The organism is Marvinbryantia formatexigens DSM 14469 (assembly GCF_025148285.1).
Lineage (GTDB): Bacteria > Bacillota > Clostridia > Lachnospirales > Lachnospiraceae > Marvinbryantia > Marvinbryantia formatexigens.
On sequence record NZ_CP102268.1, the window covers coordinates 2,025,001 to 2,082,489 of the forward strand.

Genomic DNA, 57,489 nt, shown 5'->3' on the forward strand with positions numbered 1-57,489 from the left:
TTTTTGTTGCCGTCCGCACGCATACAGCCCTGTATCGTGGCAAAATCGGCAAAATTCCACACATGTTCTCCAATAAAGAAGGAACGTTTATCAAATTCCGCGTTCTGCCGCGCATAGTATTCCATCTGAAATTCTTCGCTGAACATTTCCGGCACGCACTGATGGATACCGGCAATCGTATCCGCCCCGTATTCCGTCACCATCACCGGCTTTCCGGTTTTTTCCCAGAAATCCAGCTCCAGGTTCCAGGCATAGCACGCCGCGTCCAGATCGCCGGATAAATTATACCAGCCGTAATAACGGTTGATGCAGACCACATCCATTGTCCGCGTCACCAGATCCTTTTCATAATTATTCTGACAGCAGACAAAGGTGACCGGACGGTCCTGCGGGTCCAGCTCGTGCGTCAGCTCGTAGAGCGAGTGCCAGTATTCATATGCCGATTCCGGAAAATGCTCGGTATCCGGCTCGTTGCCCATCGACCACATCACCACACACGGATGATTCTTATCCCGCGCTACCAGATCGCGCAGCACCTCTTCATGATGATTGCGGATGGAAAACGTCTCATAAGGATTGCTGCTTTCTCCCGCCCCGATGCCGACCGCCGGCGTCTCGTCAATAATGACAATGCCTTCCCGGTCGCACAGGTCGTACATTTCCTCCGCATACGGATAATGGCTGGTGCGGAAGGAATTGGCGTGCAGCCAGTGAATCAGATTTACATCCTTCACATCCAGACAGAGGTCCAGCCCGCGCCCGCAAAAAGCGGCGTCTTCATGCTTTCCGAAGCCTTTAAAGTAAAACGGCTTCCCGTTTATCAGAAACTGTGTGCCCTTCACTTCCACCGTGCGGATGCCGAACGTCTCTTCATACACATCATCCCGGAAGCTTACCTTCGCTGTATACAGATACGGCACTCCCGGATAAGGCCACCACAGCTTTGCCTGCGGAATCGTAAGAACGCCCTCCGCGCCGCTGCTTCTGGCAACGCACTGTCCCTGTGCATCGAATACGGCAATATGCGGATTTTCTCCACCATCCCCGCCGCCCTGCGTACGTATCTCATAATGAACGATTCCATCTGTTCCCTGCACATCCGGCACCAGCGTAATATCGCTGATATAAGCCTGCGGCGTTGTATAAAGACGCACCGGGCGGTTAATGCCCGCGTAATTAAAAAAGTCGAAATTGGGCAGATTCTGCGGCCGTCTCCAGAGCTTTGCCGCCTCCACGCTCGGCACGCCCGGATTGTCCGAGCCGAAAAATGCCGTCGCGCTTTCGTTTCCGACAGGAAGGGTGCTGTGATTTACATGGTTATCCGCCGCCACCACAAGCTCCGCCGTCTCTCCCGGCTTTACAAGCTCTGTAATCTCCGCCTCGAACGGCAGAAATCCGCCCTTATGCTCCACAAGCAGCCGTCCGTTCAGATAGACCTTTGCCCGATGCGTCACCGCGTCAAAGCGCAGCACCAGACGCTGCCCCGCAAGGCAGACCGGCACGGAAAACGTTCTTTTGTAAAACACCCAGCCAAAGTGATTCCGGTAAGCGCGCTCCTCCTTCTGGTCGTTGTAGGACGCCGGCACCGCTATCGGCTCCACAGCATGAAGCTTTGCGGCATCCACCATATCCTGCGGCTCCTCTGTCCCGCCAAGACAAAAATTCCATATTCCGGACAAATCAATGACATTTCTGACAGCATTTATTCTGGGATACAGCATATCTCATCCTCCTTACTTTCCTAACCCTTCACGCCGGTCGACGCAATGCCCTCCACAAAATATTTCTGGAGACACAGAAATACAATCAGCACCGGAATCAGAGTGATGATAGAGCCCGCCATAATCAGACCATATTCTGCGGAATACTGTCCGATAAACATACGCAGACCGAGCTGGATTGTCTTTTTGGATTCCGTTTTCAAATAAATCAGCGGACCAAGATAATCGTTCCAGGTATTTACAAAGGTAAAGATCGTCAGCGTCGACAGCGCCGGCTTGGAGAGCGGCAGCATAATCGTGCTGTAAATCCGGTATTCGCTCATACCGTCAATGCGGGCAGCCTCGCACAGCGCATCCGGTATGCCGGAATAAAACTGCTTCATCATAAACACGCCGAACGCCGAGAATGCCTGCAGGCAGATCATCGCCAGAAGCGTATCGTTTAAGCCCATGTTGCGCATCATGATAAACTGCGGCACCATATAGACCTGCCAGGGCATGGCGATGGTGGCGATGTACGCCAGAAACAGCCCATTTTTGTGTTTAAACTCCAGCTTTGCAAACGCGTAAGCCGCAAAGCTGCTGGTAAGAAGCTGCAGAAAGGTAACGACAATCGTCAGAAATACCGTATTGCCGATAAATTTCGCCAGCGGAATCTTCGTCCAGATTTTCAGATAGTTGTCCCACTTCGGCACCTCCGGAATCCACCGGAACGGGGTCATCTGGAATACCTCTGTGTTCGACTTAATGGAGGCAGAGAGCATCCATAAAAACGGCATAATCATCAGAAACGTAATCAGAATCAATATTGCATACAGAAAAATCTTTGCAATTTTCCGGTTTCTTGACGCAGATTTTGTCTTCATTCTTTTTCTCTCCTTCCCCTATTGCTGTTTTTCATATTTTGCTTCGCCGCGGAACTGGATAATCGTAACAGCCAGAACCAGAACAAAAAGTACCATTGCGATTGCGCTGGAATAGCCCAGGTCCCATTCCTGGAACGCCTTCTGGTAAATATAGTAAACCAGAACGGTGGACGAGGTTCCAAGCTTTCCGTCTCCGCCGCCTGCCAGCATGACGGCAATATCGTAAACCTTGAAGCAGTTAATCGTCAGCATGACAACCACAAAGAAAGTCGTCGCGCGCAGCTGCGGCCAGGTGACATAGACAAATTTCTGCCAGGTAGATGCGCCGTCCAGACTTGCCGCCTCATAAAGCTCATTGGAAATTCCCTGAAGTCCGGCAAGATAGATTACCATATAATACCCCATATACTTCCACACGCTGAACAAAATCAGTGTCAGAAGAATTAAATCGCCGCCAAACCAGTTCGGCAGATTCTCCACATGAAATACGTAATACAGAATCGCATTTATCGGTCCTCTGCTCGGATGGAAAATCATCTGCCACACAGCCGTGATTGCTACCAGGGACGCCACGTACGGAAAGAAAGAAATCGTGCGGAACACGCCCCGGAACCTGATTTTCTGATTCAGAACGATTGCCAGTCCCAGCGACGCTATCATCGTCAGAGGAACCGTGCCGATACAGTAGATAATTGTATTTTTCAGTGCCGCCCAGAAGAAAGTATCCTTTCCCAGACGTATAAAGTTGCTTAATCCCGCAAATTCAATCGGATTGTTTCCATCCCACTTTAAAAACCCAAGACCGAATGCGCAGATAATCGGTACCAGGGTAAATACCGCAAATCCGATAAAGTTGGGGGCAATAAAAGAATATGCCACCAGCGCCCGCTTCCGGTCGCGCCATTTTTTGCTTTTTGCTGCCGCTGTCGGATCCATTTTCTCTCTCCTTTCCGGTTTAAAAGGTCAAAAACGGGACCGGCCCAGTGTTTCTCCTGTTACCGGTCCCTCTTATCACTTATTCGCCAAGAACTTTTCCTACTTCTTCATTCATTTTTGCAATTCCGTCGTCAATCGAGGTATCACCGTTCATGATATCCTTATGATAGGTATCCAGAATGGTGTTGATTTCGGAAATCTGGTCGCTGTAGGGCGCTTCCAGATAAAGCTGCACGGTCTTTAATGCTTCCTTGCTCGCGTCATCCTGCGGGAATCCTTCCAGAGAAGCAATCTCATCGATTACATCATCGTTCATGATTGCCGGGAAGTTTCCGGTCGAAGCGATAATCTTCGCGCCTTCCTCGCCGCATACGAATTTGATGAAATCCCATGCCTCATCCTTGTTCTCAGTCGCCGTCGGAATGGACAGTGCTGTGATGGTGCCAAGCGTTGTGCCTGCTTCCACGCCTTCCGGATGCGGATATTTTACGATGCCCCAGTCGCCGCAGAGCGCGCTGTCATAGTTGCCTTCCTTCAGCTCGGAGATCAGGGTTGCGATATACCAGGAACCCATGTTCATGGTCGCTGTGTTTCCTTCTGAGAAAGCGCCGCTGTAATGAAGCTGGGATGCGTTCGTATCGATGTAGCTTCTGCAGATGCCGTCTGCCTCCTGGTTTTTCACCAGCTCGTAGTACGGTTTCAGGAAATCATAATTTCCATCCAGTACGGAATGCTCGCCGTCCAGAATACCGAAGAGCTGAACCGCACTTCTCCAGGTATGATAATGAGAACCGTAAATCTGGTCGTTTCCAAAGCCCTGCTTTGCAACGCTGCGGCAAAGCTCATCGTACTGCTCCATCGTCATATCGTTTGTCGGATAGTCAACGCCCGCTTCGTCAAAAATTCTCTTATTGTAATACAGTACCCAGAAATCACTGCGGAACGGCAGCTCATACAGCGCATCTCCAACCGTTACCTGCTCTGTTGTACCATTGTAAAGGCTTAAATCAATACCGTCCGCCGCGATACGCTCTGTCAGATCCTCCAGAACACCTTTGGAAACCAGCGTCGCATAGCCCGGCACATCCTTAATCGTTACCACATCAAAATCGGAACCCTCGCCGGATAAGTCGGTCGCAAGTACCGTCATATAATCCGCGCTGCCCAGATCTGTCAGCTCAATGGTCACGTTCGGATGCTGCTCCATATATGCATCCGCCAGTGCGCTCCAGTAAGGCGTTGTCTTCTCATCCCACAATGCCCAGTTTAATGTTACCTGCTCCTCCTCTGCGGATGCCAGCATTCCCATTCCAAGGCTTCCTACTGCCATGCACGCTGCCATACACGCTGCAACTGCTTTTTTCTTCATACTCTTATATCCTCCTTTTTTGATTTGATGATACCAGATTCAAAAGGTCTGAGCCCGCATGATCCTGCTCATAATTGTTTGAAAGACCTCTGTACCTGTCCCAACATCATTTGATAAATTCATTATAAGCTCTCGTTTTTGTTTTTAACATGGCATTTTTCCGGAAAAACCTTCCTTTTTCCCGGTTTCCGATGCAAAGTGCACAGAAAAAACCTGCACTTTTCAACAAAAACATATACTTTTGTTATAATCGCTTCCGGAAAAGTTACAAATCATCTTCACTTGTGCTATACTGTAAAAAAATGAGAAGGAAGATTTTCTTATGAAACGACCCTTTTATAAAACCATCCGCGGACGTCTGGTGCTGATTCTGCTGACGATTATCCTGTTTCTCGGCATCGGCATTTCCTCCTTCAGCTATCTGCTGTTTTACCGCGACCTGCGCAAAACAGCCATCCAGTCCACCGAGACGAACCTGGAGCTGCTGACGGAAAACGTAAACGACTCCCTGGATGATATCATCAGTCTGCTTTACTGGTGCCAGACAAACGACCAGCTTACCAAATTTCTGCTGTCCCAGCGCGGCTCGGAAAAATATGCCAGCATTACCTCCCTTGCCACAGATGTGTTAAACACCACCTTTGTGACAAACGCTTCCAAAAATTATATCCAGCGTCTGGTAATCGGCAGCCCGGAACGCAGCGATTTTCTGCAGGTGGTCAACACAAATTATTCCGTAGACAAACCGATTCCGGAGCTTATCACGCAGCTTTCGTTTTTTGAGGAGCACATGGAAACTCCGCGTCTGGAGGATGTCCGGCTGCAGATGATTGACGAGCCCTTCACCAGACGCTCCGGGAAAATTATTCCGATCATAAGACCGATACAGAACCCCTACACCAGCGGCAGCATCGGTTTTGTCTATCTGGCGCTGGATATCTCTCTCCTGACAGACGAGCTGGGCGTCCACACGCTGGATGAATACGGGGAGCTGCTGTTCTGCATGAACGGGCAGTATTACCGGATTGCGGACGATTCTATCGTGCCGTCCGGGCAGACGCTCTCTCTTACAGATTACCCGGAAACCTACCAGGTGCGCAGCGATACTTCTGTTTATTATACGGATACCGCCTCCGGGCGCTCCATCGCCGTTCTCCGTCCCCTGGATCTAAACGGCTGCTCTGTTGTCCAGCTCATTATGCCGGAGCAGTTCCGCCAGCAGTTTGCACATTATTTTCTGCTGATTCTGCTGATTTTCCTGCTGATTCTGGTAATCGGCATTATTATGATCGCGATTCTCACCAGAACCATCACGCATCCGGTCGAGCTGCTGCGCAACCGCATCAGTCTGATTGCCGGCGGGGATTTTTCCCAGGATTCCTCGATTCTCTGGGACAGCGAGCTGGGCGACATGGGGCAGGACATCAACCAGCTCTCCTCCGATATCCAGACGCTGATAAACAAAAGGCTGGAGGTGGAGAATGAAAAGCAGGCATACGAATACCGTCTCCTGCAGAGCCAGGTAAATCCGCATTTTCTGTACAATACCTTAAATTCCATCAAATGGATGGCGACCATCCAGAACGCGCCCGGCATCGCGGAAATGACGACGGCTCTGAGCGGTCTTTTAAAAAATATTTCCAAGGGCTCCAGCACGCTTGTGACCATCCGCCAGGAGTTTGCCCTGCTGGAGGATTATTTTATTATCCAGAAATACCGGTATGGTGGAATGATCCAGATGAAATTTGAGATTGAAGATGAAACGCTCTGCGACAATGAGATTCCCCGCTTCAGCCTGCAGCCGATTGTGGAAAATTCTATTTTTCACGGCATCGAGCCGAAGGGACAGCCCGGTCTTATCCGGATTCATCTGTTTGCTCCGGATGATAAAACCGTGCAAATCGACGTTACCGACAACGGAACCGGCATCGAGCCGGAAAAAATAAAGACGCTGCTCACAGAAAATGCCGGCGGACAGGGTTCCTTTTTCCGCAATATCGGTATCAGCAACGTAAATAAGCGCCTGCAGTATACCTACGGCGACCGCTTCGGTCTGAAAATCACCAGTGAAACGGGCAGCTACACGACCGTGAGCGTCCTGCTTCCGCACAAACTGATAAAGGAGGAGAATTATAATGCTGAAACTTCTGATTGCTGATGACGAGCCTCTGGTACAGATTGGTCTGAAATCCATGCTTGACTGGAACCAGCTCGGTATTTCCGTGTGCGGTACTGCTTCCAACGGTAAGCAGGCATACGATCTGATTTGCCAGGAGCACCCCGACATCGTTATCTCCGATATAAAAATGCCTCTTATGGACGGTCTGGAGCTGGCAGGAAAATGCCGGGAGGAATTCGGGCGCGTGCCGGTTTTTATTATTCTCACCAGCTACGAGGATTTCCAGTTTGCCCGCGAGGCAATCAGTCTGCAGGCGGTGGATTATCTGATTAAGCTGGAGCTAACCCCGGATTCTCTGCGGGAATCCATTGAAAAGGCCAGCCGCGCCGTGCAGGAATACCGGCAGCTTTCCACAAAGGATGCCGCGTCCTCCCTGGACCTTACCATGTTCCAGGAACGGTTTTTTATCCGTCTGCTCAACGGTCTTTTTGAAAGCCCGGCGCAGTTTGAGCGTCAGATGCAGGATTTTCAGATTACGCTGGATGCCGCAGGTTATATGGCGGCGTACATCCGCATTATAGAAAACGACTGCAATCCGCTTACCTGCGACCAGCGTCTGACGTTAAACCGCAGCACCGTGCAGATGTTTCAGGATATGATTACGAAGTATCTTCCCTGCCGGATTATTTCTCTGGATATGCAGTATTTTTCGGTGATTTTCTTTCTGGAGGAAAAATATACCGATAAACAGACGCGGATTTCTTATCTGACGGACGCTCTGGAGCAGACCTTTGCAATGCTTTATAATTATTATTCTGTCACGCTTTTCTGCAGTGTCGGAAAGATGGTCAGCCGTCCTCTGGATATAACCGTTTCCTATCACGACGCGAAGCAGTATATTCCCACGACAGGAGCCGGGTCGCGGATTATTTTTGCCGAGCAGCAGGATGATTTCTGCAAGGACCATAATGTATTTAATCTTTCCCTGTTCCGGGAAGATATCCGCAAGGCTTTCGAAGAAGAAAATGCCGATTCCCTGAAGGATATTCTGGATAATATCGCGGAGCTGCTTTCCCAGAACAGGGTACAGCTCGCCCAGGCGCAGGACGCCGCCAGCTCCATCCTTCATCTTGCCATTCATCTGCTGCCGGACGGGGAGCAGGTGACGGCGCGCATTTTCCAGGATATGCCGGACGGCTATCAGTCTCTGTACCGGTTTACGGATACGCGGCAGATCGTCACATGGCTGCGCACGCTGGAGGACGGGCTTATCCGTTTTCTCTCCGAGCAGCGCAAATCGAACGTCAACTTTATGGTGGAAAATGTGACGAAATACATTGCCTCCAATATTGATAAGCGTCTGACCCTGCACGATACGGCGCTGACCTTTAATATCAGCCCGAATTACCTGAGCCAGTTGTTTAAAAAATACCGGAATGTCGGCTTTAATGAATACGTCACACAGCAGAAAATAAACGCCGCAAAGGAGCTTCTGCAGCAGGGCTCCCTGCGGGTCTATGAGATTGCCGACCGTCTCGGCTTTGAAAACGCTTTTTATTTCAGTAAGGTCTTTAAGAAGTATGAGGGCTGCTCGCCCAGGGAGTACATTAATGGGAGAACTTCCGGTGTGTAGATGATTTTTATAAAATTTTTTTCCGTACAATTTTTTATGCTACACAATTTTTATGCCGTACGATAAAGATAAAGCTGGTTTCCAACGCAAACACGTTGATTTTTTTGTTTTGCTGCGCCGCCTATCTGACAGCTTCCTCCGCTAACTCGCCTGCTATGCAGGCTCAGACACGCTCCGTAAGCTGTCGCTATGCTCGCAAAACTGCAAAAATCTGCCTATCGTTTGCTTTTGGATACCAGCTTTATTTTTATCTGTACTTCATAACCTCTTTAATCTGGTGGCTCCTCCCTGCTTTTTTATCTGATAGCGTTCCCCCTGAAAGGTAAATTCCAGCAGGAAGTTTTTCCAGTCATCCGGCAGGTGCGGCTCGAACAGGTAGCCGCTTTCTGCATCGGGGGTGGGATGGAATCCGGCAAGGTTTTCGATGAGAAACGGTATCGGGGCGCTCGCCCACGGATGGCAGAGGCTGGTATTCCATTTCTGGTCTTTTCCCCAGGCTTCAAAGCAGCAGGTCGCGCCCTCCCGCAGCATATTTATCCAGCCGTGCTCTCCCTTGTTCAGAAGCAGCGCCGCCGCTTTGTCGTAATATTCCTTCTGCGCCAGCGCCCGCAGCACGAAGTAGCTGCAGTGTACGCCGCAGCGGAAGTCTTCTGATGCAAGAAAATTGGCAACGGTTTCAACCGCCTCCGGCGGCACGATATCAAAATACAGGGCATAGACGTTTGCATGCAGGGCGCTATGCTCACTTTTTTCGCTGTCCCTAAAAAGCTTTTTCTCCGGATCATAAAAGGCGCGCACATAAGCGTCTCTTAAAGGTTCCCATTCCCTGCTGTTTTCAAGACCGAGAATATTTTCTATCTCGCTTAATGTTTTTATCGCTCCGATATACAGCGCGTTTATGACGTTGTGACACTCCGGCGCCATGACGGGGTCCTCTATGTCATCCAGAACCATGTCATAGCCGTCTCTTAAATTCTCCGGCCAGTCCACCAGATTCCATTTTTCCCAGACCCTGTCCAGAAGCCCGTCGTATCTCTGGTATTTTTCAAAATAGCGGATAATGTCATACGCCACCGGGTAGTAGCGCCGCATAAATTCCACATCCCCCGTGAAACGGTAATCCAGCAGGAGAAGCTGGCTCCAGAGCAGTGAAAAATCCGCAATTTCCTGCATCTGACTGCCGGGAGCTACCGCCATCAGTCCTGGACAGATTTTCGCCGACTGTGCAAACTGGTCGATGCACTTGCGCAGCATATCGGTTTTTCCCGTCAGCCAGGCCTGGGAATGTGCCGTCACCACGGCGTCCCCCAGATACTGCCCCTTTTCTCTGGTCGGACAGTCAAGATAGCCTTCCTGGGTTCCGTATTTTACGGCATTTTTGCAGATGGTAAAGATTCTCTTCAGCTCTTCATCCGCCTCTTTTAAGACGCAGGTGTTTTCGTTCATCGGATAATGCCGCTCCTGGACGGTCATTTCCAGAAGCTGCGGCGTCTGCATTTTTCCACGGGCTTTGTCAGAATCAGAAATGTTATCCACATTTTCCGGAAAAATCTGCACATAACGGAAGCCCTTATAGTCATAGGGCACATAAGAGCTGACGCCGTCCTTCAGAATCCAGATTTCTTCATAGCGGCAGCCGCAGCGCATATCATAACGGACATTTTCCTGCTCATCCAGCTCTTCCCCGCAGTGGATAAAAAGTCTGCTTCCCGCAGCTCCTGTTGCTTTCAGAAAAAGGCTCCCCGTTATCTCACCGCCCAGATCAGCGAACCAGCTTCCATCCGCTCTTTTTTCCGGCTGTATGCATCTTTCTTTAATGCATAAATTTTCTGTCGGCTGCTTCTGCAGGGCATAATCCGCCCACCCGGCGGGAACCATTTTCTCCCAGCAGGAATCGTCAAAGGATGGTACGTTCCATTCCTCCTCCCACAGGCGGCTGTCGAAGTTTTCCAGAAACTGTGTATCGTACCCTGTCAGCTCTCCGGAATATGCCAGACAACGGCGGCAGCGCCAGGAAAATTCCTGTATCTGCTCTTCTTCGCTGTCTGTTTCCTTCCAGACCATTTCCGCCGCCAGCGCCAGACGTCCGTCCCCGCTGTTCCAGACGCGGTTTACCGCTCCCTGATAATACAGATGAACGGCGATACAGTTTTCTCCCTCTTTCAAAAATAAGGAAACCGGCACCTCGTTATAATAATAATGCTCTGTATATGCCGGAGCCGGTCCCTGTGTAACGAACCTGCCGTTTATGTAAAGCTTATAGTAGTCGTCCGCGGAAATGCGCAGCGTGCAGCTTTTCATGTCCTTCCGGTATGTAAAAGAAGTTCTTGCCAGAACATGAATATTTTTTCCCGGACCAGGATATATCTCTGCCGGGTCCTTTTCTTTTTTATACACGTTTACCGGCTTTATTTTTGAATATTCCTGCAATGTAAACCATTTCATTTTTCCGCTATCTCCTGTCCGGTACCGTTTCCCAATACCATCCTGCGCAATTTTTCCACCTGTGCGGTTACAACTCACTTATCATACAGCCGCACAGGCAGCAATTTTTTTCTCGATTCTTTCTTTTACGATTGCCGCGATTTCCGTTGTTTTCATATCCTTGTATTCCTCGTAATACAAGGGCTCCAGATAATGCACCTGCACCGTTACCGGCTTTGTGGAGTGGGAATCGAAGGGAACAAAGGAATTTATCAGCGCGACCGGCACGATCGGGCATTTCGCCCTTGTCGCCGCCTTAAAGCTGCCGCCCTTGAAGTCGAGAAGCTGATTTCCGTTGCGGGAGCGTGTGCCCTCCGCAAAGATAATATAATTTCTTCCCTCGGATACTTCTTTTGCCACCTCCAGGATCACTTTCAGAGACTGCTTGATGTCGTCCCTGTCCATGCATTTTGCCTTCATAATCTTCCGTATCTGTATCAGGAAGGGGATATTTTTTACCTCCTGCTTCATCACGACCGAAAAAGGTCTGTCGCAGCTTTCAATCATGGAGAGCACATCGTACATCCCCTGATGATTGGGATAAAAAATAAATCCGTTTTTTTCCGGAAGATGTTCCTGCCCGTCCGCCTGGATAAGCACCCTTCCGCCCTTATTTGCATGTATCGTTATCTTTTTTAAGAGCGCAAACCGCTGCTCCTCCGTATGATTGTCCTTTTCCCGTGAATACCACAGAAGCTGAATCCAGTACCAGGGCACATAAATAATATTTCTAAGCACCATCAAAAGAATACGTCTCATTTTTTCTCCCTCTACACAAGCTGCTCCTGGTTCTGCGGCCTGCTCACCTTTCCCTTAAAACGATTATAAATATACGCGTTTGCCTCTTTTTCCTCCACATCCTCCAGCGGCTGCAGCTCTATCTTTTTGTGATATTTCCGCTCCAGCGCCCGCGTAATCAGATAATCCGCTACCTGCGGATTTTTTGGAAGCAGCGGTCCGTGAATGTAGGTGCCGATGACATTTTTGTAAACGACGCCCTCATAACCGCTCTCCCCATTGTTTCCGCTGCCATAAATAACCTTTCCAAGCGGCTTATTCTGTTTGATATCGGTTCTCCCGCCGTGATTTTCAAATCCGACCACCGGCATGGAAAACAGCTCGCTCTCCAGAACGATATTGTCAATCAGACGGTAGCCGGTGCCCTGCTCCGTGTCCATATCCACGATGCCAAGCCCCTCGATTCTGCCGTCCTTTGTGGCATAGTAATTTCCCAGAAGCTGGTAGCCGCCGCAGACAGCGATTACCACCCCGTCGTCCTCCACATAGGCGCGGAAATTTTCTCTGATTTTTTTCAGCTTTTCGCAGACCAGCATCTGCTCCCTGTCGGAGCCGCCGCCGAGCAGAACGATATCCAGCTTTGAAAAGTCAATCTCATCATCGTTTTCAAAAGCCTGTACCTCCGCCTCAATGCCGCGCCACTGGCAGCGCTTTTTCAGACACTGGATATTTCCCCTGTCACCATACAGGTTCAGAAAATCCGGATACAAATGTCCAATCGTCAGCTTCATGATGCTTCCTCCATTCTTTTCAGAATGTTGTGCGTGCTGTAAAGCCCGGTGTAATTTACCAGGACATAAAGGTTCTTACAGCCATGCGCGATTCGCTCCCGGATTGCTTTTTCCACATCCGGCTCGATTTCCGCCGGGATATCCACATATTTCAGACGCAGACGCATATCCTGGCAGCGGATGCCGCTCACCACGATGGAATTGATATTGTCCGACTGGAAACGGTCAAAATCCACGTCCCACAGCCAGGAAACATCCGTCCCGTCCTGGTCGTTGTCGTTAATCAGTATGATAATGTCCTTTAAGGATTTATCCTCCATCACGGCGGAAATATTCTGGTTGAAGCCCGCCGGGTTTTTCGCCAGATTTAAAATGATTTCCGTGCCGTCTATGGAAAAATGCTCGTTGCGCCCGTTTTCCGGATTGTAGGCATCCAGCACCTCCTGGAAATTTTCCAGCGGCAGTCCCGCCTCCCGCGCTGCCGCGTAGGACGCCAGGATGTTGTAAATATTATAAAATCCACGGTAATTTGCCCGGATACGACGGTTTTCCACCGTAAACGCCAGATGGTTCCCCGTCTCGATATCCGACGCGTTATATTTTATCTGCGGACGCTTAAAATCACAGGAGCTGCAGTAATAATCGCCAAGCTGGCTGAAATGATAAAAATGATACTCCATCTTCGCGCCGCATTTTTTGCAGAAGCGTCCCTCTTTAATCTCGTTGATGGATTCGTCAAACACCTTTTCGCCGATTCCATAGGTCACATACGGATTTTTGCTCTCCTGCGTCACAAAAACAGAGAGCGCGTCGTCCGCGTTCACAATAATCTTCATATCCGGCGCCAGCTTCATGGCGTCACGCACAAGGTTCATCGTGATATCGATTTCCCCGTAGCGGTCAAGCTGGTCGCGGAAAAGATTTGTCAGCACCATGAAATCCGGCTTAAAATGCGGGAAAATGCGAAGCGCGGACGCCTCATCCACCTCGATGCAGGCATAATCCGCGTCCAGCTTCCCATTCCATCCGGCAGCCAGCACAAAGGACGCCACGCATCCGTTGAGCATATTGGAGCCGGTATGATTGCAGACGACCTTTTTCTTCTGCGCTTCCAGCGTCGAGCAGAGCAGATTGTTGGTCGTTGTCTTTCCGTTTGTGCCGCAGACGACGTAAATTTTTTCCTTTACATCGCCCGCCAGCTCTGTTAATATCTTCGGGTCTATCATCAGAGCGATTTTTCCGGCCCAGGTAACACCCTGTTTTCCAAGCATTTTACATATCCGCGCCGTAAGCTTTGCAGTCCACACTGCCGCAATTCTGCGTAATCTCATAAAATCCGCTCCTTTAAGATTCTCTTACCTTCGTAATGCTGGCAACCTGCACATCCTTTTCCAGATTCATCAGCTTCACGCCGGAGGTAATCCGGTTCAGCACAGAGATGTCGCTGCACGGCATCTGGATAATGATACCCTCGGTGTTGATAATCATAATATCGCTGTCGTAATTTACCGCCTTTGCCGCGATGACATTGCCCGTTTTTTCCAGAATCTTATAGCACTTCACGCCCTTACCGCCGCGGTTCTGCACCTTAAATTCCTCCATCGCGGTCAGCTTGCCCATGCCCTTTTCCGAAACAATCAGCATGTACTCTCCCTGGCAGTCAAGCTGCATACCAACCACCTCGTCGCCGTCCATCAGATTGATACCGATAACGCCCATCGAAACACGTCCTGTGCTGCGCACATCCGTCTCATGGAAGCGGATGCACTGTCCGTAAGCTGTCACCAGAAGGATATCCTTGTGGTTGTCCGTAAACTTCACCTCAATCAGCTCATCGTCCTCGCGCAGGCTGATGGCGGCAAGTCCCGTCTTGCGCACATTTGCGTAATCCGTAATCGGCGTCTTTTTCACAAGACCCTTCTTTGTCGCCATAAACAGATAGTGGTCCTCATTGTACTCGCGAATCGGGATGACCGCCGTTATCTTCTCCTCCGGAGCGAGCTGCAGGAGGTTGATAATTGCCGTTCCGCGCGCCGTCCGTCCCGCCTCCGGAATCTCGTATGCCTTCAGGCGGTACACCTTGCCGAGGTTCGTAAAGAACATCAGATACTCGTGCGTCGAGGTCATAAACAGCTCCTCAATGTTGTCCTCATCGATGGTCTGCATTCCCTTAATGCCCTTGCCGCCGCGGTTCTGGCTCTTAAAGTTATCCGGCGTCATCCGCTTAATGTAACCAAGTCTTGTCATGGTGATGACCACATTTTCCTCCGGAATCAGATCCTCCACCGTAAAATCAAACTCGTCGAATCCAATCGATGTTTTGCGGTCGTCGCCGTATTTATCGCTGATTTCCGTAATCTCTTTTTTGATAACGCCAAGCAGGAGCTTTTCATCCGCCAGAATCGCTTTCAGCTCTCCGATGCGTTTCATCAGCTCCGCGTACTCCGCCTCCAGACGCTCCCGCTCCAAACCGGTCAGCGTGCGCAGACGCATATCCACGATTGCCTGTGCCTGCGCATCCGTCAGCTCAAAGCGCGCCATCAGGGATTCCTTCGCGATCTGTGTGCTGCGCGAACCGCGGATAATGTGGATTACCTCGTCGATATTATCAAGCGCAATCAGCAGACCCTCTAAAATGTGGGCGCGTTCCTCCGCCTTGTTTAATTCGTATTTTGTTCTTCTGGTAACGACATCCTCCTGATGCTTCAGGTAATAGTCCAGCATTTCCAGAAGATTCAACACCTTCGGCTGCAGGATATCGTTGCCTCTGCTCACAACGGCGAGCATGATCACGCCGAAGGTATCCTGTAGCTGCGTATGCTTATAAAGCTGGTTTAAAATCACATTTGCATTTACATCGCGGCGCAGCTCGATATTGATGCGCATCCCCTCGCGGCTGGATTCATCCGTCAGCGCCGTGATGCCATCGATCTTTTTCTCCTTCACAAGGTCCGCAATCTTCTCGATCAGCCTCGCCTTATTTACCAGGTAGGGAAGCTCCGTCACAATGATGTGGCTCTTGCCGTTCGGCATCGTCTCGATATTTGTGACCGCGCGCACGCGGATTTTTCCGCGCCCCGTGCGGTAAGCCTCCTCGATTCCGCGGGTTCCGAGAATCTGCGCGCCCGTTGGGAAATCCGGTCCCTTGATAATCTTCAGAATTTCCTCGATTTTCGTCTCCCGGTCCTCCTCGATGCGGTTATCGATGATTTTAACGACAGCCGCAATGACCTCCCGCAGATTGTGCGGCGGAATATTCGTCGCCATGCCGACGGCGATACCGGAGGTACCGTTCACCAGAAGATTTGGAAATCTGGACGGCAGCACGACCGGCTCTTTCTCTGTCTCATCAAAGTTTGGCTTAAAATCTACGGTATCCTTGTTGATATCCGCAAGCATTTCCATCGAAATCTTGCTCAGACGCGCCTCCGTGTATCGCATGGCGGCGGCGCCGTCGCCGTCCACGGAGCCGAAGTTTCCGTGACCGTCCACCAGCGGATATCTTGTCGACCAGGGCTGCGCCATATTGACAAGCGCTCCGTAGATGGAGCTGTCTCCGTGGGGATGATATTTACCCATCGTATCACCGACGATACGCGCACATTTTCTGTGCGGCTTGTCGGGACCGTTGTTCAGTTCAATCATCGAGTACAGTACACGTCTCTGCACCGGCTTTAAGCCGTCCCGCACGTCCGGAAGCGCACGGGAAGCAATAACGCTCATCGCGTATTCGATGTAAGATTGTTCCATTGTCTTTTTCAGGTCGACTTCATGTACCTTGTCAAAAACATTATCTTCCACGATGCATCCTCCTAAATGTCAAGATTTTGTGCATAGACTGCATTTTCTTCGATAAACTCGCGGCGCGGCTCCACCTGGTCCCCCATAAGTGTGGTGAAGGTGAGGTCCAGCTCCGACGAAGTCTCTTCATCCATTGTCACGCGCAGAAGCACACGCTTCTGGGGGTCCATAGTCGTCTCCCAGAGCTGCTCCGCATCCATTTCTCCCAGTCCTTTATAGCGCTGGATTTTATTATTCTGGTCGCGTCCCACCTCTTTCAGGATGGCATCCAGCTCGTCATCGCTGTACGCATACCACACCTTTTTGTTTCTCTCCAGCTTATAAAGCGGCGGCTGCGCCAGATATACGTAGCCCTCTTTTATCAGATCCGGCATAAAGCGGTATAAAAACGTAAGCAGCAGAGTGCTGATATGCGCGCCGTCCACATCGGCATCGGTCATGATAATAATCTTGTGATAGCGCAGCTTCGTGATATCAAAATCATCGTGAATGCCGGTACCGAATGCGGTAATCATTGCCTTGATTTCCGCATTCGCGTAAATACGGTCAAGCCTTGCCTTCTCCACATTGAGAATTTTTCCGCGCAGAGGCAGAATCGCCTGCGTTGCACGGCTGCGCGCTTCCTTTGCGGAGCCGCCTGCGGAATCTCCCTCCACGATATAAATTTCACAGTTTGCAGGATTTTTATCCGAACAGTCCGCCAGCTTGCCCGGCAGCGAAAGTCCGTCCAGCGCGGATTTTCTTCTTGTGAGGTCGCGCGCCTTTCTCGCCGCCTCCCGCGCGCGCTGCGCCATGATCGACTTATCCAGAATCAGCTTCGCCGCCTGCGGATGCTGCTCCAGATAAATCATAAGCTGCTCGGAGACAACGCTGTCCACCGCGCCTCTCGCTTCGCTGTTTCCCAGCTTCTGCTTCGTCTGCCCCTCAAACTGCGGGTCCTCTATCTTGATGCTGACGATTGCCGTCATGCCCTCCCGGATATCCTCCCCGGAAAGACTTTCGGTATCTTTAATCAGCTTGTTTGCTTTCGCGTAAGCGTTAAAGGTTTTTGTGAGCGCATTCTTAAAACCGGTCAGGTGGGTTCCTCCCTCCGGCGTCGTGATATTATTTACAAAGCTGTAAGAACCTTCCGTGTAGGAATCATTGTGCTGCATGGCAACCTCCACGTAAATATTATCGCGCGTTCCCTCGCAGTAAATAATGTCCTGGTAAAGTGGCGTCTTGCCCTTGTTCAGATAAGTGACGAACTCCCTGATGCCGCCCTCGTAGTGGAAAACACGCTCCACCGGCTCTTCTTCCCTCTTGTCGCGCAGAATAATCTTTACGTTTTTCGTAAGAAAAGCCATTTCGCGCAGGCGCTGCTTCAGGGTGTTAAAATCAAAAACGGTCTCTTCAAAAATTTCTTTATCCGGCAGGAAGGATATCTTCGTTCCGGTTTTTCCAGGCTCGCACTCTCCTGTCACTTTCAGCTTATCCATCACGTGACCGCGCTCGTAGCGCTGGAAATAAATTTTCCCCTCGTGGTAAATATTAACCTCCAGCCACTCGGAGAGCGCGTTTACTACCGATGCGCCCACCCCGTGGAGACCGCCGGACACCTTATAGCCCCCGCCGCCGAATTTTCCGCCTGCATGAAGGATAGTAAATACGACTTCCACCGCCGGGATCCCGGCTTTGTGATTGATGCCGACAGGAATACCACGGCCGTTGTCAATAACCGTGATGGAATTGTCTTCATTAATCGTCACATCTACCGTATCACAATATCCAGCAAGCGCTTCGTCGATAGAGTTATCCACAATTTCATAAACCAGATGATGAAGACCGCGAAGCGAGGTGCTTCCGATGTACATCCCTGGTCTTTTGCGGACAGCCTCCAGCCCTTCCAGAATCTGGATTTGGTCGGCTCCATATTCCTGATTTACTTCTGTTCCCATATTATCCTCCTTCTGTTCTATTTCTCCACAGAAAATGCAACATCCATAAACTGTATTGTGTCAATGGAATATCTGCATCTGTTAATTTTCATAAACCTTACCTTCCACTACATGAAAAACCTTATTTATGTGAAACCGGTTCTGCACAAAATCGTCCAGTCCGGTGCAGGTGATAAATGTCTGTATATCATGAATACTGTCCAATAAATATTTTTGCCGGCTGCTGTCCAGTTCAGACAATACATCGTCTAAAAGTAAAATCGGCGTATCTCCGATTTCCTGCTTCACAAGCTCTATTTCCGAGAGCTTTAAGGAAAGCGCCGCTGTGCGCTGCTGTCCCTGCGAACCAAATTTCCGGATATCCACACCGTTTGTCTGAAAACAGATATCATCCCGGTGCGGACCCGTCATGGACATTTTCATCCGCAGATCCTTTTCACGGCTGCTCCTTAACGCTTCCGCAAATTCCTCCGCCGTCACATTTTCCTCGTAGATAATCCGCAGATGCTCCTTCTCTCCGGTCAGACGTCCGTGGATGGAATCAATAATTTCATTCAGGCGTCTGATAAAAGCTCTGCGCTCCTCAATTACTTTTTTTCCATATTCCGCCATCTGGATATCCCAGATATCCAGCGTGTCCAGAATGTCCGGCCGGAAGGCGGATTCCTTCAGGAGACGGTTCCGCTGATTTATCACCTTGTTATAATTTGACAGGTGATGGAGATATACTTTATGGAGCTGGCAGAGCTCCATATCGATAAAATGCCGGCGGACAGAGGGACCGTCCTTGATGATATTCAGATCCTCCGGGGAAAAAAACACAAAATTCGCGATGCCAAACAGCTCGCTCGCCTTGCGGATTGGGACGCCGTTGATGGCGATACCTTTCGGTTTATTTTTTTTCAGGTGCATGTCAATCTCAATCGGAACATTGTTTCGTTCCACCTTCATGCGCAGGTGCGATTCCTCCTCCTGAAACTGGATGACCTCCCTGTCCTTGCTTCCCCTGTGGGATTTTGTGGTCCCGCACAGGTAGACAGCTTCCAGAATATTGGTTTTCCCCTGCGCGTTATCGCCATAAAAAATATTTGTCCCGCTGTCAAATTTCAGCTTCAGAGATTTGTAATTGCGAAATTTTTCCAGCTCAATAGACTGAACAATCATGACATCCTCTTATTTTACAATTTTTATCTCATTGTTTTCAAATGTGACAATATCTCCGTCATAGAGCTTTTTGCCGCGCTGGTATTCCGTCTCGCCGTTGACTCTGACAAGCCCGTCCTGTATGGCGAACTTGGCATCGACGCCGGAATCCACAAGACCGGCGGCTTTCAGCGCCTGTCCAAGTTTTATATAATCCTCCCGGAGCTTTATAATTTCCATGATGACCTCTCCTTATTATGTGATAAACGTATATCGTGCCTGCGGATTGCAAAGTGTTGTCAGTCCTTTAAGTCTTTCATACTCCTGCATCATGCGTTAAAGTTGACTGGCAGGATCAGATAAATATAGCTTTCCGCATCGTCCCGGATAAAACAGGGGGCTTTCGGATTTACCAGATAAATCGTGATGGTCTCATCGTCGATTACGCGCAGAGCGTCCATGAGGAAACGCGGATTAAAGCCAATCAGAATATCCTTTCCTTCCTTCTCGATGGAAATCTGTTCGTTCATGGAACCAATCTGCGAGTTGATTTTCAGTTCCATGCTGGTATCGCTGATGCCGATGATGATCGGTTTTTTGTCTCCTTCTTTTATCAGGAGTGTTGCCCTGTCGATACAGTTTAACAGTTCTTTTTTATTTATTTTCAGTTTTGTCTCGTAATCGCTGGAGAGCATCTGCTCGATGCGGAAGTATTCTCCCTCGATTAACCGGGATACGGCGATCGTATTGTCAAATTCAAATAATATGTGATTCTTTGTAAAATAAATATTTACCATATCTTCCGTTTCCCCGGAGAGTATCTTGCTGATTTCTATCAGTGTCTTTCCGGGAACAACGATTTTCTTTTTCTCGTAATTTTCTTTCAGCTCAATCTTGCGGATAGAGATACGGTGACCGTCCAGAGAGACCACTTTTAATATATTATCGCTGATTTCAAAAAGCTCTCCGGTCATCATCCGGTTATTTTCATTCTGGGCAATCGAAAAAATAGTCTGTTTGATGACTTCCTTCAGCGTGAACTGGGAAATACAGATAGAATTATCTTTTTCCACAAAGGGAAGATAAGGGTAATCCTCTCCGTCTTTTCCGGAAATCGAAAACTGTGCTTTTTCACAGAGGATGGTTGCCTGCAGTTTATTGTCGGTCTCGATAGTAACTTCATTTTCGGGGAGCTTTCGTATAATTTCCGAGAAAAGTCTTGCATCAAGCGCTATTTTTCCTTTCTCCAGAATACTTCCGTTGACAACAGTTTCTATACCGAGCTCCATGTCGTTGGTGGTAAATTTTATTTCTCCTCTGGTAGCGTCAATCAGAATGCATTCCAGAATCGGCATGGTGGTTTTGGAAGGTACCGCCTTCATGACAATATTTACGCTTTTTAGTAATTCATTTTTCTGACAAACGATTTTCATCAGTAAGCTCCTTTCTGCCAACTGCCCCGGCCCGACGCAGTACGTTAATATATTTAAAAGATTAGAAGTCGTATTAATAGGGGCTGTGGATTTGTGAATAACCCCCGCGCGCCCCGGAAATAAAGGAAAAACGCCATGTATAACTGTGTGCGTAACCCTCCGGAATCCGTATTTTCCGTGTGAATTTATGTGTATGGATATCCGTTTTCCCCGTCAAGGGTTAATCTTCTTTATCAGAATGTTAATGGTGTTTTTTACGTTTTCGTTATTTTTTACCTCGTAGGCGATTTTGTCATAGCCGTGGATGACCGTGGAGTGGTCCTTTCCGCCCATGATTTTGCCGATTTCTTTAAATTGTGTCTGCGTCATTTCCCGGCAGAGGTACATGGCGATCTGTCTGGGGAAGACGATTTCGGAGTTGCGCTTGCTTCCGGTAAGGTCTTCACGCGAAATGTGGAAATGTTCGCAAATCGTGTTGATAATTAGTTCAGGCGTGATCACACGCTTCTCATCCGGCGAGATAATATTTTTCAGAGCCTCCTTCGCGGATTCCAGGTCAATCTTGCGCTTGTTGAGGTTCCCGAAAGCGACCACGATATTAAGGGCGCCCTCCAGCTCACGGATGTTGGATTTAATATTGGTTGCGATATACTGGATAACGTCGTCATCGATGTGATAACCGTCCAGCTCTTCGCGTTTGCGCAGGATAGCCATACGTGTTTCGTAGTCCGGCGAGGAAATATCGGCAATCAGGCCCCATTCAAAGCGGGACTTCAGGCGCTCCTCCAGTGTGGACATCTCCTTCGGTGGCTTGTCCGACGAGATAATAATCTGCTTGCCGGAGCTGTGAAGGTCGTTGAACGTGTGGAAAAACTCCTCCTGTGTGGATTCTTTTCCGATGATAAACTGGATATCGTCAATCAGCAGCACATCGATGCTGCGGTATTTTTCGCGGAATTTGGACATAGCTGTATTATTTCCGCTGCGGATGTTTTCAATGACCTCGTTTGTAAAGGTTTCACTCGTCACGTAAAGAACTTTTGTGTCGGGATTTCTTTCTAATATAAAGTGGGCGATGGAATGCATAAGGTGCGTTTTTCCAAGTCCCACGCCTCCGTAGATAAAGAGCGGATTATAGATTTCCCCCGGAGATTCCGCGACGGCAAGCGAAGCCGCATGGGCAAAATTATTATTTTTTCCCACGACAAACGTATCAAATGTATAACGTGGATTTAGGTTTGCTTTATCCACATTGACACTCATTTTCTGGGAATCCAGTTTGTCCGCCTCCATCCTGTCCGCATCTTCGGGCAGAATGAATTCGATATTGCAGTCAAGACCCGTAACCTCTGCGATTGCAACTTTAATAGGAAGAAGATACTTCTTATTAATATACTTTAAGTACATCTGCTGTGAAGAAGCTACTAAAATAGAAACCGTATTGTTTTCAAAGCTGTATACTTTCAGAGGCTTCAGCCACGTATCAAACGAAACATAAGTCATTTCATGCTCGGTCTGTACACGTTCTAAAATTTCCTCCCAGTTTTCCTCGATAATATTCATGAAAAATCTCCTTCTGAACACAAAAACTCTATGTTAATATTAAACCAAATTAGCAGTTTTCGCAATCAAAAGTTTTTGGAGGATATAGAAGATTTACAGTTATTGTTTAAACCAGCCTCAAACACCTGCTGCGACGCGAAGCTGGTCCTGTGGGTTTGAGGCGTAAAAATGTGATTCAAGTGTGAGCAGATCCCATTCGCGAAGGTTACTGCGAACGGAGTGAACAGTAACGATTAACATAATATATGGGTATAATCCCCACATAAAGGCTCCTGATGTGTATAAGTAGACAAGTCTGTGCACATAGAAAAAGCACGGAAATACTGCAATCTTAAAAAGTAATCACCAGATTTACACAGAGAATCCAGAAGTTATCAACAACTTATCAACCAAATGTGGATAACATTACGTCAACCGCAAAAGTTTTGCACATTGTGTGGGCAGAATGGGATAATCCTGTGGAGAACTAAGAGTTCGATTTTTGCAGATTTTTTGCTTGACTATCGGCTTTTTAGTGAATATAATTGAAATGATGTTTAAACCTACCCCGTAAGAAAAATTACCAGTATGTATAGAGATGTGGTAGAAAAAAGGAGGTGCAGTAAGTTATGAAAATGACATTTCAGCCGAAGAAGAGATCCAGATCAAAAGTTCACGGATTCCGTGCCAGAATGAAAACAGCGGGCGGAAGAAAGGTTCTTTCTGCAAGAAGAGCAAAAGGAAGAAAAGTATTATCCGCGTAAATGAAAACAGGATGATGGCGCCCGAAATCTCTTCGGGCGCATTTCATATCAAAAATCTGATATGAGCTAGAGGAATATGATATTTTCAGAGTCGTTAAAAAAGAACCGGGATTTTCAGAATGTTTACCGTCAGGGAAAATCCTATGCAAACAAATATTTAATCATGTATGCGTTACAGAATGCTGGAACCAGGAATCGCCTGGGAATATCTGTAAGCAAAAAAGTGGGGAACAGTGTAGTTAGACATCGCATGACAAGACTGGTAAGAGAAAGTTATCGTCTGAATGAATCTGCTTTTCAGGGCGGGTTCGATTTTGTTGTAATTGTAAGACCGGCGGCAAAGGAAAAGGGTTATCGTGAAATAGAGAGCGCGCTGATGCATCTCGGAAAACTGCACAGGGTGCTGATTGAAGAAAAAATAGAAGAGATATGAAAACAATATTAATCTGGCTGATTCGTTTGTATCAAAAGTATTTATCTCCGTTAAAGAGAGTGCACTGTCCTTATTATCCCACCTGTTCCCAGTATGGTCTGGAGGCGATTCAGAAGCATGGGGCAATCAAAGGAAGTATTCTGGCCGGGTGGCGGATTTTAAGATGTAATCCTTTTTCACATGGAGGAATTGACCCTGTTCCGGAGGAATTTTTATCTTTCAGGAGGAAAAAAGATTGAAAAACATGTTACTTACAAAAAGTAATGCATTTATTATAGGACCGTTTGCGACGGTACTCGGTTTTATAATGAATGGCATTTATTTGTTTCTGGACGGGGCATTGGGCATACAGAATATCGGTATCTGTATCATCCTGTTTACCGTAATCGTCAATCTGCTTCTGCTTCCGATGACGATTAAAACACAGAAATCATCGAAAATGATGCAGGTCGCGAATCCGGAAATCCAGGCCCTGCAGAAGAAATATAAAAACAAGACCGACCAGGCATCCCAGATGAAGATGTATGAGGAACAGCAGGCGCTCTATGCAAAGTACGGCATTTCCATGTCCGGACAGTGTCTGCCGCTGCTTATCCAGTTTCCGATTCTGCTTGCCATGTACCAGGTTATCTGGAAGATTCCCGGATACATCAGCAGCGTGTATAATATCTACACCGAGCTTGTAAACAAGCTGCTCACTACGAGCGGCGCGCAGGAATTTCTGACGCAGTATGCTTCGCAGGGAAGAGTGGATTTTGAAAAATCCGGTTTTGTGGCGGATACGATTATAGATGTGCTTTATAATTTTACACCGGCAAACTGGACCGAGCTTGCGGATAAATTTCCAGGTATAGCGGATGTTATAAACAGCACGGCAGAAAACGTAAGACACATTAATTATTTCCTTGGAATCAATATCGCGGATTCTCCGATGTCCATCATCCAGACCGGATGGAGTGAAAAGGATTTTCTGGCGATTATTGTTGCGCTTGCAATCCCCATTCTGGCGGGTCTTACGCAGTTTCTGAGCACAAAGCTGACGCCGCAGCAGAGCAGCAATACGGGTACAGAAGAAAATACCATGACCAGCTCTTTAAAGACCATGAATACCATTATGCCGCTGATGTCGGTATTTTTCTGCTTTACGTTTTCCGTAGGTATCGGTATTTACTGGGTGGCTGGTTCCGTAGTGCGCTGTGTTATCCAGGTTATCGTAAACAGACAGGTGAGCAAGATTGATGTGGATGAGCTCGTAAAGAAGAATCTGGAAAAATACAACGAAAAGCGTGCAAAACAGGGGCTTCCGCCCGACAGAATCAGCGGTCAGGCAAAAGCAAACCTTAAGAACCTGAAGAATCCGGTTGTGGAAGACGAAGAGGCTGCAAAAGCGAAGGACGAAAAACGTCTGGAAAACATCAAAAAATCGACGGAGTATTACAATAATACCTCTGCGAAACCGGGAAGTATTGCTGCAAAAGCGCGAATGGTGGAGCAATACAATGAGAAGAACAATAAAAAGAAGAAGTAGAGGGAGGTTTTATCATGGATTTTATTACTGTAACTGCAAAAACCGTGCAGGATGCGATTCTGGAAGCATCCCTTCAGTTAGAGACTTTTCGTGATAATATTGAGTATGAGGTCATTGAAGAAGGAACCTCCGGTTTCTTCGGATTTGGCGGAAAGAAAGCCGTTATCCGGGCGAGAAAGAAGGTAGCCGTAGAAGATATTCTGAAGGAAGATATTGCGGAAGCACCGAAAAAAACGGAAAAACGGGAATACAAGAGAGAGAAAAAAGAATTTAAGAGAGATTACAAAGAAACAAAGAGAGAATATAAGGAATTCCGCGGTGAAAAGAAGGAAGAAAGAAAAGAAACGAGAGAAGTAAGAGAGCCGGAGGTATTCCAGGAAGAGAGAAAACCGGTAAAGAAGGAAGAGACCGCTGCGGAAGTTTCGCCTGTTATGGAGGAGACGGACCGGGAAGAGCGGCATGAGCGCAGAGTTGCTGTGCTTACTCCCCAGGAACAGGAGGAAGTAAAGAACAGGGCGGAAAAATTCTTAAAAGATGTGTTTGCATCCATCGATATGGAGGTTGGTGTGGAAACCACATATGCGGATGAGGTGCTGAACGTGGAGCTTTCCGGCGATGAAATGGGCGTCCTGATTGGAAAACGCGGACAGACCCTGGATTCTCTCCAGTATCTGACAAGTCTTGTGGTAAACAAGGGAAGGTCCGGTTATACGCGCGTGAAGGTGGATACGGAAAATTACCGCAGCCGCAGAAAGGAAACGCTGGAGAATCTGGCAAGAAACGTTGCATTTAAGGTAAAGAGAACCAGAAGACCGGTATTCCTGGAGCCGATGAATCCGTATGAGAGAAGGATTATCCATTCTGCGCTTCAGAATGACCCGTATGTGACAACGCACAGCGAGGGAGAAGAGCCCTACCGCAAGGTGGTTGTGACATTAAAGAGAAACAATAACCGCGACAAATCCTGAGTAAGATTTGAGATACTGCGAACGGAGTGAGCAGTATGAAAAAAGGGGGATGTGTTTTTGTCTGCCGGAATCCGGTGTGCAGGGACGCATCCCCTGTGTATCATAGGGGATGTACGGCAGAAGAGCTCTCCGGCAGGCTTCCCTGGACCGTATGTCGCAGGCTCATTATAATAGCGGAGGATGTTTATGAATACTGATACGATAGCGGCAATTTCCACCGGCATGACCAGCTCCGGTATCGGCATCGTGCGGATAAGCGGGACGGATGCCTTTGCGGTCGCCGACAGGATGTACCGGGCAAAATCCGGGAAACGTCTGTCCGATATGCCCTCCCATACGATTCAGTACGGCTTTATCGCGGACGGCTCGGAAATCATCGATGAGGTGCTCGTGATGCTGATGCGCGCGCCGAGAAGCTTTACTGCCGAGGATACGGTGGAGATAAACTGTCACGGCGGCGTTTACGCCATGAAGCGGATTCTGGAGCTTGCTGTAAAATCGGGCGCCAGACTGGCGGAGCCCGGAGAATTTACGAAGAGAGCATTTTTAAACGGCAGAATCGATTTATCACAGGCGGAGGCGGTTATCGATGTTATCCAGGCGAAGAATGAATATGCGCTGAAAAGCTCCGTCAGCCAGCTGAAGGGCTCTGTCTTAAAGGTAATCCGCGCGCTGCGTGAAAAGATTATCTATGAGGTGGCGTTTATCGAATCAGCGCTGGATGACCCGGAGCATATCAGTCTGGACGAATATCCGGAGAGGCTGCAGGAGCAGATACGCCCGATGAAGGAGGAGCTGGAAAAGCTGATCGCGTCCGCGGAGAACGGAAAACGTATCCGCGAGGGTATCCGTACCGTGATCGTCGGAAAGCCGAACGCCGGAAAATCTTCTCTTCTGAATGTACTTCTGGGAGAGGAGCGGGCAATCGTGACGGAGATTGCCGGTACCACCAGGGATACGCTGGAGGAGGAAATCCAGATTCACGGCGTCAGTCTGCAGATTATTGATACGGCGGGCATCCGCGATACGCAGGATACTGTGGAAAAAATCGGGGTGGAAAAGGCGCTGGCATATGCAGAGGATGCGGATCTGATTTTATATGTTGCGGACGCGGCGACAGGTCTTGATGAAAATGATATCCGGATTATGGACAAAATCCGTGAGAAAAAGGTGATCGTTCTGCTGAACAAGATGGATCTGGAGGTCGTCACATCGGAGGAGCAGATAAGAGAAATTCTCAATAAACCGGTCATTCCGGTTTCCGCAAAGGAAGAATCCGGCATAGATATTCTGGAAAATACCATTAAGGAAATGTTTTATGAGGGTAAGATTTCCTTTAATGATGAGGTTTATATTACGAATATGCGGCAGAAGGCGGCGCTGGAGGCGGCGCTGGAGAGCCTCTGCAGGGTGGAGGAGAGCATTGCCATGCAGATGCCGGAGGATTTCTTTTCCATCGACCTTATGAGCGCTTATGAGGAGCTTGGAAATATTACCGGCGAATCGGTCGGCGAGGATTTGATCAATGAAATATTCGGACGCTTTTGTATGGGAAAATAAAGAGCGGATTAAAATGAATTTTAAGGGGAACAGGCACGATTATATTGTTTTCCGGAAATGAACAGGGCGGAAAGGGGCAGAGTATGAAAAATATTGAGGTATATACGGATATTGTGGTGGTTGGCGCCGGACATGCCGGCTGCGAGGCGGCGCTTGCCTGCGCACGGCTTGGTCTTGAAACCATAATGTTTACCGTGAGTGTTGACAGTATTGCACTCATGCCCTGCAACCCGAATATCGGCGGCAGCTCCAAGGGACATCTGGTAAGGGAAATTGACGCGCTCGGCGGTGAAATGGGGAAAAATATTGATAAGACCTTTATTCAGTCGAAAATGCTGAATAAGTCGAAGGGACCGGCGGTACATTCCCTGCGCGCGCAGGCGGATAAGAAGGATTACAGCTACCAGATGCGAAAAACTCTTGAGAACACAGAGCATCTGACGATTAAGCAGGCGGAGGTTACGGAGATTATCGTGCAGGACGGAACGCTGAAGGGAGTAAAAACATTCTCCGGCGCCGTTTATTACTGCAGGGCGTGTATTCTGTGTACCGGCACCTATCTGCGGGCGCGCTGCATTTATGGGGATGTGAGCAATTACACCGGACCGAATGGTCTGCAGGCGGCAAATCATCTGACGGATTCCCTGAAGGAGCATGGCATCGCGATGTACCGGTTTAAAACGGGAACACCGGCGCGTATTGACGGACGGACGATTGATTATTCAAAGATGGAAGAGCAGTATGGCGATGAGAGAGTTGTGCCGTTTTCTTTTTCGACAGACCCGGAAGAGGTGCAGATTGACCAGGTTTCCTGCTGGCTGACCTATACAAATGAAAAAACGCATGAGATTATAAGGGAAAATCTCGACAGGTCCCCGCTGTATTCCGGCATGATCGAGGGGACAGGTCCGCGTTATTGCCCGTCTATAGAGGATAAAGTGGTTAAATTCGCGGATAAGAACAGGCATCAAGTGTTTATTGAGCCGGAGGGACGCTACACGAACGAAATGTATGTGGGCGGCATGTCCAGCTCTCTGCCGGAGGATGTCCAGGTGGCGATGTACCGTTCGGTGCCGGGACTGGAAAAGGCGGAAATTGTGCGGAACGCCTATGCGATCGAGTACGACTGCATTGATTCCAGACAGCTTTATCCAACGCTGGAATTTAAGAAGATTTCCGGATTGTTCAGCGGCGGACAGTTTAACGGAAGCTCCGGTTATGAGGAGGCGGCGGCGCAGGGACTGGCTGCGGGCATTAACGCCGCCATGAAAACGCTTGGCAGAGAGCAGGTGATTTTCGACCGCTCCGAATCGTATATCGGGGTTCTGATAGATGATCTGGTGACAAAGGAGAACCGGGAGCCGTATCGTATGATGACCTCGCGCTCGGAATACCGTCTGCTTCTGAGGCAGGATAATGCGGATTTGAGACTGACACCGCTGGGACATGAGTTTGGATTAATACCGGATACTGTATACAATATACTATTAGACAAGAAAAAACAAATTGAGGAAGAGACGGATCGTGTGGAAAAGCTGAAAATCGGCGCTGTGGATAATGTCCAGGAATTTCTGCAGCAGCATGGAAGCACGCCGCTGAAAACGGGTACGACTCTCGGCGAGCTGATTCGCAGACCGGAGCTGGATTATGATATGCTCGCTGCGCTCGACCCGGACCGCCCGCAGCTTCTGCGCGGGGTGGCGGAGCAGGTGAATATCAACATAAAGTATGATGGCTATATCACACGCCAGATGAAGCAGGTGGAGCATTTTAAAAAGCTCGAAAACAGGAAAATACCGGAAGATATTAATTACCGGGATATTCACGGGCTTTGCATAGAGGCGCAGCAGAAGCTGGAAATGTACCGTCCGGTATCGCTGGGACAGGCTTCCCGGATATCCGGTGTTTCACCGGCGGATATCTCCGTTCTTCTGGTTTATCTGAAATCCGGCTATGCGAAGCTTTAGTATATGGGAGTCGAGTGGGATGTATATCCCTTAATATGTGAATATTAGGCAGGATTGCGGGTTGCCGGGGGATAGTAGTATTTGCCTGGCAATGACTGAGATGAAACACGGACCAGAAACGCGGAAAACGGGAAATAGAAGAGAGCGGATTGATATATGACAGAACATGAATTAGAAAATAAAATAATGCATGAAAATAAAGGAAAAATAATAAATAAATCAGATAATATATACGGTTTGGAACAATTTGCAGATGACTGCAGGGAGATGGGGATTGACTTATCACAAAAACAGCTCCTGCAATTTGAGAAGTATTATGAACTTTTGATAAAGTGGAATTCGCTTATGAATCTGACGGCAATTACGGAGCATGAGGAAGTGTTGAAAAAACATTTTCTGGACAGTCTGTCGATTGTGAAGACAGTGGATATGACAAAAATCCACACGCTGATGGATGTCGGGACAGGAGCAGGCTTTCCGGGAATTCCGTTAAAAATAAGTTATCCACATTTGAAGGTGGTTTTACTCGATTCCCTGGGGAAAAGAGTAAAGTTTTTGAATCATGTGACGGAGGAGCTTGGTCTGGAAGATATATCTGCAATTCATGGCAGGGCGGAGGATTTTGCGAGGCAGGAGAAGTATCGTGAAAGCTTTGATCTCTGTGTATCCAGAGCAGTTGCCAATCTTTCATCATTGAGCGAATATTGTATACCATATACAAAAAAGAACAATCTGTTTATCTCTTATAAATCCGGAAAAGTTGAGGAGGAGCTGGATGCTGCAAGGCGGGCAGTTTCGCTGCTTGGTGGAAAAGTCGAGAAAGTATGCAGGTTTATGTTGACAGATGCCGGGGAGAGAGCGCTGGTTGTTATCCGCAAGGAAAAGTCTACGCCAAAAAAATATCCCAGAAAAGCAGGACTTCCCGCAAAAGAGCCATTATAAAGAATAATATGATGTTGGGGTCAAACGCCTTGAATATGATGCCTGCAGATTGTGACCGAGTAGCTAGTTCTTTAGGGTAACCTGAACATTATGATATAGAGAAATCCACATATTTTCCAGAAACAGGAAGAATATGTGGATTTCTTTTTCTTTTAAATATCTGTAACAGAACTGATAAATGCTTTCGGCGCTTCTAACTGCGGAAGCATTTTTGTTTTTTCCACAAAGGAACAGGTGGTATGTTTGTTTGCTTTCTGATAAGCCTCTGCTATCTGTTCAGCGTCGGGAAGCTCTCTTCCAAATATCAGATGAACCGGATTTGTCAGCTTCGGAAAAGCATTTCTGATATCAAAATTCATGTAATTGGAAGATATGGCTGCCAGCAAATGCCGTCCGCCGCTCTGCGAGGTATGTGCCGCTTCGTAATATGTAAAGATTGTCTTATCCTCCAGATGGAAAGGATTATAATAATACTTTTCCGTAAACTGGTATTCAATCTGGTTGCGGCTTACAAGCTGGTAATAAAGGAAGGTTCCAAAAAGCGGAAGATGCAGCGCTGTTTTCACAATTTTTGAACGGAAATCGGGAAGCACTGCCAGCCTTCCAAAGCTCTCCGGATTTACAAGTGTAATTTCATTGATAATATCGGAGTGCATGTTTGCAGCCATAATAACGAAAGAGCCGGATTTCCCTGTCGCATAAACATCTGTTTTTTCTTTTATTACATCGTGAATAAAATCATTGATAAGCTGTACAAATAAATAATTGCAGTATGAAGTAAGCTGCGGTTTTTCAGAGCGACCGCATCCTAACAGGTCGATTGCATAAACAGTATGGTCTTTGGAGAGAGGCTCAATAATCTTCGACCATTCCTGCTGTGAAGATGCCGGATGTAAATCATGAATGAGAAGCAGAGGAGAACCACTTCCGGTTTTTGTATAATAAATTTTCCCATGACGCCATTTATAAAAGCTGTCTTTTTTTACCCTTAATAAATGACGGAAGGTTGCTGAAGATTCCACAAATTTATTGGCAAGATACATGGCAATAGAAACCCAGATAGTCAGTTTCATCAATTTTTCCAGTCTACGTTTCACGTGAAACATCACCCCTTTTTAATTGTATATAACTTCTATAGAATAAGTATAAACGAAATAAACAGCGGATGCAAGCCACAGTTTATTATTTTTTTGTGAATGGGCAACAGTTGGTTACTGCGAACAGAGTGAGCAGTATAACACTTGTATCACGTCTGCCAGATGTTTCACGTGAAACATAAATGAATTTGTTACTGCGAACGAAGTGATTCTAAATGGATTTTTGCAGGTGACAGGGCAGCTTGGCTGGACTGTTATAATGTTTATAAAAGTTTCACGTGAAACATCAAATTATAATATAGATTTATAAAAGAAAATGTGCTATACTCTTTTATAGCATTTTGGCTGTACTTAAAAAGGGGATAATAATATGGGACGAGTAATCGTAGTTGCCAATCAGAAGGGTGGTGTAGGGAAGACTACCACCGCAATTAATCTGTCAGCGTGTCTTGCGGAAGCAGGAAAAAAGGTTCTTGCGATTGATATGGACCCGCAGGGAAACATGACAAGCGGACTGGGTGTGGATAAGGACGAAATAGAAAAAACCACATACGAGCTGCTTCTTGGGGAGACAGAGGTGAAGGAATGTCTGCAGAAAAGTGTTGTAGAGGGGCTGGATTTACTGGCATCGAATATTGACCTTGCTGCGGCAGAAATAGAGCTGATAGGCGAAGAGGAAAAAGAATTTATTCTGCAAAAGGCGTTGGAGCCTGTCCGGAATCAGTATGATTTTGTAATTATTGACTGCCCTCCGTCTTTGAATATTCTGACGATTAATTCTATGTGCGCAGCGGATACTGTTTTAGTTCCGATTCAGTGCGAATATTATGCGCTGGAAGGACTTTCACAGTTGATTCATACAATTAATCTCGTCCAGGAACGTCTGAATCCTAATCTGGAAATGGAGGGAGTTGTATTTACGATGTATGACGCACGTACAAATCTTTCTCTTCAGGTTGTGGAAAACGTAAAAAGCAATCTCCAGCAGACAATTTATAAAACAATCATTCCAAGAAATGTCCGTCTTGCGGAAGCGCCAAGTCATGGAATGCCGATTACACTGTACGACACAAAATCGGCGGGAGCTGAGAGCTATCGTCTTCTGGCGGAGGAAGTAATACATAGAGGAGAGGAAGAATGGCAGTAAAGAAAACTGGATTGGGAAAAGGTCTTGATGTTCTGATACCGTCAGACTCTAAGAAAACTGTTCCGCTTCGAAAAGAAAATAATCATGCAGCTGCGGTGATTCCGGCAAAAGACGGCGTCCAGGAATTAAAGATTTCCGAGGTAGAACCAAACAGACAGCAGCCCCGGAAAAATTTCGATGAGGATGCTCTTCTGGAGCTATCCGAATCCATAAAACAGTTTGGCGTCATACAGCCGCTGATTGTTCAGAAAAGGGATGACCATTATGAAATTATCGCCGGGGAAAGGCGGTGGCGTGCTGCAAAAAAAGCGGGTGTAAAAAAAATACCGGTCATTATCAGAGAATATAATCCGCAGGAAGTTATGGAGATTTCTCTGATTGAAAATATCCAGAGAGAAGATTTGAATCCGATTGAGGAAGCACAGGCGTATAAACGACTTTTAGAGGAATATCATCTGAAGCAGGATGAAGTCGCAGAAAAAGTTTCAAAGAGCCGCACAACGGTTACAAATTCTCTCCGTCTCCTGAAGCTGGACGACCGTGTCCAGCAGATGGTAATCGACGATATGATTTCCACCGGTCATGCGCGCGCACTGCTTGGTCTTGAAGATAAGGAAGAACAGTACGTGGCGGCTGTCAAAATCTTTGACGAAAAAATGAGCGTGCGGGATACGGAGAAACTGGTGAAGCTTCTTCAGAACAAAAAACCGGAAAAAGTAAAGGAGGAGCCTGCAAACAGTTTTATATATAAAGACATCGAAGAAAAAATAAAAGCGATTCTCGGCACAAAGGTTACAGTAGACCACAGAGCTAATAATAAGGGGAAAATCACAATCGAATATTATTCCAATGAGGAGCTGGAACGGATTGTGGAAATGATGGAATCGCTGAAAGCATAGAATACAGGGGATAAGGAGTGTAGATATGGAGAATTCGATTTTGAACAATCTAATTATCGACCCAGGAATAATTATTATCCTGATGATGATTATGATTATCATACTTTTGGTTCTTCAGATAAAAAATTCATTTAAATTGAATCGTTTTATGAAGAAATACAAAAGCTTTATGAAGGGAAAAGACGGAATTTCACTGGAAAAGACTATCCTGCGGAATATCAATGATATTGATATGCTGCTGGAATCCAGTAAGAATCATATGGAAGAAATCCGTCAGCTCAAAGAAATCCAGCTTCATACGCTGAATAAAACAGCAATCGTAAAATACGATGCATTTAAGGAAATGGGCGGAAAGCTGAGTTTTGCACTTGCCATGCTGGACCAGGAAAACAGCGGATTTGTGCTGAACGCGATTCACAGCAGAGAGGGCTGTTATACGTATATTAAGGAAATTGTAAAGGGCGAATCCTATATCGTTCTTGGGGAAGAAGAAAAAGAAGCGCTGCGGCAGGCAGTAAATCAGTACGTCGATTAAAACAGCATAAACTGGAAATATTATGTTAATCAGATGGTTATGCTGGCAGATAATTATGTTAATCAGATAATGATATTATTTAAAAATTATGTAAACAGATAAGGAGCAGGGAAAATGTTAGATATTAAATTTTTGAGAGAGAATCCGGAGATTGTAAAGCAGAATATCCGCAATAAGTTCCAGGACCAAAAGCTGCCGATGGTAGATGAAGTAATCGCGCTTGATAAAAGAAACCGCGAGATTAAAAATGAGGTGGAGGCGCTGCGTGCAAACCGCAACAAGCTTTCCAAGCAGATCGGCGCATTGATGGGTCAGGGAAAGAGAGAGAAAGCGGAAGAAATCAAGAAACAGGTTGCCGCACAGGCAGGTCAGGTGGAAGCGCTTTCCCAGGAGGAGAAGGAAGTAGAAGAGAATATCAGAAGAATTATGATGGTTATCCCGAATATCATCGACCCGTCTGTTCCGATTGGAAAAGATGACAGCGAAAATGTGGAAATCGAAAAGTTTGGTGAACCGGTCGTACCGGATTTTGAAATTCCATATCACACAGAAATTATGGAACGTTTTGACGGAATCGACCTGGATGCTGCCCGTGAAGTTGCCGGAAACGGATTTTATTATCTGATGGGCGATATCGCGCGCATTCATTCTGCCGTGATTTCCTATGCGAGAGATTTCATGATTAACCGCGGATTTACGTACTGTGTTCCGCCGTTCATGATCCGCAGCAAGGTAGTTACCGGTGTTATGAGCTTTGCAGAAATGGAATCCATGATGTATAAGATTGAGGGTGAAGATTTGTATCTGATTGGTACGAGCGAGCACTCCATGATTGGTAAGTTTATTGATTCTCTGACGCCGGAGGCAGAGCTGCCGAAAACGCTGACAAGCTATTCTCCGTGCTTCCGCAAGGAAAAAGGAGCACATGGCATCGAGGAGCGCGGCGTTTACCGCATCCATCAGTTTGAAAAACAGGAAATGATTGTTGTCTGCAAACCAGAGGACAGCATGATGTGGTATGATAAGCTCTGGCAGAATACGGTGGATCTGTTCCGTTCTCTGGATATTCCGGTACGTACTCTGGAATGCTGCTCCGGAGATCTGGCGGACCTGAAGGTGAAATCCTGTGATGTGGAAGCATGGTCTCCGCGTCAGAAAAAATATTTTGAAGTGGGAAGCTGCTCCAATCTCGGCGATGCGCAGGCGCGCCGTCTCGGCATCCGCGTAAAGGGTGAGGACGGAAAGAAATATCTTGCGCATACTTTGAATAATACTGTTGTTGCTCCGCCGCGTATGCTGATTGCATTCCTGGAGAATAACCTGAACGAGGACGGAAGTGTAAATATTCCGAAGGCGCTTCAGATGTATATGGGCGGAATTGAAAAAATTGTACCGAAACATTGAGGAAATATTATGCACAGCTTTATGCGTTCCATTGGATTCAGCAATATTATTAACAGGAAACACGCAGACGACCTGATAAAGGAAGTCTGTGCGTCCTGTGATGTCCGCAATGCTGTCCGTCTGGAAAACGGCAATGCGTTTGTGGAATATGTAAAGGAATTTGCTCCGCACTGTGGAATTGTTGTCTGCGGAGAAATGGATGAAAACGGATTCCATATGGATTATTATTTTCCATATTACAGGACAGATACGGTTAGCAGTTATGCGGACCTCACGGTCGAAAAGCATACGGATAAGGATTCTTTTGCCGGTGTGTGCGAGGATACCAGAATCGGCACGACGATTATTTTTTATGTGTCAAATGCCGCCCGGTATCAGAAAGAAGCGATGCAGAGCAGCATGAAAAACGGCAATGTGAGTGTTTCATTCACGGCGCTGGCTTCTGAGGGGAGAATCCTTCTTCCAATCCAGAAAAGTCCCAACCAGGCGCTGCTTGATATGGAAGCGACAAGCACGCGCAGTCATCTGATTGCGGCTGCCAGAAACGGGGATGAAAACGCTATTGAAAGTCTGACACTGGAGGATATGGACACATATAATATGGTGTCGCGGCGCATTATGACCGAGGATGTATTCAGCATTGTAGAAACCTTTTTTATGCCCTCCGGTATGGAATGCGACCGTTATCAGATTATGGGAGAAATTCAGTCAGTCGAGAAAATCAGAAATAAAAGAACAAAGGAATATCTCTATCAGATGAATCTTTTGTGCAACAATATGTCTATGGATGTATGTATTAATGAGGCGGACCTCATGGGCGAGCCGGATGTCGGACGTCGCTTTAAGGGCGAGGTCTGGCTGCAGGGCAATATTAACTTTGTGTGATGTAAGCCAAGCCTCTGGGATGGCGTTCATAAAAATAATGCAATAAACCGGAAAAAAGGGTTGCACTGAAGCTTAAAAGAATGTAAAATGGATATGTTACGAAACCGATGAAAACAGGTATGTTTTCATCGGTTGAAATGTCGCTATAGCTCAGTTGGATAGAGCGACCGCCTCCTAAGCGGTAGGCCGGAGGTTCAAATCCTCTTAGCGACGCTTATAGAAATGCCGAAAACACTGGGGTTCCAGAGTTTTTGGCGTTTTTCTTTTTCTAATTTTACCCCTTACCATAGGGGGATGGTTCGACAAAAGAAAACGGGAGGTAAATGATAATTGAAAATATTTATTGTTGAAGATGAAGCGGATATTCGCAAGGAATTATCTGTTCTGATTGAAAAATACGGATATTCTCACGAAAGCAGTACGGACTTTGAACATATAACGAAACACATTTTAGATTCGGAAGCTAACCTTATACTCTTAGACATAAATTTGCCCTATCAAGATGGGTATACGATATGTCGTGAAATTAGAAAGCAATCCGAGATTCCGATTATTGTTTTGACAAGCAGAGATACAGACTTTGACGAACTAATGAGCCTAAATATTGGCGCGGATGATTTTATATCGAAGCCTTATAATGCACAGGTATTGATTGCGCGTATTCAAAAAATTTTGAAGCGGACTTATGAAGTACAGGCTAATTCTGTTCTTATACATAAGGGAGTGACGATTAACCTGTTGAAAGCTACGGCTTCTTACGGTGATAAAGAAATTGACTTAACAAAAAATGAAATGGGAATATTGCGGCTTCTGACTGTAAATAAAGGTAACATCATACCGAGGGACGCAATTATTGACGAGCTATGGCAAAGCGACGAGTTTATAGATGAGAATACATTAAATGTGAATATTGTACGTTTGCGAAAAAAATTATCTCAAATAGGTGCGTCTGATTATCTGGAAACAAAGCGTGGATTGGGGTATCGGGTATGAAACTGACAGATTATCTGCTTGACCGAATTTTCTCTATTATTGCATTCTTTACAGCAGTTATCTTTTCTGCGGGGATTCTCTGGATAGTGGAATTGAGAAATGAATTTATTGTCCTTGTTGAAGTGATATTTTGTATTTCTTTTCTTCTTTCCCTTTTATGGGATTACGCAAGAAAAAGAAAGTATTATCATGCCTTATGGACTTTATTCGATAAATTGGACGATAAGACACTATTAGCGGAACTTGTAGAAAAGCCGGGTTTTCTTGATGGGAAACTTTTGTTTCAAATTCTCCGTCACACAAATAAACATATGAATGATAAACTGGCAGAAGCATACGCAGCTAATCAAGAATACCGGGAATATGTTGAAATGTGGGTGCATGAAATAAAAACGCCTATTACTTCCGCACATTTAATTATTGAAAATGATAAAAATATTTCTACAATACGCATAGATGATGAATTGAACAAAATAGACCATTTTGTAGAACAGGCTCTTTTCTATGCAAGGAGTACGGCTTTAGAAAAAGATTTCAAAATAGAAAAGACAACTTTGAAAGTATTAGTGCATGAAGCAGTAAAAAATTACTCCAAGCAGATTATTACAGCGGGAGGAAAGCCGGTATTTGAAAATCTGGATATTCCGGTTTTTGCTGACCGGAAATGGTGCGTATTCATTGTAGGACAGATTATAGCTAACTCTGTAAAATATACCAATGGAGGATTGCTGCTTACTTTTGAGGGAACGGCTTTTGACGGTGGTTGCTGCCTTTCAATCTCTGATAATGGGATTGGTATTGCCGCCGCAGATATTCCGCGTATCTTTGATAAAGGATTTACAGGCGAAAATGGACGAAAATATAAAAAATCAACAGGAATAGGGTTGTACTTGTGCCGGAAGTTGTGTGATAAAATGAATATGGAAATATCCGCAGCCAGCAACTTACAATGCGGAACAACAATAAAAATCACTTTCCCAAAAGACCACTTTTATTTTGAGCAGGCATAAAATGTCTGCTCATTGTCTTTGGAGAAAACTTACATTTTGGTAATGTAAATGTAATCTGATTTAATGGCGCTTTTTATTTGCCGGAAGTACAATAGTCTAAAAGAAAGGAGCGGATTTTATGAACACACCTATATTAGAGGTTTCTGATATTCAAAAATATTATGGGAACAGGGGGAATATCACAAAGGCAGTGAATCATATTTCTTTTTCTGTTGGAAAAGGCGAATTTGTCGGTATTATGGGTGCGTCTGGTTCTGGAAAAACTACGCTGCTTAATTGTATCTCTACAATCGACACCGTAACCAGTGGAAAAATATTTGTAGCAGGAAAAGATATTACCTTATTACGCGGCAAGCAGTTGTCCGCTTTCCGGCGTGAAAAACTTGGTTTTATCTTTCAGGATTTTAATTTACTTGATACGCTGACCGCATATGAAAATATTTCCCTTGCCCTTTCTATTTCCGGCATAAAAGCAAAAGAAATTGACCAGAGGGTAAAAAAGATTGCTGCTGCACTGAATATTACAGAAGTATTGAAAAAATACCCTTATCAAATGTCGGGAGGGCAGCAACAGCGCGTAGCCGCTGCCCGCGCAATGGTTACAAATCCTGCTCTTGTCTTAGCTGATGAACCGACGGGAGCTTTGGATTCCCATTCTTCAAAAATTCTCCTGACCATGCTGGAAGAATTAAACCAAAAACTTTCCGCGACAATTTTAATGGTAACACATGATTCCGTTACAGCCAGTTATTGCCGCCGTATTCTCTTTATAAAGGACGGAAAAATTTTCAATGAAATCCAACGCGGGACAAGAACGCGGAAAGCGTTTTTTGATGAAATCATGGAGGTCATTTCTGTTTTGGGAGGTGAGATAAATGACGGGAGGTAAATTGATTTTTCGCAATGTACGAAAAAATTTGCAGGATTATATGATATATTTCCTCACGTTAATGATTTCGGTCAGTATGTTTTATGCGTTTAATTCCATTCAGACACAACCGGCATTACAAAACCTTGACGCGACAAAACAACTGCTTTCAGACCAGTTAGGAATATTGCTTTCTGCATTATCCGTTATAGTTGCTGTTGTGCTTGCCTTTCTTATCCTGTATGCAAATCAGTTTTTGCTGAAACGCAGGAAAAAGGAACTGGGGATTTATACGCTGTTAGGAATGGAAAAAGGGAAAATATCGCGGATTTTTGCCGGAGAAACCTTGTGTGTAGGAGTTGTTTCACTTGTTTTTGGTCTTATATTTGGGCTTTTACTCTCACAGGGTTTATCCTTATTTTCCTTACGTTTATTTGCGGTAGACATGAGCGAATTTCAGCTTATTTTTTCCATGAGTGCTTTAAAAAAGACAATCGGTTGTTTTGCTTTGATATTTCTGATTGTCATGGTTTTTAATGTTCGTACCGTTTCTACTGTTAAGCTAATCGACCTCTTGACTGCCAGCCGGAAGAATGAAAGCATGGCTTTGAAAAATAAACCTGCACAGATATTATTAACTCTGCTGTCCGTCCTGTGTATTGTTTCTTCCGCTATAATTATTCAACGATATGGGATACTTCCAAGTCGTGAAAATCATTGGTTTCAAATTGCTATAGTTCTATTGGCGGTTGGTACAGCACTCTTTTTCTTTTCTGCTTCAGCGTTGTTGCTTACAGCAATACAGGCAAAAAAAATTGTTTATCTGAAAGGATTAAACACTTTTTTAAGCAGGCAGATTGGAAGCAGAATACAAACAAACTTTCTGACTATGACCGTGGTATGCGGTTTACTGACGGTTTCCATTTGCGGTATATCCGTGGGAATAAGCTCCGCATTAACAATGAATGAGGCTTCTAAAGCCGCTCTTCCTTTTGACTTGAATGTGATTGCGGATGTTGATGTTTCGGGAGATACGGACATTGCCGAATATCTTAATTCAAGAAATGTAGATATTGGCAGTTATGCTGAGAACACGGCGCAAATAAGCCTTTACGAATCGGAGATAACCTATGGAAATCTTTTTGAGGGACAGGATGTGGATTTGTGGCCGATTGATTCTTCCATTCCACAAACAGGTGTTAGTGTGATTTCCATTTCAGATTATAACCGCTCTTTGGCGGCACAGGGAAAAGACGCTGTAACACTTGAAAATAATAAATTTCTCATAAACTGTAATTATGACGGCACATTACAATATATTGATACATTTTTGCAGTCTGGTAAAGAAATTATAATAAATGGGGTAGCCCTATATGCGCAGGAGAAGCAATCGCTCCATGAAACCTACTACATGACATCGGTAGGAAACAATGACAGGGGTACGCTTATCATTCCAGATTATATAGCGGCTTCACTGGCGAAAGATGTAAATATTTTATTAGTGCAATACAAAGCAGATACAAATTCAGATGAAGTATTGCAGAAAATGATACCGATTGGATTGGAATGGGAAACCGAGGGGTATCGTTACAGTGAAAAAATTATGATGAACAGTATGTACTATGGTTCCTGTGCTTTGCTTGTCTTTCTCTGTTCATACATTGGACTTGTTTTCCTGCTGATATGCGCTGCATTACTATCGTTAAAGCAGTTGACAGAAACCGCAGATAATGTTTATAGATATGGCTTGTTACAAAAACTTGGTACGGACAGCAAATTACTTTTAGGGACACTATTTAAACAGATTGCAGTTTTTTTCATCACACCACTTCTGCTTGCAGGAATATTCTCGGCTTTTGGGATTGGGAAGATTACAGCAATAGTAGAAGAATTTTTGAATATGCACATTTCTACCAATATTGGCGTTACGATACTGATGTTTTTAATTGTGTATGGTGGATATTTTATAACCACCTACCTGTCTTGTAAACATATGGTTATCGAAAAACAACTTAAAGAATTGGAGGTGTAATTATGCCGGAAAATGTAAATTGGAGTGCCGTCTGGCAAAGTATTACTGACACATGGCTTCCGCTGTTTGGCGGTGTTGCGTTGATTGTAATCCTGTTGATTGTAATTCACATTATCAAGAAACACAAAAAAGATAAATAATCAAAACATCTGCCGGACGACGGCAAAAGAAAAAAAGCCGTCGCAGAGCAGAGGTATTTTCACACGTCATTTTTAAATTCCGGCGGCTTTGATTTTCAGAGCCGCCGCTTCTTTTTGCCTATCGGCAGTCTACGACGACCCTAACACCGTAAAAACGGCGGCTAATGGAGGTAGCCGCCGTGATATATAGAGCGTATCGACAAAGTACGACACCTTTCTGCCTGTTAAAAAAATTCTGACCACTGCCGGGGTCATTTCTACCCTTATATATGAACTGTCAAATCATCTAATTACTTTTTATAATTCCTTTGCGTCTGCCAGTATTTTATGGACAGGCGTATTTCATTTTGCTCATATTTTACTGCACTGCCGTTCTCCCCCGACCAATCTGGATTTTCAAAAAATTCAGATTGGAGGTAAAGGATTATGGCTTACAACAAAGCCAGAGAAGAAAAGAAATGACGGCTCTGGAAAGAAGCCGAGGAAAAGCAGATGCGGAGCCTGGGTGTCGATGAAGATACCATTGAAAGGCTCCGTATATATGATTGGGCTATCTTCAAGTCCGACAGGCGGTACTATGAGAAGCAGCAGGATACAGGTACATACCTTGAGGAAGTTGCAGAGAGTGACCCACAATCCGAAGTAAAAACGGTTGATGATTTTCTGGACAGCATCGAAAATGACCGTCTTTATGAAATCTTGATTAAAGTGGACAGGCTTACCATACAAGCCGCGCTGCTGAAGATACAGGGTTTTAGCTATCGTGAAATTGCTTTGCAGCTCGGCATAACGGAGAAGTCTGTATATAGGCGGATGGACAGGCTCAAAGAAAAATTAAAAAATGTTTGAAACAGAGGGGAATTTGACGGTTTCCCATCGGCTACTGGGTGAGAGGACAAAATCTTCTCATCCAGTTTTCCTTTGTGTGGCGAAAACGGGGACTGTTCCTTGACAACCGAATACTCATTCGCCAGATACTTCCTCTTTGTGATTGTGATGAGCATAAGCGTGTGCAGCGGTACGCCATGACCTGCCAAATGACAGCGAGCGATGAAAGGTGGTGAGCCAGTCTTTACCGACTCAAAATATCGGGCAGCTCCCGATTTCGCCAGAACCCACAAAGAGAATAATGGTACTCCCGTCCAGTCACAGTCCGAACGGTATCCAATCCGTCACAGGCAATGAGGGCGGCACACGCTCCGTACTTATTATCTCAAATGATAAAGGAAACAGGTACAGCCCTACTGTGATTGTTGCTGCTATTACAAGTAAAAAAGCAAAGGGCGGTTTGCCTACACACTTCTGTTTAGACGGCATTGAGGGGCTTCCTGCCAACTCGATTGTTTTGTTGGAACAGATACGGACTATTGATAAAAAACGGCTTAGAGAACACTTGGCGCAGCTTGCCGAGTGTTATATGGAGGAAATTACTGCTCCCCTGCTTATCAGTATCGGCGTTAAGAATGTGCGTAAAGGAAAAAGGAGGTCTGCTGATGTTTGAAGATAGAGTTGCTGCACTGAATAAGGAATCGCAAACTATACCGGGTATACCCTATGAAAAGAGAATTTACACTGTGGATGAAATACAGGATATTTTGGGTATTGGCAGAAACTCCGCATATAGTCTTGTGAAGTCGGGCGTATTCCACAGCGTCCGCATCGGTGGGAATATCCGTATATCTAAAAAGAGCTTTGATGAATGGCTCGATAATAAAATGAATACCTGTCAAGTGTGCGAAACGGTCTGAAAAACTGCTTTCGCACATTTCACTTTTTCTCCGAATTGCAATACTATATAGCCAAGCAGAAACGCTTGGCTATATAGCAGATTGCAATGGCTGACGAGCCGAATAAGATATTACGGAGGAAAAGCTAATGAATAAAAAAAGTATGTCCGTACCAGAGATGCGGCGGTTACTCGGTTTAGGAAAAACAGGGTCATACTGGCTTATTAAAAAGCATTATTTTGAAACTATCATCATTGCGGGAAAGATGCGTGTGATGGTGGACAGCTTTGAAGAATGGTATGCCAACCAGCTTCATTATAAAAAGGTCAATGGCGACCCGCCGGGGAAGAACTGGACGGCTATTGGAGATATGAAACTGGATGATGTGACACCGAGGACAATGGACAAGTTCTACCAAAGCCTGCTTTCAGTTAAAGCAAAGGTAGTCAATAATCGCAAACCGAACAATGAATATCTCACAGCCCACACCGTCCGAGAAATTCATAAGCTGCTCCGCAATGCTTTTAATCAAGCTGTTAAATGGGAGCTGATGTCAAGAAATCCTGTACTCAATGCAACACTTCCGAAAGAAGAACATAAGGAGCGTGCAATCTGGACAGCCGAAACTTTATTTAAGGCTCTGGAGGTCTGTGATGATGATAACCTGGCATTAGCATTGAACCTTGCTTTTTCCTGCTCCCTGCGGATGGGGGAAATGCTCGGCTTAACATGGGACTGCATTGATATTTCAGAAAGAAGCATAAAGAATGGATGCGCTTATATTTTTGTCAATAAAGAGTTGCAGCGCGTCAACCGAAATGCGTTAGAGCAGCTTGGAGAAAAGGGCGTTATGTTTAAGTTTCCGCCTGCGGTTGCAAGCACCCATACAGCATTAGTACTGAAAGAGCCGAAAACAAAGACCAGTGTACGAAAGATATTTTTGCCAAAAACAGTAGCCGAGATGCTTGTCAAACGCCGCGAGGAAATTGAAAACCTCAAGGAGTTGTTTGGGGATGAATACATGGACTATAATCTGGTATTTGCATCATCCTGCGGCAGACCCATTGAGGGACAGGTTATCAACCGGGCATTGGCTAAGCTGATTAAAGAAAATGATTTACCACCCGTTGTATTTCACAGCTTCCGGCATTCGAGTATCACTTATAAGCTGAAGTGGGGCGGCGGAGATATGAAGTCCGTGCAGGGCGACTCTGGACACGCACAGGTCAAGATGGTGGCAGATGTGTATTCCCATATCATAGATGATGACAGGCGGTTAAATGCACAGCGGTTTGAGGAACAGTTTTACCAGATGAAAGCTGCACCTGCTGACAGCGGAACGCAGGAAGAAAAGACACCCGACACGGCACAATCAGACCAAGAAATTTTGCTCAAGCTGCTTGCCAATCCAGAAATGGCGGCACTATTGAAATCGTTGGCAAAAAATTTGTGCGAACAATGAGCCAGGCAGAAATGCTTGCATTTCTATTTGGCGAATGTCGCAGCAACGGGCGAAACTTCGCCCGTTACCAAAAGGGGCAGTCAAAAGATTGCCCTTTTTCTTTGCAGAATTATATGGTAAAAAATCTGCCGCATGGTATAATGGATTTGTCGAGAAAAAATGTTTAAGGTCAAAAGTTGTGACCTTAAAGTGAATGATACATCTAAACTTGAAATCACAATTTGTGATTTCAAGTTTGGAAAACAACGGGTATGGCGGAAGAAGAAGTTTACCGTTTGTTTTTACAGAGCAAGGGATAGCAATGCTCTCATCGGTTTTAAGAAGTGAAGTAGCCGTGCAGACAAGTATTCGTATCATGGATACTTTTGTGGAGATGCGTCGTTTTATCTCCAATAATGCCTTGCTCTTTGAGCGTATCAGCAATGTGGAATTGAAACAGTTGGAATACCAGAAGCAGACAGATGAGAAGTTAGAGCAGATATTTGAGTACATATCCGAGCATGAAGAAGCCAGTCAAAAGGTATTCTTTGACGGGCAGATTTATGATGCGTTCAGCTTGATTGTCAGCCTTATCCAAAAGGCGGAAAAAGAAATCACGCTGATAGATGGATATGTAGATGTGGGAACACTGAATTTGCTTTCCAAGAAGAATGAAAACGTGTCCGTGACAATCTATACCCAGAAGCGGACAAGGCTCACAAAAACGGATGCAGAGAATTTTAATGCGCAGTACCCCACATTAGAAGTGAAATATACAAAAGCGTTCCATGACCGTTTCTTAATTCTTGACCGAGAAACAGCCTATCATGTAGGGGCGTCTTTAAAAGACGCAGGAAAGAAATGCTTTGGTATCAACCTTATTCAAGATGCAGGGATAATCAAAGATATATTACAGAGATTAGAACTGGAAACAGAGGAATGAGATTTGAGGTTGCAATTTGCGACCTTAAAAAACGATTGCAGATTCTTAACGAATCGTGCTGGAATGTTAATAATTCAAACCACATGGGATGCGATAACACACACCGTACTGACAAGCGGTTTAGTGTTCATATTATGCGGAATCTCCGGAAAAAAATTGACTGGTGGAAAATGCTATGGGGAAAATGAACAGGAGGGCTGTCCGAAATTAAAACCGGGCAGTTTCTTTATGCAATGAAAAGAGCCACCTGCGTTCATACTGATGGCTCGGTTATTTAAAGCGTCAGATTTAGTTGAACGAATAGCGTTCCAACATGTAAATCAAGATGGTTTCGCTTTTACCATCCATTCCGCCTTTTAGGTAAAGCAGTTTTTGTACCTTGCCATGTTCCAGCGCTTTCAGGGCTGTTCCGGCAGTCCCTTTCCCGGATATGACTTCCACCAGATAGCGGGTGGACGACTGGAGGCTCTGTACCACAAAGTCAATCTCACCGCCCCGGTAGGTTGCAAATGCCGGTGTCTCAAAGGATATCTCCTGCGGGAAATCCTGGCGTTTTTTCAGATTGATATACACAAAATTTTCATTCAGAGTGCCTGTTAGGACGCGGGAATCTGTGCCAGTACGCGTCAGGTAATAGTTCGCCAGTCCCACATCCATGACATAGCAGCGGCTTGCCGCTTTGAAATCCAGAATATCCATTTCCGTGATCTCGACGCAGAAAGCAATGATACCGGAGAAGTAGAGCCAGCTTATGGCACGATTGCAGGTCGCTTTGGAAATATTACTGGAATAATCCCTTGTTACCAGCTTCTGCAGCTCCTCGCTGATGCTGTCCTCCGTAAGACCTTTCTTTTCCCGGTTTAAAATTCTGCAGATTTCCCATAAATAAAAAAGAGCCATTAAGAACCGCATAATGCAGCTATCGTAATGACTCTGATTTCCAAACTTAAACTTGCGTGTGTCCTGGAAGAATGGTCCAGACTCCCGATGCGGGATAACACAAAAACTTAAATACAAGATTATAATAGTATAAGATTTAGTGTGTGTCAATGAAAGAAAAACTATATATAGAAATTCGCTTGAAGAAATTATATGTGTGAAAAAGGAATACTATGATATAATTGTGCGTAGAAAGCGGGATTTGTGGAGGCGGACAGATGAGCTTAAAAGAAAGAGCGAGAAAACTACAGACTGATATTCCTGCATTATTTTTGGCATTGAAGGATAAAGAAACTCCTATTGTTGCAAAGGTATTAGCTGGAATCACAGTTGCATATGCATTATCACCTATCGATTTAGTGCCAGATTTTATTCCGGTTTTGGGGTATTTAGATGATGTTATTTTGTTACCAACGTTTATAGTGGCAACTATTAAATTTATTCCAGAAAATGTACTTGAAAGATGCAGAAAAAAGTCAGAAGGTATGTGGAAAGAAGGAAAACCAAAAAAATGGTATTACGCAATGCCAATAGTATTAATATGGCTCGCAATAATTGCTTTACTGTTAAAAGTGATTTTCTTCTGAATACAACAGCTTGCAGTTTTTGTGATGAAGGAAGGAAAATGGAATTCTATCATTTTAGATGGGACTGTACCGGTTGAGGATATCAAACGGATGATTGGAGAAAGTTATGATTTGATAAAGGAGAAGAAAGCATGAGGATCTTAGTGGATGCGGATGCCTGCCCGGTGGTAAAAATTGTAGAACATACGGCTGAAAAATATCGGATTCCGGTAGTTCTTCTGTGCGATACGAATCACGTCCTGCAGTCGGACTACAGCGAGGTGCTGACAGTAGGGGTAGGGGCTGATGCGGTAGATTTTAAGCTGGTAAGTATCTGCCAGAAAGGAGATATTGTTGTGACGCAGGATTACGGTGTGGCAGCTATGATTTTGGGAAAGGGAGCATATGGAATCCATCAGAGCGGCAGATGGTATACGGATGAAAATATTGATCAGATGCTTATGGAGAGACATTTTGCGAAAAAAGCCAGAAATGCGAAAAAGAGGAATCATATCAAAGGACCGGCAAAACGGACTGTGGAAGATGATATCCGATTTGAAAAATCGCTGGAAAAGCTGATTCAAAAATGCCGTAGAGAGTAGTCTGGAGAAAGAAAACAGGAACTATGATGTGCCATTACCGGAAATGCAGAATCCTATGCAAAGTATCATGTTTGTAATAGACTTCATGCAGGAGGTGTTGACAGGACGGATCTGCTGTGTCTTCCTCTTTCATGTTTTCAAAAACATGATTTACCAGCGCTTCCTGCCCGGTACTGACGTAGGCAACCTCATACATTTCATCATTGGCAAAGGAGAAAAAAATGATACGACCTTTAGAAAAAAAGGATATTAAAACAGTCTGTAACATTGTAAATGATAATTGGAAGAATGTTTATACAGGGATTGTAAACCCATTTTTGCTAAGTGAGGAAGGATGTGCGGAAAGAATACGTCAGCTGGAATCAGATTTTTCTACCCATAGGTTATCAGAATATGTGTGGGAGGAGGATAGTAATGTGGAGGCACTGCTATCCATAGGAGATACCATAGATACGGATATAACAGGTGCATTTGAGATTTGGCGTGTTTATGTTTCTGCTAAATTTCAAGGAAAAGGAATTGGAAGATTATTACTTGATTTTGCACAGCAAAAGGCAAAAGAGCAAGGGTATAAAAGAATAGTAATATGGGCATTCAAAGATAATTATCGGGCTGTTTCTTTTTATCAAAAGAATGGGTATTGTATTGATAAAGAGGAATATTTAGGAGAGCCTTATTTTGCAATAGGAGTACGTTTAAAGAAAGAAATTTGAAAGGTGCCGCATCTGCTGACAGCGGAACGCAGGAAGAAAAGACAACCGAAACGGCACAATCTGACCAGGAAATTCTTGTCCCATTTTTGCTATGTGCGATATTGATTTTTATTTTGGCATTGACAGTGGCGGTAACACGCTTTGGAAAAAAGTAATGCTTTTTGAGCATAATCAAGATGCAAAAATTAAGTATTTGATATAACATGTTACCTTGTTTATAATGCAGGTGTAGGAAAAGTGCAGCACACTTTCTCTACACCTGTATTTTAATTTACCATGCAGAGGTAGTAATGATGAAAATGTATTTGAAAAAAAGTGTTGTATGGATGCTGTTAAGCCTTATAGGAATTATTTTTGCAGGCAATAGTGAGCGCGCAGAAATAGAATATGCGGAATCACAGGCTGATAATCTTATTTTGACAAAAGCGGAATATCCGGCATCTTATGAAATTGAAAACTTTCCAGTTTTATATCAAATGCCGGAGCTGCCGACAGGATGTGAAATTACTGCTTTGACGATGCTGTTAAATTATTATGGTTTGCCGGCTGAGAAGGTGGAAATGGCAACCGGGTATCTTCCCACTTTATTGTCGGCGGAAACTTATGTTGGAGAAGACGGGAAGATGTATGGAAATGATATGAATCAATATTTTATTGGGAATCCGACAACCCAGAATGGTATCATATGCGGGACGGGAGCGATTATTACAGCGGCAAATGATTTTCTTCTGGATTATGGAAGCACGCTTAGAGCTACAGATCAAACCGGTACTGCAGTGGAAGAATTATATCACATGGTAAGCAGAGGTATACCGGTGATGGTATGGTGTACTATTGGAATGGAGAACAGAAGCCCTGTGCAGGGCTGGTATACAGAAAATGGTACATATGTAGACTGGAGCAGAAATGATCACGGGGCAGTATTAATTGGTTATACTTCCGATACGGTAAAAATTGCTGACCCTATTTCCGGAATTGTAGAGTATGACCGGAAACAGTTTGAATCTGTTTTTGCTTCACGTAAAGGGCAGTGTGTTATTTTGGAAGAAAAATAGGCGGTAGAGATATGCTGTTGCTTATAAAATAGAAGTAATGCTTTTTGAGCATAATAGGTGCACATAAACTAAGTATTTGATATAACCTGTTGCCCCGTTTATAATGTAGGTGTAGAAAAAAAGTGCATTGCACTTTTCCTCTACACCTATATTTTTTAGATAACGGAAAGCTGCAGAATTCGTTTTTTATAGGTATAAGGAGACTGGAAATGGAGCTGGAGAAAATAACAAAGCAGTTGGAAAATAATGGAAATACGAGGAGGATTTAAGAATGAGTTACCAATTTTTTGTTCCTACCCGCACCGTGTTTGGTGCCGGAAAATTAAACGAACTGCATACCCAGACAATGCCAGGAAGAAAGGCAATGGTTGTGATTTCCAATGGGAAATCCATGAAAGAAAGCGGAACGCTTTACAGAGTATTAAAGGAACTGGCCTATGCAGGCGTGGAGACGGTGGTGTTCGACCATGTACAGGCGAATCCCCTTCGTTCCACTGTTATGGATGGAGCGGCTTTTGCGAAAACAAATGGCTGTGACTTTATCGTTGCCCTGGGCGGCGGCAGCGTGATGGATGCATCGAAGGCAATAGCTGCAATGGCGACAAATGAAGGCGATATTTGGGATTACATGAACGGCGGCACTGGCGGAGGGAAAACTCTTACAGAAAAAGCATTGCCGGTAATCTGCATTACAACGACAGCCGGAACCGGCTCCGAAGCAGATCAGTGGGGCGTGATCACCAATGACGAAACCAATGAGAAGATTGGATTTGGCGGTTATGACTGCCTGTTCCCGATATTGTCTATCGTTGACCCGGAGCTGATGGTTTCGGTTCCGCCGAAATTTACGGCATATCAGGGATTTGACGCACTGTTCCACAGTACGGAGTGTTATATTTCCAAGGCGCATAACCGCATGGGCGATATGCTGGCCCTGACCGCCATTGAAAATATCGGAAAGTATCTTGTCCGGGCCGTAAAGGATGGAAATGATCTGGAAGCCCGTGAAGGCGTGGCCTTTGCGAATAATCTGTCCGGGCAGGTGATGACCGTGAGCTGCTGCACAAGTGAACATTCTATGGAACACGCTATGAGCGCTTATCACCAGGAGTTGCCTCATGGGGCAGGTCTGATCATGATTTCAGAAGCATACTACCAGCATTTTGTGGACTGCCATGCCTGTGATGAACGGTTTATTACGATGGCGAAGGCGCTGGGAAAAGAGGACGCCTCCTGCGCGCAGGATTTTGTGGATCTGCTGGTACAGCTTCAGAAAGACTGCGGTGTGGCAGACCTTAAAATGTCTGATTTTGGGATTCAGAAGGAGGAACTTGACAGGCTGGCGGAAAATGCCCGTGAGACAATGGGAGGTTTGTTTATGGCTGATCCGGCTACGCTGTCCCATGAGGAATGCGTGGCAATTTATCAGAAGTCTTATAAATAAGAGAAATACCCTTCGGGTATACCAAAATGGCTGGAAAGTACGGCCGATGAATAAGGAAAGGCGGTTTTTTATATAAACGAATTAGAACATGGAACGATTTTTGAGAAAGGTGTGCCGAATCCTTTCGGTGAATATTTCACAGGCCAGTCTTATCTGGCAATGTTGATGCAGTTAAATGGCGTCGGAGTTGCAAACGTGACCTTTGAGCCTGCCTGCCGGAATAACTGGCATATTCATTACGGGGAGAAGGGTGGAGGACAGATCCTGCTGGTTACCGGAGGACGCGGCTGGTATCAGGAATGGGGCAAAGAGGCGCAGGTGCTTCATGCAGGAGATGTGGTTGCCATTCCTGTGGGAGTAAAGCACTGGCATGGGGCGGCAAAGGACAGCTGGTTTGCGCATATCGCCATAGAAGTTCCCGGTGAGAATACCTCGAATGAGTGGCTGGAGCCAGTCTCAGAGGAAGAATACAAAAAGTTGAAATAAAGGAGGCATTTCAGATGGCAAAAGTTACAGCCGGTCATGACGAATTGGGTATAATTGTTATAAAACCATGAAAATATTTTGAATACGGAGGTAGACACAATGAAAAAAACAATTACTTTTTTACTTTCTCTGTTTATGATTATAAGCCTTGTTGCCTGCGGGAATACGTCAGCTCAGACAGAGCAGCCTTCTGCAGAAAGTAATTCTGCCGGGAGCAGTGTGTCAGAGGAAACATCTGTACCGGCGGAATCCGAACTAGAGACCGAATCTGCACAGCCCGATGAAACGCAAGAAACAGCAGGAATAACAGAAATAGCAGAAACAACAGAAATAACAGAAATAACAGAAACAGCAGCAGATATACCTGAGTCCGGGACTGATGCTGAGACTGAGGGGACAAAGGTGCTGGTAGCCTATTTTTCTGCGACCAATACAACTGAAGGAGTAGCAGAACATATTGCAAATGGTCTGAATGCTGACCTTTACGAAATCATTCCGGAAGAGCCTTACACAGATGAGGATCTGGATTATAACGATAACAACAGCCGCAGTACACTGGAAATGAATGACACATCTTCCCGTCCGGCGATCGCTGGTTCCGTGGAGAACATGGAGCAGTATACAATCGTGTTTCTCGGTTATCCCATCTGGTGGGGAGAGGCACCGAGAATCGTCAGCACCTTTGTGGAAAGCTATGATTTTTCCGGTAAGACCATTGTTCCTTTCTGCACTTCCGGCGGCAGCGGCATTGGCTCCAGTGCTTCCAATCTGGAACAGCTTACCAGTGGTGCTACATGGCTGGAAGGAAGACGTTTGAATGGCAGTGATTCCCAGGATATCGTTATGGAATGGGTAAACGGTCTTGGTCTGAATCTGGGAGAATAATTGAAAGAAGATTTCAAGGAGGCGATGGGAAAGGGTGAATAACTCATGAAACCAAAAATGAAAATCAAGATGGAAATTGACCTCCTGATGACAGTGCTGCTGCTCTGTCTGATGGCATATCAAATCACCGGAGAGGCGCTTCATGAGTGGTTTGGCGCCGGGATGCTGCTCCTGTTTATCGCGCACAACATCCTTAACATCCGGTGGTATGGCAATCTGTTCAGGGGAAAATATAAGCCGCTGCGCATGGTGCAGACAATTGTTAATTTCAGTGCGCTCATTTCCATGCTCTGTCTTGGATACAGCGGAATCGTCATGTCCCGCCATGTGTTTGCAGCGCTTCCCATAAGCGGGCCGATGGCGACGGCGAGAAGTATGCACATGGCAGCCGCCTATTGGGGGTTTGTGCTGATGAGCATTCATTTGGGGATGCACTGGGGAATGATCGTGGGAATGTTTAAGAGGCTCCTAAAAGGAAGAAAAATGACGGCTGCCGCCCGGTGGGGGTTACGGCTGGCAGCCGCCGCAATCGCCGGATATGGGTTGTTCTGCTTTATCCAAAAGGATATTGTTTCTTATATGTTCCTGAAAAATCAGTTTGTGTTCTTTGATTTTGAACAGGGTGTGATATCCGTGTTTGCGCAGTATATTGCGATGATGGGATTCTGGATTTTTGTCAGCTATTATATAATCCGGGGAATCGGGAAGATTTTCGGCAAACACTCGAAAGGAAGGGAGAAGATCCATAAAACTTTTTATCGTTATCGAAAGAAATGCAATGAGGGTATTGGAAAAAGCACAAACAATTTTGGGTGTTATGTGGTGAAAAATAGAATGATGTGGTATACTTATTATAAACAAAGAAATGAGGATAAAAGTTTTGAAATTTGAATGGGATGAGGAAAAGAATCTGATAAACCAAAAGAAACATAAAATTTCATTTGAAACAGCTGCGTATGTGTTCGAGGATGAAAATTATATAGAAATGTATGATTTTGAACATAGTATAGACGAGGACAGATATATAGCTATAGGTCGTGTTGGGGATGTGTTGTTTGTAGTATTTACAGAAAGAAAAGAAAATATTAGATTGATATCCGCCAGACTGGCGACAGAATCAGAAAGGAGACTTTATTATGACCAAGACATTCATTATTAATAAGGGTCAGAAACCTACAGAAGAACAGTTGCAGGAAATAAGGGAAGCCCAAAAACATCCGATTGTATTTGATGAAGATTCTCCTGAATTGTCACCTGCAATGTATAAAGCTTTTAAAAGTTCTGTTATACAAAGAAATAGAAAGAAAAATGCTTAGGATACAGATATGCACCAGCAATCACCATTTTATACAAGACTGATAAGAGATTTACATGGGGTTGTGCGTGTTTGCAAATGTGACTAATGTCCTTTTCAGGCAATCTTCTAATTGCTCTTTTTTTATTTTCTTATCCTCCTTATCGGGAGTGACAATTTAAAATAATTTTCAAATAACTATTGATATTTTCTTTAAATTGTGCGGCACATTTTATAATTGTTCACAATCATAAAATGTGCCCTTGTAATTACTCTGGTATAAGTTGAATTTTCTTAACTTATCATCGAGTTTCCGAGACTACTCGTTCTGCCTCCTTTACAGATTTCACTTCCGACCGATTGCTCCCATCAGATGTGAGTCACAGACTGCCCATCAATTCTTTGATTACTGCAGGCTCCTCCTCCAGCGCTTCTGCAATTTCTTCTATCGTCATTCCCTTGCCCAGCTTTTTCTGAATCTGTGAAAGCAGCTTACTTCTTTCTCCTTCCTCTCGACCTTCCTCTTTGATCTGCCTGTCACGTTCTTCCATTTTCATGTAAGTCACTCCCATCTGCTCATTCGCCTTAATCTGTTCTACAATCCTATGCAGATGCAAAAGCCGTTCATCACAATCCTCCGGCACATTCTTGGGGCTGCTGTTCTCTACATAATGCAGAAAATCCACCAAAGGCTGTTCTACTTCACTGTCATTTTCCCCCTTCGTATTCAGGATTATCTTTGTGCATTCATCACCCAGCTCAAGCCCTGAAACCTCGCGGCATGTATTACAGAATGTATACCGGTACTTTTTCTTCCGGTACTGATCAAAGCCACAAATGACCACAATATATGTTGGTTTCAGATTGTCAAAGCCTTCCTCACCGCTTTTAATAATGGTGCGTCCAACAGCGCCTGATAGTACCGGGTCCGCTTTGGAATATTCCCACGGTTTCTTTTCTGCATCTCAACGTCAAAAATCTTCCCTTCCACGTCTTCCACATAAAAGTCCATACGGATGCCGCGCTTCCCCGGAAGGTTATGTACTACCTTTTGGCCTTCTTTCCATTGGATCTCTTTTATCCGAATCCCCAGCGACAGCTCAATAATAATTCTGCAGGCATCCAAATTCACCGTTGTCACATCAAACAGGAAATCATCCATCAGATTCATTTTCTGCAGCGGCTCAAGAAGCTCATTTTTTTCTGACATCTGTATATTCAATTTTTCGTTTTCTTCCATCTGGCTCCTCCTTCATTATAATAATTTATCTTCATATTTGCAACTGGGAATACTACTGAAAACTTTGACATCAAAACACCTCTGAGGTCAAAAAAAGTCAGGGAGTTTCTTACGCTCCCTGACTTTTTTCTGTAAAAATATTGTTTGGAATGATAATACTGATTTTATAGGTATAACTATATACTTTCATCTTTGCAATCAGCACAATACAATGTATACGGGGTAAATGGCAAACCCGAATTAAAATGAATATTCCGCAATCAGAAATGGATTGATTCACTCCAGTCGTCCTCATCGTATGAGGTGTCATAGTGTATGCTATTTTCTTCCATACATCCGTTAAGCATTTCTCTGTATTGTTCTGTTAAAGACAACCTTCGCCCCCCTTGGAGGACTGGCAAGCAACATGCCGCCGGACTTTTTATGACCAGACTGTCTCAGAAAGACGCGGCTGTCAATGGAAAAAATTGAAAATACTTTTAAATTTTGTGTAAAGAATGTATAATAACAGTGATAACCGAAAATGAAAAGGTTAATCTTTGTGACTGGACGGATCGGGTCACTCAAAATGCCCATGATCTGTTTGAGTCCGGTTATATGCGTCCTCTGCAGCTGAAATATTGTCTGGGTATAGGATTGAGCGATAACCATAACTGCATCAGATGCATCATTTCTCTGGATCGGATAAAAGAAATTCCATATACGGATTAGGAGATTGCCCGGCTGATATTGGTGGGGCAACTCCGGCGGTCATCAGTGAACGGCTCTGTATCAGCGTGACTACTGCCTATAAACATATCGCTAACATGTACAAAAAGATGAACGTGACAAATCGGCAGGAATTTATCGCACGCCTGTATGAAAAGCCTTCAGAACCGTCATCGAATCAGACAGAGCTGCGGTAACATTCCGCATATGCTGGTATAAGCTATATTTTTTCAACTTTTCATCGAGTTTTCGAAATTACTCATTATTTTATCGGGAGGGTTTGGCTTTGCAGGGACAGAGTTTTAAAAAAAAAGATTGGGCGCTTTTCAGAGATAAGATTGCGGGCTGGCAGGAAAACTATATGGACAGACTGAATAAGGAATATATAGAATTATTAAGTAGCGATGCCGCCCCATCAGAAAAATTCTGGGCACTGGACAAACGGATAAAAGAAGATAAAGGGAAGAAAGGTGTCCGTATACAAATGAGTCGGTCAGACCTTATCTACAATATCATTTCCCTTATCAATGAAGGTGCAATCAGCATGGATGACCTGGAAGAATTCAGCGATGAACTGAAAGAAACGGTGAGATTTCTGGTGGAGCGGTAGTTTGATTCCAGGAGAGGAATTTTAGCTGTAAATGGAGATAATAACTACCCTGTTTTTGGAAACGAAACCATCAAAAAAGAATCGTGGGCACCGTTTTTACAGAGTGCGGTTATATTCGGACGCTGCCATCTGGTAACAGATCAATCTGCGGCGATGACATTACTGAAGCGATTTGCAATGAAATTTTATCCTGACGAAAACATGGTTGATGAAGAGATTGCCATTTCCGGGAAAGCTGTACAGATGTATGAGATAGAGATTGAACATATGAGCGGAAAAGAAGTCCAGGAACGATAGCTGTCAGGTTAATGAAAGAGGCATTTAAAGAGTGAAAGGAACTGTGCCATGAATCATGTACTGATTATAGATGATGATAAAGAACTTTGCGCCTTGATTAAACGCAGCGTTCTGCCTGAAGCTATAGAAGCTGATTGCTGTGATACCGGAAAAGAGGGCTTGAAAAAATTAAAAGAAAAAGAATATCAGCTTGTGATACTTGACGTTATGATGCCCGGTATGGACGGATTTGAGACACTGGAAAAAATCAGAGCAGAAAACAGTCTGCCGATTCTGATGTTCACATCTAAAAATGACAGCGCTTCCAAAGTGCGGGGATTGCGGGCAGGAGCCGACGACTATCTGACAAAGCCTTTTGATATGGACGAGCTGATAGCCCGCATTGTTTCGCTGATACGACGCTATACCCGTTTCAATCAGCCGGGCGGGACACCGCATCAGCTCCACTTTGACGGTCTGGAAATCGACCTGGAAAGCCGCTCCGTTACCACAATGAATGGAACCTTTGAGCTTCCTCCAAAGGAATTTGATATTCTCCTTTTCTGCGCGAAAAATCAGGGAAAAATTCTTACAAAGCAGCGGATTTATGAAGAAGTCTGGGGCGGGGAATATTTCTATGACGACAGCAACATCATGGCGATTATCAGCCGCCTGCGGAAAAAAATAGAAGAAAACCCCGGAAGTCCGAAATACATTCAGACAATCAAGGGTATCGGCTACCGCTTTAACAGGGAGGTATGATTTAACATGGAAATTGTTGCTGCTGTATCCGTTATCATTGCCATCATTTCCGTTCTTACTTCCTGCCTGATTGTCAGACGGGTAAAGAAACAGATTGCCGAAATGTCTGACGC

General features: G+C 45.3%; 56 protein-coding genes, 1 tRNA gene and 3 pseudogenes (2 of these 60 cut by a window edge). 41 read left to right on the forward strand and 19 right to left on the reverse strand.

Features of this window, described 5'->3' with window-relative positions:
• The 4 genes from uidA to NQ534_RS09720 all read right to left on the reverse strand — a co-directional run.
• Positions 1–1,721, reverse strand: partial view of a beta-glucuronidase gene (gene uidA, locus NQ534_RS09705; protein WP_006863968.1) — the 5' portion only. Its footprint begins 94 nt before the window's first position; the window shows 1,721 of its 1,815 coding nt (coding positions 1–1,721); it begins with the start codon at positions 1,719–1,721; its stop codon lies beyond the left edge, outside the window.
• A 20-nt stretch (positions 1,722–1,741) separates the two neighbouring features.
• Positions 1,742–2,587 (reverse strand): carbohydrate ABC transporter permease, encoded by an 846-nt coding sequence (locus NQ534_RS09710; protein ID WP_006863967.1) that lies wholly within the window; start codon positions 2,585–2,587, stop codon positions 1,742–1,744.
• A gap of 18 nt (positions 2,588–2,605) precedes the next feature.
• Entirely contained in the window at positions 2,606–3,523 is a 918-nt protein-coding gene (locus tag NQ534_RS09715) for a carbohydrate ABC transporter permease (RefSeq protein ID WP_006863966.1), read from the reverse strand.
• A gap of 79 nt (positions 3,524–3,602) precedes the next feature.
• The gene (locus NQ534_RS09720) at positions 3,603–4,892 is read right to left on the reverse strand and encodes an ABC transporter substrate-binding protein (protein ID WP_006863965.1); all 1,290 of its coding nucleotides are present in this window, start codon (positions 4,890–4,892) and stop codon (positions 3,603–3,605) included.
• Positions 4,893–5,214: 322 nt separating this feature from the next.
• Here NQ534_RS09720 and NQ534_RS09725 point away from each other — a divergent pair, with 322 nt between their 5' ends.
• Positions 5,215–7,050 carry a sensor histidine kinase gene (locus tag NQ534_RS09725; RefSeq protein ID WP_006863963.1) on the forward strand — a complete coding sequence of 612 codons (1,836 nt, stop codon included), beginning with the start codon at positions 5,215–5,217 and terminating at the stop codon, positions 7,048–7,050.
• A complete protein-coding gene (locus NQ534_RS09730; RefSeq protein WP_006863962.1) occupies positions 7,028–8,644 on the forward strand; it encodes a response regulator transcription factor in 1,617 nt (538 codons plus the stop codon). The genes NQ534_RS09725 and NQ534_RS09730 overlap by 23 nt, the downstream gene beginning before the upstream one ends.
• A gap of 258 nt (positions 8,645–8,902) precedes the next feature.
• On the opposite strand, the gene NQ534_RS09735 is transcribed toward NQ534_RS09730, so the two are convergent.
• The 10 genes from NQ534_RS09735 to dnaA form a co-directional block, all read right to left on the reverse strand.
• The gene (locus NQ534_RS09735; protein WP_006863961.1) at positions 8,903–11,089 is read right to left on the reverse strand and encodes a family 78 glycoside hydrolase catalytic domain; all 2,187 of its coding nucleotides are present in this window, start codon (positions 11,087–11,089) and stop codon (positions 8,903–8,905) included.
• A gap of 81 nt (positions 11,090–11,170) precedes the next feature.
• Complete coding sequence (locus tag NQ534_RS09740) at positions 11,171–11,887, reverse strand: lysophospholipid acyltransferase family protein (RefSeq protein WP_006863960.1); 717 nt, start codon at positions 11,885–11,887, stop codon at positions 11,171–11,173.
• A gap of 11 nt (positions 11,888–11,898) precedes the next feature.
• Complete coding sequence (locus tag NQ534_RS09745; RefSeq protein WP_006863959.1) at positions 11,899–12,657, reverse strand: type 1 glutamine amidotransferase; 759 nt, start codon at positions 12,655–12,657, stop codon at positions 11,899–11,901.
• Positions 12,654–13,988 carry a MurT ligase domain-containing protein gene (locus NQ534_RS09750; protein ID WP_006863958.1) on the reverse strand — a complete coding sequence of 445 codons (1,335 nt, stop codon included), beginning with the start codon at positions 13,986–13,988 and terminating at the stop codon, positions 12,654–12,656. Before NQ534_RS09750 ends, NQ534_RS09745 begins: the two co-directional genes overlap by 4 nt.
• 13 nt (positions 13,989–14,001) lie before the next feature.
• Positions 14,002–16,458 (reverse strand): DNA gyrase subunit A, encoded by a 2,457-nt coding sequence (gyrA, locus tag NQ534_RS09755; protein WP_006863957.1) that lies wholly within the window; start codon positions 16,456–16,458, stop codon positions 14,002–14,004.
• Positions 16,459–16,469: 11 nt separating this feature from the next.
• The gene (gene gyrB / locus NQ534_RS09760; protein ID WP_006863956.1) at positions 16,470–18,395 is read right to left on the reverse strand and encodes a DNA topoisomerase (ATP-hydrolyzing) subunit B; all 1,926 of its coding nucleotides are present in this window, start codon (positions 18,393–18,395) and stop codon (positions 16,470–16,472) included.
• 81 nt (positions 18,396–18,476) lie between these two features.
• Positions 18,477–19,559 carry a DNA replication/repair protein RecF gene (recF, locus tag NQ534_RS09765; RefSeq protein WP_006863955.1) on the reverse strand — a complete coding sequence of 361 codons (1,083 nt, stop codon included), beginning with the start codon at positions 19,557–19,559 and terminating at the stop codon, positions 18,477–18,479.
• A 9-nt stretch (positions 19,560–19,568) separates the two neighbouring features.
• A complete protein-coding gene (locus tag NQ534_RS09770; protein WP_006863954.1) occupies positions 19,569–19,778 on the reverse strand; it encodes an RNA-binding S4 domain-containing protein in 210 nt (69 codons plus the stop codon).
• Positions 19,779–19,867: 89 nt separating this feature from the next.
• On the reverse strand, positions 19,868–20,971 hold the full coding sequence (gene dnaN / locus NQ534_RS09775) for a DNA polymerase III subunit beta (protein WP_006863953.1): 1,104 nt from the start codon (positions 20,969–20,971) through the stop codon (positions 19,868–19,870).
• 213 nt (positions 20,972–21,184) lie between these two features.
• The gene (gene dnaA, locus NQ534_RS09780) at positions 21,185–22,534 is read right to left on the reverse strand and encodes a chromosomal replication initiator protein DnaA (protein ID WP_006863951.1); all 1,350 of its coding nucleotides are present in this window, start codon (positions 22,532–22,534) and stop codon (positions 21,185–21,187) included.
• A gap of 608 nt (positions 22,535–23,142) precedes the next feature.
• Here dnaA and rpmH point away from each other — a divergent pair.
• From rpmH to rsmG, 8 genes are all read left to right on the forward strand, one after another.
• Positions 23,143–23,277, forward strand: coding sequence for a 50S ribosomal protein L34 (gene rpmH / locus NQ534_RS09785; RefSeq protein WP_006863950.1), 135 nt, complete (start codon positions 23,143–23,145; stop codon positions 23,275–23,277).
• A 76-nt stretch (positions 23,278–23,353) separates the two neighbouring features.
• Positions 23,354–23,710: a ribonuclease P protein component gene (gene rnpA / locus NQ534_RS09790; protein ID WP_006863949.1), complete on the forward strand. Its 357-nt coding sequence runs from the start codon at positions 23,354–23,356 to the stop codon at positions 23,708–23,710.
• Positions 23,707–23,949: a membrane protein insertion efficiency factor YidD gene (gene yidD, locus NQ534_RS09795; RefSeq protein ID WP_006863948.1), complete on the forward strand. Its 243-nt coding sequence runs from the start codon at positions 23,707–23,709 to the stop codon at positions 23,947–23,949. Before rnpA ends, yidD begins: the two co-directional genes overlap by 4 nt.
• Positions 23,950–23,954: 5 nt before the next feature.
• Positions 23,955–25,238 carry a YidC/Oxa1 family membrane protein insertase gene (locus NQ534_RS09800; RefSeq protein WP_006863947.1) on the forward strand — a complete coding sequence of 428 codons (1,284 nt, stop codon included), beginning with the start codon at positions 23,955–23,957 and terminating at the stop codon, positions 25,236–25,238.
• Between the two features lie 14 nt (positions 25,239–25,252).
• Positions 25,253–26,206 (forward strand): RNA-binding cell elongation regulator Jag/EloR, encoded by a 954-nt coding sequence (gene jag, locus NQ534_RS09805; protein WP_006863946.1) that lies wholly within the window; start codon positions 25,253–25,255, stop codon positions 26,204–26,206.
• Between the two features lie 186 nt (positions 26,207–26,392).
• Positions 26,393–27,766 (forward strand): tRNA uridine-5-carboxymethylaminomethyl(34) synthesis GTPase MnmE, encoded by a 1,374-nt coding sequence (gene mnmE, locus NQ534_RS09810; protein WP_040784978.1) that lies wholly within the window; start codon positions 26,393–26,395, stop codon positions 27,764–27,766.
• Positions 27,767–27,849: 83 nt separating this feature from the next.
• Positions 27,850–29,733: a tRNA uridine-5-carboxymethylaminomethyl(34) synthesis enzyme MnmG gene (mnmG, locus tag NQ534_RS09815; RefSeq protein WP_006863943.1), complete on the forward strand. Its 1,884-nt coding sequence runs from the start codon at positions 27,850–27,852 to the stop codon at positions 29,731–29,733.
• 186 nt (positions 29,734–29,919) lie between these two features.
• On the forward strand, positions 29,920–30,675 hold the full coding sequence (rsmG, locus tag NQ534_RS09820; protein ID WP_143115857.1) for a 16S rRNA (guanine(527)-N(7))-methyltransferase RsmG: 756 nt from the start codon (positions 29,920–29,922) through the stop codon (positions 30,673–30,675).
• Between the two features lie 152 nt (positions 30,676–30,827).
• Here the strand turns inward: rsmG and NQ534_RS09825 are convergent, their stop codons facing one another.
• On the reverse strand, positions 30,828–31,772 hold the full coding sequence (locus NQ534_RS09825; protein WP_143115855.1) for an alpha/beta fold hydrolase: 945 nt from the start codon (positions 31,770–31,772) through the stop codon (positions 30,828–30,830).
• A 370-nt stretch (positions 31,773–32,142) separates the two neighbouring features.
• Here NQ534_RS09825 and NQ534_RS09830 point away from each other — a divergent pair, with 370 nt between their 5' ends.
• The 16 genes from NQ534_RS09830 (at position 32,143) to NQ534_RS09905 (ending at position 45,796) form a co-directional block, all read left to right on the forward strand.
• Positions 32,143–32,919, forward strand: coding sequence for a ParA family protein (locus NQ534_RS09830; protein WP_006863940.1), 777 nt, complete (start codon positions 32,143–32,145; stop codon positions 32,917–32,919).
• Positions 32,910–33,818: a ParB/RepB/Spo0J family partition protein gene (locus NQ534_RS09835; RefSeq protein WP_006863939.1), complete on the forward strand. Its 909-nt coding sequence runs from the start codon at positions 32,910–32,912 to the stop codon at positions 33,816–33,818. Before NQ534_RS09830 ends, NQ534_RS09835 begins: the two co-directional genes overlap by 10 nt.
• Before the next feature lie 25 nt (positions 33,819–33,843).
• On the forward strand, positions 33,844–34,353 hold the full coding sequence (locus tag NQ534_RS09840) for a DUF4446 family protein (RefSeq protein ID WP_006863938.1): 510 nt from the start codon (positions 33,844–33,846) through the stop codon (positions 34,351–34,353).
• 114 nt (positions 34,354–34,467) lie between these two features.
• Positions 34,468–35,757, forward strand: coding sequence for a serine--tRNA ligase (gene serS / locus NQ534_RS09845; RefSeq protein WP_006863937.1), 1,290 nt, complete (start codon positions 34,468–34,470; stop codon positions 35,755–35,757).
• A gap of 9 nt (positions 35,758–35,766) precedes the next feature.
• Positions 35,767–36,642, forward strand: a complete 876-nt coding sequence (locus tag NQ534_RS09850; RefSeq protein WP_006863936.1) for a DUF3881 family protein — start codon at positions 35,767–35,769, stop codon at positions 36,640–36,642.
• 139 nt (positions 36,643–36,781) lie between these two features.
• A tRNA-Arg gene (locus tag NQ534_RS09855) sits at positions 36,782–36,855 on the forward strand.
• Between the two features lie 117 nt (positions 36,856–36,972).
• Positions 36,973–37,635 (forward strand): response regulator transcription factor, encoded by a 663-nt coding sequence (locus NQ534_RS09860; RefSeq protein ID WP_006863935.1) that lies wholly within the window; start codon positions 36,973–36,975, stop codon positions 37,633–37,635.
• Positions 37,632–38,645, forward strand: a complete 1,014-nt coding sequence (locus NQ534_RS09865; RefSeq protein ID WP_006863934.1) for a sensor histidine kinase — start codon at positions 37,632–37,634, stop codon at positions 38,643–38,645. The genes NQ534_RS09860 and NQ534_RS09865 overlap by 4 nt, the downstream gene beginning before the upstream one ends.
• A gap of 118 nt (positions 38,646–38,763) precedes the next feature.
• Complete coding sequence (locus tag NQ534_RS09870; RefSeq protein WP_006863933.1) at positions 38,764–39,534, forward strand: ABC transporter ATP-binding protein; 771 nt, start codon at positions 38,764–38,766, stop codon at positions 39,532–39,534.
• Positions 39,521–41,545 (forward strand): FtsX-like permease family protein, encoded by a 2,025-nt coding sequence (locus NQ534_RS09875; protein WP_006863932.1) that lies wholly within the window; start codon positions 39,521–39,523, stop codon positions 41,543–41,545. Before NQ534_RS09870 ends, NQ534_RS09875 begins: the two co-directional genes overlap by 14 nt.
• 2 nt (positions 41,546–41,547) lie before the next feature.
• The gene (locus NQ534_RS09880) at positions 41,548–41,685 is read left to right on the forward strand and encodes a hypothetical protein (RefSeq protein WP_006863931.1); all 138 of its coding nucleotides are present in this window, start codon (positions 41,548–41,550) and stop codon (positions 41,683–41,685) included.
• Between the two features lie 492 nt (positions 41,686–42,177).
• Positions 42,178–42,534, forward strand: coding sequence for an RNA polymerase sigma factor (locus NQ534_RS09885; protein ID WP_006863929.1), 357 nt, complete (start codon positions 42,178–42,180; stop codon positions 42,532–42,534).
• A gap of 280 nt (positions 42,535–42,814) precedes the next feature.
• Positions 42,815–43,186: a type II toxin-antitoxin system PemK/MazF family toxin gene (locus NQ534_RS09890; protein ID WP_006863928.1), complete on the forward strand. Its 372-nt coding sequence runs from the start codon at positions 42,815–42,817 to the stop codon at positions 43,184–43,186.
• On the forward strand, positions 43,179–43,433 hold the full coding sequence (locus tag NQ534_RS09895) for a helix-turn-helix domain-containing protein (protein WP_006863927.1): 255 nt from the start codon (positions 43,179–43,181) through the stop codon (positions 43,431–43,433). Before NQ534_RS09890 ends, NQ534_RS09895 begins: the two co-directional genes overlap by 8 nt.
• 127 nt (positions 43,434–43,560) lie before the next feature.
• Positions 43,561–44,874, forward strand: a complete 1,314-nt coding sequence (locus NQ534_RS09900; RefSeq protein WP_006863926.1) for a tyrosine-type recombinase/integrase — start codon at positions 43,561–43,563, stop codon at positions 44,872–44,874.
• 208 nt (positions 44,875–45,082) lie between these two features.
• A complete protein-coding gene (locus NQ534_RS09905) occupies positions 45,083–45,796 on the forward strand; it encodes an ORF6N domain-containing protein (protein ID WP_260043795.1) in 714 nt (237 codons plus the stop codon).
• A gap of 288 nt (positions 45,797–46,084) precedes the next feature.
• Here the strand turns inward: NQ534_RS09905 and NQ534_RS09910 are convergent.
• Positions 46,085–46,675, reverse strand: a pseudogene (locus NQ534_RS09910) (AAA+ family ATPase); the annotation flags it as partial.
• Between the two features lie 278 nt (positions 46,676–46,953).
• On the opposite strand from NQ534_RS09910, the gene NQ534_RS09915 reads away from it, so the two are divergent.
• From NQ534_RS09915 to NQ534_RS09925, 3 genes and pseudogenes are all read left to right on the forward strand, one after another.
• Positions 46,954–47,322 carry a YkvA family protein gene (locus NQ534_RS09915; RefSeq protein ID WP_006863919.1) on the forward strand — a complete coding sequence of 123 codons (369 nt, stop codon included), beginning with the start codon at positions 46,954–46,956 and terminating at the stop codon, positions 47,320–47,322.
• Positions 47,323–47,358: 36 nt separating this feature from the next.
• Positions 47,359–47,457: pseudogene (locus NQ534_RS21720) on the forward strand (MmcQ/YjbR family DNA-binding protein); the annotation flags it as partial.
• The gene (locus tag NQ534_RS09925) at positions 47,454–47,903 is read left to right on the forward strand and encodes a YaiI/YqxD family protein (protein WP_006863917.1); all 450 of its coding nucleotides are present in this window, start codon (positions 47,454–47,456) and stop codon (positions 47,901–47,903) included. The pseudogene NQ534_RS21720 and the gene NQ534_RS09925, both read left to right, overlap by 4 nt.
• Positions 47,904–47,937: 34 nt before the next feature.
• Here the strand turns inward: NQ534_RS09925 and NQ534_RS21725 are convergent, their stop codons facing one another.
• Positions 47,938–48,171, reverse strand: a complete 234-nt coding sequence (locus NQ534_RS21725) for a DUF5697 family protein (protein WP_085986989.1) — start codon at positions 48,169–48,171, stop codon at positions 47,938–47,940.
• On the opposite strand from NQ534_RS21725, the gene NQ534_RS09930 reads away from it, so the two are divergent.
• From NQ534_RS09930 to NQ534_RS09965, 8 genes are all read left to right on the forward strand, one after another.
• Positions 48,125–48,616: a GNAT family N-acetyltransferase gene (locus NQ534_RS09930; protein ID WP_006863915.1), complete on the forward strand. Its 492-nt coding sequence runs from the start codon at positions 48,125–48,127 to the stop codon at positions 48,614–48,616. The two genes, NQ534_RS21725 and NQ534_RS09930, sit on opposite strands and share 47 nt — an antisense overlap.
• A 290-nt stretch (positions 48,617–48,906) precedes the next feature.
• A complete protein-coding gene (locus NQ534_RS09935; protein ID WP_006863913.1) occupies positions 48,907–49,671 on the forward strand; it encodes a C39 family peptidase in 765 nt (254 codons plus the stop codon).
• A gap of 271 nt (positions 49,672–49,942) precedes the next feature.
• Positions 49,943–51,115: an iron-containing alcohol dehydrogenase gene (locus NQ534_RS09940; protein WP_006863911.1), complete on the forward strand. Its 1,173-nt coding sequence runs from the start codon at positions 49,943–49,945 to the stop codon at positions 51,113–51,115.
• 111 nt (positions 51,116–51,226) lie between these two features.
• Entirely contained in the window at positions 51,227–51,601 is a 375-nt protein-coding gene (locus tag NQ534_RS09945; RefSeq protein ID WP_242655412.1) for a cupin domain-containing protein, read from the forward strand.
• 99 nt (positions 51,602–51,700) lie between these two features.
• On the forward strand, positions 51,701–52,486 hold the full coding sequence (locus NQ534_RS09950; protein ID WP_006863909.1) for a flavodoxin: 786 nt from the start codon (positions 51,701–51,703) through the stop codon (positions 52,484–52,486).
• Positions 52,487–52,531: 45 nt separating this feature from the next.
• The gene (locus tag NQ534_RS09955; protein WP_006863908.1) at positions 52,532–53,377 is read left to right on the forward strand and encodes a DUF4405 domain-containing protein; all 846 of its coding nucleotides are present in this window, start codon (positions 52,532–52,534) and stop codon (positions 53,375–53,377) included.
• On the forward strand, positions 53,367–53,645 hold the full coding sequence (locus tag NQ534_RS09960; protein WP_242655411.1) for a BrnT family toxin: 279 nt from the start codon (positions 53,367–53,369) through the stop codon (positions 53,643–53,645). The genes NQ534_RS09955 and NQ534_RS09960 overlap by 11 nt, the downstream gene beginning before the upstream one ends.
• On the forward strand, positions 53,623–53,802 hold the full coding sequence (locus NQ534_RS09965) for a hypothetical protein (RefSeq protein ID WP_006863906.1): 180 nt from the start codon (positions 53,623–53,625) through the stop codon (positions 53,800–53,802). The genes NQ534_RS09960 and NQ534_RS09965 overlap by 23 nt, the downstream gene beginning before the upstream one ends.
• A 358-nt stretch (positions 53,803–54,160) precedes the next feature.
• On the opposite strand, the gene NQ534_RS09970 is transcribed toward NQ534_RS09965, so the two are convergent.
• A complete protein-coding gene (locus NQ534_RS09970; RefSeq protein WP_260043806.1) occupies positions 54,161–54,337 on the reverse strand; it encodes a hypothetical protein in 177 nt (58 codons plus the stop codon).
• Between the two features lie 302 nt (positions 54,338–54,639).
• Complete coding sequence (locus NQ534_RS09975) at positions 54,640–55,020, reverse strand: PD-(D/E)XK nuclease family transposase (RefSeq protein ID WP_006863904.1); 381 nt, start codon at positions 55,018–55,020, stop codon at positions 54,640–54,642.
• A 662-nt stretch (positions 55,021–55,682) separates the two neighbouring features.
• On the opposite strand from NQ534_RS09975, the gene NQ534_RS21880 reads away from it, so the two are divergent.
• The 4 genes and pseudogenes from NQ534_RS21880 to NQ534_RS09990 form a co-directional block, all read left to right on the forward strand.
• The gene (locus NQ534_RS21880) at positions 55,683–55,925 is read left to right on the forward strand and encodes a helix-turn-helix transcriptional regulator (protein ID WP_006863901.1); all 243 of its coding nucleotides are present in this window, start codon (positions 55,683–55,685) and stop codon (positions 55,923–55,925) included.
• A gap of 89 nt (positions 55,926–56,014) precedes the next feature.
• A complete protein-coding gene (locus NQ534_RS09980) occupies positions 56,015–56,338 on the forward strand; it encodes a hypothetical protein (protein ID WP_040784970.1) in 324 nt (107 codons plus the stop codon).
• Between the two features lie 345 nt (positions 56,339–56,683).
• A complete protein-coding gene (locus NQ534_RS09985; RefSeq protein WP_006863898.1) occupies positions 56,684–57,376 on the forward strand; it encodes a response regulator transcription factor in 693 nt (230 codons plus the stop codon).
• A gap of 6 nt (positions 57,377–57,382) precedes the next feature.
• Positions 57,383–57,489, forward strand: a pseudogene (locus NQ534_RS09990) (sensor histidine kinase) (it continues 811 nt past the right edge of the window).

What these genes read in the sequence shown, in the direction of transcription:
- NQ534_RS09710 (WP_006863967.1), bottom strand. Translation starts at nt 2,587, where the DNA reads ATGAAGACAAAATCTGCGTCAAGAAACCGGAAAATTGCAAAGATTTTT.
- NQ534_RS09715 (WP_006863966.1), bottom strand. Translation starts at nt 3,523, where the DNA reads ATGGATCCGACAGCGGCAGCAAAAAGCAAAAAATGGCGCGACCGGAAG.
- NQ534_RS09720 (WP_006863965.1), bottom strand. Translation starts at nt 4,892, where the DNA reads ATGAAGAAAAAAGCAGTTGCAGCGTGTATGGCAGCGTGCATGGCAGTA.
- NQ534_RS09725 (WP_006863963.1), top strand. Translation starts at nt 5,215, where the DNA reads ATGAAACGACCCTTTTATAAAACCATCCGCGGACGTCTGGTGCTGATT.
- NQ534_RS09730 (WP_006863962.1), top strand. Translation starts at nt 7,028, where the DNA reads ATGCTGAAACTTCTGATTGCTGATGACGAGCCTCTGGTACAGATTGGT.
- NQ534_RS09735 (WP_006863961.1), bottom strand. Translation starts at nt 11,089, where the DNA reads ATGAAATGGTTTACATTGCAGGAATATTCAAAAATAAAGCCGGTAAAC.
- NQ534_RS09740 (WP_006863960.1), bottom strand. Translation starts at nt 11,887, where the DNA reads ATGAGACGTATTCTTTTGATGGTGCTTAGAAATATTATTTATGTGCCC.
- NQ534_RS09745 (WP_006863959.1), bottom strand. Translation starts at nt 12,657, where the DNA reads ATGAAGCTGACGATTGGACATTTGTATCCGGATTTTCTGAACCTGTAT.
- NQ534_RS09750 (WP_006863958.1), bottom strand. Translation starts at nt 13,988, where the DNA reads ATGAGATTACGCAGAATTGCGGCAGTGTGGACTGCAAAGCTTACGGCG.
- gyrB (WP_006863956.1), bottom strand. Translation starts at nt 18,395, where the DNA reads ATGGGAACAGAAGTAAATCAGGAATATGGAGCCGACCAAATCCAGATT.
- recF (WP_006863955.1), bottom strand. Translation starts at nt 19,559, where the DNA reads ATGATTGTTCAGTCTATTGAGCTGGAAAAATTTCGCAATTACAAATCT.
- NQ534_RS09770 (WP_006863954.1), bottom strand. Translation starts at nt 19,778, where the DNA reads ATGGAAATTATAAAGCTCCGGGAGGATTATATAAAACTTGGACAGGCG.
- dnaN (WP_006863953.1), bottom strand. Translation starts at nt 20,971, where the DNA reads ATGAAAATCGTTTGTCAGAAAAATGAATTACTAAAAAGCGTAAATATT.
- dnaA (WP_006863951.1), bottom strand. Translation starts at nt 22,534, where the DNA reads ATGAATATTATCGAGGAAAACTGGGAGGAAATTTTAGAACGTGTACAG.
- rpmH (WP_006863950.1), top strand. Translation starts at nt 23,143, where the DNA reads ATGAAAATGACATTTCAGCCGAAGAAGAGATCCAGATCAAAAGTTCAC.
- rnpA (WP_006863949.1), top strand. Translation starts at nt 23,354, where the DNA reads ATGATATTTTCAGAGTCGTTAAAAAAGAACCGGGATTTTCAGAATGTT.
- yidD (WP_006863948.1), top strand. Translation starts at nt 23,707, where the DNA reads ATGAAAACAATATTAATCTGGCTGATTCGTTTGTATCAAAAGTATTTA.
- NQ534_RS09800 (WP_006863947.1), top strand. Translation starts at nt 23,955, where the DNA reads ATGTTACTTACAAAAAGTAATGCATTTATTATAGGACCGTTTGCGACG.
- jag (WP_006863946.1), top strand. Translation starts at nt 25,253, where the DNA reads ATGGATTTTATTACTGTAACTGCAAAAACCGTGCAGGATGCGATTCTG.
- mnmE (WP_040784978.1), top strand. Translation starts at nt 26,393, where the DNA reads ATGAATACTGATACGATAGCGGCAATTTCCACCGGCATGACCAGCTCC.
- mnmG (WP_006863943.1), top strand. Translation starts at nt 27,850, where the DNA reads ATGAAAAATATTGAGGTATATACGGATATTGTGGTGGTTGGCGCCGGA.
- rsmG (WP_143115857.1), top strand. Translation starts at nt 29,920, where the DNA reads ATGCATGAAAATAAAGGAAAAATAATAAATAAATCAGATAATATATAC.
- NQ534_RS09830 (WP_006863940.1), top strand. Translation starts at nt 32,143, where the DNA reads ATGGGACGAGTAATCGTAGTTGCCAATCAGAAGGGTGGTGTAGGGAAG.
- NQ534_RS09835 (WP_006863939.1), top strand. Translation starts at nt 32,910, where the DNA reads ATGGCAGTAAAGAAAACTGGATTGGGAAAAGGTCTTGATGTTCTGATA.
- NQ534_RS09840 (WP_006863938.1), top strand. Translation starts at nt 33,844, where the DNA reads ATGGAGAATTCGATTTTGAACAATCTAATTATCGACCCAGGAATAATT.
- serS (WP_006863937.1), top strand. Translation starts at nt 34,468, where the DNA reads ATGTTAGATATTAAATTTTTGAGAGAGAATCCGGAGATTGTAAAGCAG.
- NQ534_RS09850 (WP_006863936.1), top strand. Translation starts at nt 35,767, where the DNA reads ATGCACAGCTTTATGCGTTCCATTGGATTCAGCAATATTATTAACAGG.
- NQ534_RS09865 (WP_006863934.1), top strand. Translation starts at nt 37,632, where the DNA reads ATGAAACTGACAGATTATCTGCTTGACCGAATTTTCTCTATTATTGCA.
- NQ534_RS09870 (WP_006863933.1), top strand. Translation starts at nt 38,764, where the DNA reads ATGAACACACCTATATTAGAGGTTTCTGATATTCAAAAATATTATGGG.
- NQ534_RS09875 (WP_006863932.1), top strand. Translation starts at nt 39,521, where the DNA reads ATGACGGGAGGTAAATTGATTTTTCGCAATGTACGAAAAAATTTGCAG.
- NQ534_RS09880 (WP_006863931.1), top strand. Translation starts at nt 41,548, where the DNA reads ATGCCGGAAAATGTAAATTGGAGTGCCGTCTGGCAAAGTATTACTGAC.
- NQ534_RS09885 (WP_006863929.1), top strand. Translation starts at nt 42,178, where the DNA reads ATGCGGAGCCTGGGTGTCGATGAAGATACCATTGAAAGGCTCCGTATA.
- NQ534_RS09890 (WP_006863928.1), top strand. Translation starts at nt 42,815, where the DNA reads ATGGTACTCCCGTCCAGTCACAGTCCGAACGGTATCCAATCCGTCACA.
- NQ534_RS09895 (WP_006863927.1), top strand. Translation starts at nt 43,179, where the DNA reads ATGTTTGAAGATAGAGTTGCTGCACTGAATAAGGAATCGCAAACTATA.
- NQ534_RS09900 (WP_006863926.1), top strand. Translation starts at nt 43,561, where the DNA reads ATGAATAAAAAAAGTATGTCCGTACCAGAGATGCGGCGGTTACTCGGT.
- NQ534_RS09915 (WP_006863919.1), top strand. Translation starts at nt 46,954, where the DNA reads ATGAGCTTAAAAGAAAGAGCGAGAAAACTACAGACTGATATTCCTGCA.
- NQ534_RS09925 (WP_006863917.1), top strand. Translation starts at nt 47,454, where the DNA reads ATGAGGATCTTAGTGGATGCGGATGCCTGCCCGGTGGTAAAAATTGTA.
- NQ534_RS09930 (WP_006863915.1), top strand. Translation starts at nt 48,125, where the DNA reads ATGATACGACCTTTAGAAAAAAAGGATATTAAAACAGTCTGTAACATT.
- NQ534_RS21725 (WP_085986989.1), bottom strand. Translation starts at nt 48,171, where the DNA reads ATGTTACAGACTGTTTTAATATCCTTTTTTTCTAAAGGTCGTATCATT.
- NQ534_RS09935 (WP_006863913.1), top strand. Translation starts at nt 48,907, where the DNA reads ATGATGAAAATGTATTTGAAAAAAAGTGTTGTATGGATGCTGTTAAGC.
- NQ534_RS09940 (WP_006863911.1), top strand. Translation starts at nt 49,943, where the DNA reads ATGAGTTACCAATTTTTTGTTCCTACCCGCACCGTGTTTGGTGCCGGA.
- NQ534_RS09950 (WP_006863909.1), top strand. Translation starts at nt 51,701, where the DNA reads ATGAAAAAAACAATTACTTTTTTACTTTCTCTGTTTATGATTATAAGC.
- NQ534_RS09955 (WP_006863908.1), top strand. Translation starts at nt 52,532, where the DNA reads ATGAAACCAAAAATGAAAATCAAGATGGAAATTGACCTCCTGATGACA.
- NQ534_RS09965 (WP_006863906.1), top strand. Translation starts at nt 53,623, where the DNA reads ATGACCAAGACATTCATTATTAATAAGGGTCAGAAACCTACAGAAGAA.
- NQ534_RS09970 (WP_260043806.1), bottom strand. Translation starts at nt 54,337, where the DNA reads ATGAAAATGGAAGAACGTGACAGGCAGATCAAAGAGGAAGGTCGAGAG.
- NQ534_RS09975 (WP_006863904.1), bottom strand. Translation starts at nt 55,020, where the DNA reads ATGGAAGAAAACGAAAAATTGAATATACAGATGTCAGAAAAAAATGAG.
- NQ534_RS21880 (WP_006863901.1), top strand. Translation starts at nt 55,683, where the DNA reads ATGCATCATTTCTCTGGATCGGATAAAAGAAATTCCATATACGGATTA.
- NQ534_RS09985 (WP_006863898.1), top strand. Translation starts at nt 56,684, where the DNA reads ATGAATCATGTACTGATTATAGATGATGATAAAGAACTTTGCGCCTTG.